General features: G+C 29.2%; 49 protein-coding genes and 1 tRNA gene (2 of these 50 running past the window's edge). 32 read left to right on the plus strand and 18 right to left on the minus strand.

Annotated features, from left to right (window positions below; genetic code table 11):
• A protein-coding gene (locus H6553_02165) for a hypothetical protein (protein ID MCB9032620.1) crosses the window boundary here: on the plus strand, positions 1 to 935 show its 3' portion. 490 nt of this gene lie to the left of the window's left edge; 935 of the gene's 1,425 nt are visible here — the last part of the coding sequence; the start codon falls outside the window, past its left edge; the stop codon is at positions 933 to 935.
• Positions 936 to 964: 29 nt separating this feature from the next.
• Positions 965 to 1,861: an alpha/beta hydrolase gene (locus H6553_02170; protein MCB9032621.1), complete on the plus strand. Its 897-nt coding sequence runs from the start codon at positions 965 to 967 to the stop codon at positions 1,859 to 1,861.
• A gap of 117 nt (positions 1,862 to 1,978) precedes the next feature.
• On the opposite strand, the gene H6553_02175 is transcribed toward H6553_02170, so the two are convergent.
• The 4 genes from H6553_02175 to H6553_02190 are packed head-to-tail and all read right to left on the minus strand — an operon-like array spanning position 1,979 to position 6,656.
• Positions 1,979 to 2,926: a glycosyltransferase gene (locus tag H6553_02175; GenBank protein ID MCB9032622.1), complete on the minus strand. Its 948-nt coding sequence runs from the start codon at positions 2,924 to 2,926 to the stop codon at positions 1,979 to 1,981.
• 34 nt (positions 2,927 to 2,960) lie between these two features.
• Entirely contained in the window at positions 2,961 to 3,389 is a 429-nt protein-coding gene (locus H6553_02180) for a hypothetical protein (GenBank protein MCB9032623.1), read from the minus strand.
• On the minus strand, positions 3,382 to 4,641 hold the full coding sequence (locus H6553_02185; protein MCB9032624.1) for a dihydroorotase: 1,260 nt from the start codon (positions 4,639 to 4,641) through the stop codon (positions 3,382 to 3,384). Before H6553_02185 ends, H6553_02180 begins: the two co-directional genes overlap by 8 nt.
• Complete coding sequence (locus tag H6553_02190) at positions 4,638 to 6,656, minus strand: BatA domain-containing protein (GenBank protein MCB9032625.1); 2,019 nt, start codon at positions 6,654 to 6,656, stop codon at positions 4,638 to 4,640. Before H6553_02190 ends, H6553_02185 begins: the two co-directional genes overlap by 4 nt.
• Positions 6,657 to 7,054: 398 nt before the next feature.
• On the opposite strand from H6553_02190, the gene H6553_02195 reads away from it, so the two are divergent.
• Genes H6553_02195 through H6553_02215 form a run of 5 tightly spaced genes read left to right on the plus strand, consistent with a single transcriptional unit; the run spans position 7,055 to position 13,859 of the window.
• Entirely contained in the window at positions 7,055 to 8,398 is a 1,344-nt protein-coding gene (locus H6553_02195) for a polysaccharide biosynthesis C-terminal domain-containing protein (GenBank protein MCB9032626.1), read from the plus strand.
• Positions 8,399 to 8,402: 4 nt separating this feature from the next.
• Positions 8,403 to 9,380 carry a glycosyltransferase family 4 protein gene (locus H6553_02200; protein ID MCB9032627.1) on the plus strand — a complete coding sequence of 326 codons (978 nt, stop codon included), beginning with the start codon at positions 8,403 to 8,405 and terminating at the stop codon, positions 9,378 to 9,380.
• A 9-nt stretch (positions 9,381 to 9,389) separates the two neighbouring features.
• Positions 9,390 to 10,997 (plus strand): hypothetical protein, encoded by a 1,608-nt coding sequence (locus H6553_02205; protein MCB9032628.1) that lies wholly within the window; start codon positions 9,390 to 9,392, stop codon positions 10,995 to 10,997.
• Positions 10,990 to 12,312, plus strand: a complete 1,323-nt coding sequence (locus H6553_02210) for a hypothetical protein (GenBank protein MCB9032629.1) — start codon at positions 10,990 to 10,992, stop codon at positions 12,310 to 12,312. The genes H6553_02205 and H6553_02210 overlap by 8 nt, the downstream gene beginning before the upstream one ends.
• A gap of 8 nt (positions 12,313 to 12,320) precedes the next feature.
• Entirely contained in the window at positions 12,321 to 13,859 is a 1,539-nt protein-coding gene (locus H6553_02215) for a hypothetical protein (GenBank protein ID MCB9032630.1), read from the plus strand.
• Positions 13,860 to 13,906: 47 nt separating this feature from the next.
• Here H6553_02215 and H6553_02220 read toward each other — a convergent pair whose 3' ends face one another.
• The 4 genes from H6553_02220 to H6553_02235 all read right to left on the minus strand — a co-directional run bounded on the left by H6553_02220 (position 13,907) and on the right by H6553_02235 (position 16,235).
• Complete coding sequence (locus H6553_02220) at positions 13,907 to 14,503, minus strand: Crp/Fnr family transcriptional regulator (GenBank protein ID MCB9032631.1); 597 nt, start codon at positions 14,501 to 14,503, stop codon at positions 13,907 to 13,909.
• 40 nt (positions 14,504 to 14,543) lie between these two features.
• Positions 14,544 to 14,969, minus strand: a complete 426-nt coding sequence (gene bcp, locus H6553_02225) for a thioredoxin-dependent thiol peroxidase (protein MCB9032632.1) — start codon at positions 14,967 to 14,969, stop codon at positions 14,544 to 14,546.
• A gap of 148 nt (positions 14,970 to 15,117) precedes the next feature.
• Positions 15,118 to 15,705: a hypothetical protein gene (locus H6553_02230; protein ID MCB9032633.1), complete on the minus strand. Its 588-nt coding sequence runs from the start codon at positions 15,703 to 15,705 to the stop codon at positions 15,118 to 15,120.
• Positions 15,706 to 16,161: 456 nt separating this feature from the next.
• Positions 16,162 to 16,235: transfer RNA gene (locus tag H6553_02235), tRNA-Asn, on the minus strand.
• 75 nt (positions 16,236 to 16,310) lie between these two features.
• Here H6553_02235 and H6553_02240 point away from each other — a divergent pair.
• The 5 genes from H6553_02240 to H6553_02260 all read left to right on the plus strand — a co-directional run bounded on the left by H6553_02240 (position 16,311) and on the right by H6553_02260 (position 23,054).
• A complete protein-coding gene (locus H6553_02240) occupies positions 16,311 to 17,234 on the plus strand; it encodes a sugar kinase (GenBank protein MCB9032634.1) in 924 nt (307 codons plus the stop codon).
• Between the two features lie 506 nt (positions 17,235 to 17,740).
• Positions 17,741 to 18,715: an IS110 family transposase gene (locus tag H6553_02245; protein ID MCB9032635.1), complete on the plus strand. Its 975-nt coding sequence runs from the start codon at positions 17,741 to 17,743 to the stop codon at positions 18,713 to 18,715.
• Between the two features lie 103 nt (positions 18,716 to 18,818).
• The gene (asnB, locus tag H6553_02250; protein ID MCB9032636.1) at positions 18,819 to 20,714 is read left to right on the plus strand and encodes an asparagine synthase (glutamine-hydrolyzing); all 1,896 of its coding nucleotides are present in this window, start codon (positions 18,819 to 18,821) and stop codon (positions 20,712 to 20,714) included.
• A 53-nt stretch (positions 20,715 to 20,767) separates the two neighbouring features.
• Positions 20,768 to 21,877 carry a glycosyltransferase family 4 protein gene (locus H6553_02255; protein ID MCB9032637.1) on the plus strand — a complete coding sequence of 370 codons (1,110 nt, stop codon included), beginning with the start codon at positions 20,768 to 20,770 and terminating at the stop codon, positions 21,875 to 21,877.
• Positions 21,878 to 21,962: 85 nt separating this feature from the next.
• Positions 21,963 to 23,054, plus strand: coding sequence for an undecaprenyl/decaprenyl-phosphate alpha-N-acetylglucosaminyl 1-phosphate transferase (locus H6553_02260; protein MCB9032638.1), 1,092 nt, complete (start codon positions 21,963 to 21,965; stop codon positions 23,052 to 23,054).
• 12 nt (positions 23,055 to 23,066) lie between these two features.
• On the opposite strand, the gene H6553_02265 is transcribed toward H6553_02260, so the two are convergent.
• On the minus strand, positions 23,067 to 24,482 hold the full coding sequence (locus tag H6553_02265; GenBank protein MCB9032639.1) for a VWA domain-containing protein: 1,416 nt from the start codon (positions 24,480 to 24,482) through the stop codon (positions 23,067 to 23,069).
• 178 nt (positions 24,483 to 24,660) lie between these two features.
• On the opposite strand from H6553_02265, the gene H6553_02270 reads away from it, so the two are divergent.
• The 3 genes from H6553_02270 to H6553_02280 all read left to right on the plus strand — a co-directional run bounded on the left by H6553_02270 (position 24,661) and on the right by H6553_02280 (position 30,954).
• Positions 24,661 to 26,148: a hypothetical protein gene (locus H6553_02270; GenBank protein ID MCB9032640.1), complete on the plus strand. Its 1,488-nt coding sequence runs from the start codon at positions 24,661 to 24,663 to the stop codon at positions 26,146 to 26,148.
• Between the two features lie 137 nt (positions 26,149 to 26,285).
• Positions 26,286 to 27,326, plus strand: coding sequence for a hypothetical protein (locus tag H6553_02275; GenBank protein MCB9032641.1), 1,041 nt, complete (start codon positions 26,286 to 26,288; stop codon positions 27,324 to 27,326).
• 31 nt (positions 27,327 to 27,357) lie between these two features.
• Positions 27,358 to 30,954 (plus strand): T9SS type A sorting domain-containing protein, encoded by a 3,597-nt coding sequence (locus H6553_02280; protein MCB9032642.1) that lies wholly within the window; start codon positions 27,358 to 27,360, stop codon positions 30,952 to 30,954.
• 93 nt (positions 30,955 to 31,047) lie between these two features.
• On the opposite strand, the gene H6553_02285 is transcribed toward H6553_02280, so the two are convergent.
• Entirely contained in the window at positions 31,048 to 33,639 is a 2,592-nt protein-coding gene (locus H6553_02285) for a M1 family metallopeptidase (protein MCB9032643.1), read from the minus strand.
• Between the two features lie 97 nt (positions 33,640 to 33,736).
• On the opposite strand from H6553_02285, the gene H6553_02290 reads away from it, so the two are divergent.
• From H6553_02290 to H6553_02315, 6 genes are all read left to right on the plus strand, one after another.
• On the plus strand, positions 33,737 to 34,240 hold the full coding sequence (locus tag H6553_02290) for a biotin/lipoyl-binding protein (protein MCB9032644.1): 504 nt from the start codon (positions 33,737 to 33,739) through the stop codon (positions 34,238 to 34,240).
• A 2-nt stretch (positions 34,241 to 34,242) separates the two neighbouring features.
• Positions 34,243 to 34,878, plus strand: a complete 636-nt coding sequence (locus H6553_02295) for a class I SAM-dependent methyltransferase (protein MCB9032645.1) — start codon at positions 34,243 to 34,245, stop codon at positions 34,876 to 34,878.
• 1 nt (position 34,879) lies between these two features.
• Positions 34,880 to 36,280, plus strand: coding sequence for a LysM peptidoglycan-binding domain-containing protein (locus H6553_02300; GenBank protein MCB9032646.1), 1,401 nt, complete (start codon positions 34,880 to 34,882; stop codon positions 36,278 to 36,280).
• 1 nt (position 36,281) lies between these two features.
• Positions 36,282 to 36,821: a hypoxanthine phosphoribosyltransferase gene (hpt, locus tag H6553_02305; GenBank protein ID MCB9032647.1), complete on the plus strand. Its 540-nt coding sequence runs from the start codon at positions 36,282 to 36,284 to the stop codon at positions 36,819 to 36,821.
• Between the two features lie 299 nt (positions 36,822 to 37,120).
• A complete protein-coding gene (locus tag H6553_02310) occupies positions 37,121 to 37,807 on the plus strand; it encodes a chitosanase (protein MCB9032648.1) in 687 nt (228 codons plus the stop codon).
• A gap of 55 nt (positions 37,808 to 37,862) precedes the next feature.
• Positions 37,863 to 38,759, plus strand: coding sequence for a WYL domain-containing protein (locus tag H6553_02315; GenBank protein MCB9032649.1), 897 nt, complete (start codon positions 37,863 to 37,865; stop codon positions 38,757 to 38,759).
• A gap of 136 nt (positions 38,760 to 38,895) precedes the next feature.
• On the opposite strand, the gene H6553_02320 is transcribed toward H6553_02315, so the two are convergent.
• The 7 genes from H6553_02320 to H6553_02350 form a co-directional block, all read right to left on the minus strand.
• Complete coding sequence (locus H6553_02320; GenBank protein MCB9032650.1) at positions 38,896 to 39,390, minus strand: histidine phosphatase family protein; 495 nt, start codon at positions 39,388 to 39,390, stop codon at positions 38,896 to 38,898.
• A gap of 3 nt (positions 39,391 to 39,393) precedes the next feature.
• Complete coding sequence (locus tag H6553_02325; protein ID MCB9032651.1) at positions 39,394 to 39,651, minus strand: hypothetical protein; 258 nt, start codon at positions 39,649 to 39,651, stop codon at positions 39,394 to 39,396.
• A 111-nt stretch (positions 39,652 to 39,762) separates the two neighbouring features.
• A complete protein-coding gene (locus tag H6553_02330) occupies positions 39,763 to 41,058 on the minus strand; it encodes a M23 family metallopeptidase (protein MCB9032652.1) in 1,296 nt (431 codons plus the stop codon).
• A 28-nt stretch (positions 41,059 to 41,086) separates the two neighbouring features.
• On the minus strand, positions 41,087 to 42,307 hold the full coding sequence (locus H6553_02335; GenBank protein MCB9032653.1) for a sterol desaturase family protein: 1,221 nt from the start codon (positions 42,305 to 42,307) through the stop codon (positions 41,087 to 41,089).
• A gap of 170 nt (positions 42,308 to 42,477) precedes the next feature.
• Entirely contained in the window at positions 42,478 to 44,169 is a 1,692-nt protein-coding gene (gldG, locus tag H6553_02340; protein MCB9032654.1) for a gliding motility-associated ABC transporter substrate-binding protein GldG, read from the minus strand.
• A gap of 2 nt (positions 44,170 to 44,171) precedes the next feature.
• Positions 44,172 to 44,900 carry a gliding motility-associated ABC transporter permease subunit GldF gene (gene gldF / locus H6553_02345; GenBank protein MCB9032655.1) on the minus strand — a complete coding sequence of 243 codons (729 nt, stop codon included), beginning with the start codon at positions 44,898 to 44,900 and terminating at the stop codon, positions 44,172 to 44,174.
• Between the two features lie 4 nt (positions 44,901 to 44,904).
• Positions 44,905 to 45,816: an ATP-binding cassette domain-containing protein gene (locus tag H6553_02350; GenBank protein ID MCB9032656.1), complete on the minus strand. Its 912-nt coding sequence runs from the start codon at positions 45,814 to 45,816 to the stop codon at positions 44,905 to 44,907.
• A gap of 61 nt (positions 45,817 to 45,877) precedes the next feature.
• Here H6553_02350 and H6553_02355 point away from each other — a divergent pair, with 61 nt between their 5' ends.
• Complete coding sequence (locus H6553_02355; protein ID MCB9032657.1) at positions 45,878 to 46,573, plus strand: DUF2807 domain-containing protein; 696 nt, start codon at positions 45,878 to 45,880, stop codon at positions 46,571 to 46,573.
• 57 nt (positions 46,574 to 46,630) lie between these two features.
• A complete protein-coding gene (locus H6553_02360; protein MCB9032658.1) occupies positions 46,631 to 47,092 on the plus strand; it encodes a hypothetical protein in 462 nt (153 codons plus the stop codon).
• Positions 47,093 to 47,131: 39 nt separating this feature from the next.
• On the opposite strand, the gene H6553_02365 is transcribed toward H6553_02360, so the two are convergent.
• Complete coding sequence (locus tag H6553_02365) at positions 47,132 to 47,797, minus strand: CoA pyrophosphatase (protein ID MCB9032659.1); 666 nt, start codon at positions 47,795 to 47,797, stop codon at positions 47,132 to 47,134.
• 102 nt (positions 47,798 to 47,899) lie between these two features.
• Between H6553_02365 and H6553_02370 the strand changes: the two genes are divergently transcribed.
• From H6553_02370 to H6553_02410, 9 genes are all read left to right on the plus strand, one after another.
• Complete coding sequence (locus tag H6553_02370) at positions 47,900 to 48,964, plus strand: alkaline phosphatase family protein (GenBank protein MCB9032660.1); 1,065 nt, start codon at positions 47,900 to 47,902, stop codon at positions 48,962 to 48,964.
• 64 nt (positions 48,965 to 49,028) lie between these two features.
• A complete protein-coding gene (gene pheS / locus H6553_02375) occupies positions 49,029 to 50,060 on the plus strand; it encodes a phenylalanine--tRNA ligase subunit alpha (protein MCB9032661.1) in 1,032 nt (343 codons plus the stop codon).
• An 89-nt stretch (positions 50,061 to 50,149) separates the two neighbouring features.
• Positions 50,150 to 51,298 carry a glycosyltransferase gene (locus tag H6553_02380; GenBank protein ID MCB9032662.1) on the plus strand — a complete coding sequence of 383 codons (1,149 nt, stop codon included), beginning with the start codon at positions 50,150 to 50,152 and terminating at the stop codon, positions 51,296 to 51,298.
• A 610-nt stretch (positions 51,299 to 51,908) separates the two neighbouring features.
• Positions 51,909 to 53,132, plus strand: a complete 1,224-nt coding sequence (locus H6553_02385) for an ABC transporter permease (protein ID MCB9032663.1) — start codon at positions 51,909 to 51,911, stop codon at positions 53,130 to 53,132.
• Positions 53,107 to 54,378: a hypothetical protein gene (locus H6553_02390; protein ID MCB9032664.1), complete on the plus strand. Its 1,272-nt coding sequence runs from the start codon at positions 53,107 to 53,109 to the stop codon at positions 54,376 to 54,378. Before H6553_02385 ends, H6553_02390 begins: the two co-directional genes overlap by 26 nt.
• Before the next feature lie 120 nt (positions 54,379 to 54,498).
• Positions 54,499 to 54,636: a hypothetical protein gene (locus H6553_02395; protein ID MCB9032665.1), complete on the plus strand. Its 138-nt coding sequence runs from the start codon at positions 54,499 to 54,501 to the stop codon at positions 54,634 to 54,636.
• Positions 54,609 to 54,773: a hypothetical protein gene (locus tag H6553_02400; GenBank protein ID MCB9032666.1), complete on the plus strand. Its 165-nt coding sequence runs from the start codon at positions 54,609 to 54,611 to the stop codon at positions 54,771 to 54,773. The genes H6553_02395 and H6553_02400 overlap by 28 nt, the downstream gene beginning before the upstream one ends.
• A 342-nt stretch (positions 54,774 to 55,115) precedes the next feature.
• Positions 55,116 to 56,717, plus strand: coding sequence for an IS1634 family transposase (locus H6553_02405; protein MCB9032667.1), 1,602 nt, complete (start codon positions 55,116 to 55,118; stop codon positions 56,715 to 56,717).
• A 37-nt stretch (positions 56,718 to 56,754) separates the two neighbouring features.
• Positions 56,755 to 57,671 carry the 5' portion of an IS5 family transposase gene (locus H6553_02410; protein ID MCB9032668.1) on the plus strand. Its footprint extends 136 nt past the window's final position, so 917 of the gene's 1,053 nt are visible here — the first part of the coding sequence; it begins with the start codon at positions 56,755 to 56,757; the stop codon falls past the right edge of the window.

Here is a 57,671-nt window from a genome sequence, read left to right on the forward strand (position 1 = left end):
CTATTAATACTACCACTTCAGACCAACTAGATGCAATTACTACAGATGCTAGAAATACATTTGGTGGCACTGATGACAATGATTATAGTGGTGTTTTAAATTATGTATCTATTAGACATACAGGAGCAATTGATAATTTAGCCGCACTTACACTAGCAGGAGTTGGTCGTAATACAGCTATTGAACATATAGAAGTAATTGCTTCAAAATATAATGGTATAGATTTTATAGGTGGAAATGCAAGAACAAAGTATGTGTTAAGTGCTCTGGCAAACCAAAATAGTATTTATTGCACTGATGGATATAATGGCTTAAATCAGTTTTGGATGACACTGTCTTCTAGCCAAACACAACAAGCAATTCTTGTAGAAAGCACTACTACAGGAGTTACTGTTACACCACAAACAATTCCAGTAATTGCCAATGCCACTATTAAAGGAAACAATACCAATACAATTGCTACAGTACAAAAAAACGGAGCAATAAAACTATATAATAGTGTAGTGTATAATTTTGCAAATCCTATTGCTTTTGAATTTAATGAAAGTTTAGTAAATAGTACTTATAATAGATACAAAGCTGGAGATATTATTTACAAAGACAATATATTTTATAATATTATTAACTCAACAACTGACACTAGTAATTTCGTAGTAACTACTTTTATATCTAATGTAACGAACATAGATTCGTTGAATCAGTTTAAAGTAAATCTATATAACGATTTTACTACAAACAATAATACAGTAGAAGATCCATTGATAACCAACGAAGTACCACAAGCATCGTCGCCAGCCAATACAGCTCCGAATCTAAATAATATTAGTACTTTTTTCGATGCACTAATTACTTACAAAGGAGCATTTAAAACTGGTGAAAATAAATGGACTAAAGATTGGACATTGGCTTCGCAACTAGGAGTACTACCAGATTAACCATGCACATACTTTATAGAATATTATTAGTGCTAACGGCAATTATTTTATTGGTAGATATTGCTTTTGTACGAAACGATATTCCAGTAGAAACGATTAAACAACAATTTACATCAAGTAATAGTCAATATATTAATATAGATGGACTAAATGTTAGATATATTATTGAAGGAAATGGTACACCAATTGTTTTAATTCACGGAACAGGTGCTTCTTTAGAAACTTGGAATGATTGGACAAAAACACTAGTAAAAGATAGTTTTCAAGTGATTCGTTTAGATATTCCTGGATTTGGTGTTACTGGACCAAGAAATGACAGAAATTATTCCATTGAAAATTATATACAAGTACTCAATGATTTTCTAGTACAACTAAATATAGATTCTTTTGCTTTAGCAGGAAATTCTTTAGGTGGAGAAATTGCTTGGCAATATGCAGTAGCTTATCCAAATAAAGTAACCAAGTTAATTTTATTAGATCCAGCAGGTTTTTATAATGATAAAGCTAAAGGTTCATTAGTATTTAAATTAGCAAAGTACAAATGGTTTGCCAATATAATAAGTCGATTTGATACCAAGCCACTCGTAAAGAAAACACTACAAGATGTTTACTATGATGATGCTAAAATTCAAGACTCAACAATTCTACGATATCAAGCAATGAGTATGCGAACAGGCAACCGACAAGCATTTATTGATAGAGTGAGTAATATTGACAGAGCAAAGCATTCTAATATAATGGACTTACAAATACCAACTTTACTAGAATGGGGAACAGAAGATGAGTTGCTACATATTAGTTTAGCAGATTCGTTTACAGTAAATAAAAAGGTGCAATTATTAAAGTACGATAAAGTAGGTCATTCGCCACAAGAAGAAATTCCACTACAATCAGTACAAGATGCTATACAGTTTATAAAGTATTAATTCTACCTGTTGTGCATTTGGGCGTCATTCCAAAAAATTCCATAGTATAACGGAGAAATTTACTATAAGTTTGTCTTGATACTAATTAGCATTCAAAACAGCTTTATACTTGATTGATTACTCTACTCTTATTTTCTCGCTGATGTTGTAGTAGTTTCTATCTGAACCATTTCTTGAGATGAGTTCACCAAGAAATCCTGCTACAAATAATTGTGTACCTATAATTACAGTTAATATACCTAAATAAAATATAGGTCTGTCTGTCATGCCTACTTTACTGTAAAATGTTTTAGTAATCGTTAGATATAATAAAATAGCAAATCCAAGTAAAAAAGAGAGTGTGCCTAATGTTCCAAATAAATGCATTGGTCTTTTGCCAAATCGTCCTACAAAAGTAATACTCAATAAATCTAAAAATCCATTGACGAATCTTTCTATACCAAATTTAGTAGTACCATATTTTCTTTTTTGATGTTGTACTACTTTCTCTGTAATTTTTGGATAACCAGACCATTTTGCAATAACAGGAATATAACGATGCATTTCGCCATATACTTCAATGTTTTTTACTACTACTTTTTGATACGCTTTGAGTCCGCAGTTAAAATCGTGTAAATTATCAATTCCAGAGATTTTTCTCGTAGCAAAATTAAATAGTTTTGAAGGTAGATTTTTAGTCAATTTATTGTCAAATCTTTTTTGTTTCCAACCAGATACAATGTGATAATCACCTTCTTTTATCATTTTATATAAGTCTGGAATTTCATCAGGACTGTCTTGTAAATCTGCGTCCATGGTAATAACAACATCGCCTTTGCTTGCTTTAAAGCCAACTTGTAATGCAGCAGATTTTCCATAATTGCGTTGAAAACGAATACCTTTTATATTGGCATTGCTTTTAGATAATTCTTTAATTACTTTCCAAGAATCGTCAGTACTGCCATCGTCAATAGCTAAAATTTCGTAAGTAAAATTATTGGCTTGCATTACTTTGTGAATCCATGGAAATAATTCTGGCAACGACTCTGCTTCATTTAATAATGGTATGACTACTGAAATATCCAACAACAATTTTTTTACAAATATAGTAGATAATATATTAACTCTTCTTAAAGAAAATTGCTAGAATTGCAGAAATCATTAATCCTAATCCACTGTATAAAAATAACATAGCACCAAACTGACCTTCTGGAATGCCATTTTGTTTTGTAATAGTAAAATAAATCCTATAAAAAGTAAATACAAATATTGCTAGTATTAAATTCGTCATCCAGCCACCTAAAAATGCTTGCATAAAACTTAGCTTATTGCCTTGTATTTGTCTACTTAAAAATTGTGTCATTGCAATAGCTACTATCATGGCTGCTATTTGAAACACTTGTGCATGAAATGGTGTATACTCTAAACCTTTTCGATTTGCCATGATAAATGTTCCTGCAAATAATAAACAAGCTACTAAAGCGGCTAAAAGCGTAATAGATATTCCTGCTAAAAATCCGTTAGCACCTTGTTGTTGTTCATCACTCATTAATAAATATTTGATTTTTATTAAAAACAGCTTTTACTTTTCCTTTTAGCTTTTTTCCTATGTATGGTGAGTTGTTTGATTTACTCTTAAAAATAGTAGGTACTGTCCATTCCTCATCAATACTAAAAATTGATAAATTAGATATGCTATTGTTATTTATACTAAACTCTTTATTAATAATTTTATATGGTTGATAAGACAATGCATCTATAATTCTTTCCAGTGGAATATCTGTATAAGTATTTAATAAACTAAAACAAGTTTCTAAAGCAATCATTCCGTATTGAGCATATTCAAACTCTGTTGCTTTGGCTTCTGTATCTAAAGGCGTGTGTTGTGTAGCAATGGCATCTATGGTACCATCTTTTACTGCTTTAAGTAATGCTTTTTGGTCTTTTTCTGAACGCAGTGGAGGAAATACTTTATAGTTGGCTTGATAATTTGCCACAGCATTTTCATTATCTATTAAGTGATGTACAAATACAGAACACGAAATATTTAGACCATCTTTCTTTGCTTTTGCAATTAAATCAACCGATTCTTTACAAGAGATTCCTGTAAGATGTAATTTACTGTCTGTATATTTTAGTAGTGCAATTGCTTTTTCAACAGCCATATATTCTGCAATATTTGGAATACCTTTTAAACCCATTTTTACTGCTAATGCACTTTCATTTATGCAAGCATCATTCGTTAAATTATGTATATAAGGTAAATCTATAATTAAACCATTAAATGATTTAACATATTGCAATGCTCTTAAAAAAACACCTTCATCATTAATACTATTTGGAATATCTGCAAACGCAATGGCACCAGCTTTATGCATATCTATCATTTCGGTTGGTGTTTTACCATCAAAATTTTGAGTAATAGCACCAATTGGCAAAATAGTAGTTGCTGTATTTTTTGATTGGTTGATGATATATTCTATCTGCGATTTGTTTTGTGTAATAGGTACATTGTTGGCAATAGCACACAGCGTAGTAAAACCACCAAACGAAGCTGCTTTGCTAATACTTTCGGTGTCTTCTCTGTGTTCATTTCCAGGATCGCCGAGTTGTGTATATAAGTCGCAGAAGCCTACACTTGCGTAGCTGTGATTAAAATTAATTGTTTTGGTTTTTTTGTCTGATTGGATTGTAGGAGCAATGTCTGTAATAATACCATTATCAATGAGAATATCTCTTTTTTTAAGATGATGTTTTGATTGTGCGTCAATTATTTGTACTTGTTGTAAGCAATATTTCATTTTAAAAACCGAATTAAGAGTGCTTCTACAATTAATGCTACTAAACACAAAAGTAATGCAATTTTCCAAAGTATGGTACCTTCTTTTATTTGTTTTACTTTGGCAGATAAATTGGCTATGCTATTGTTTAATATTACAGCATTGTCTTTAGTGTATAAATTTTTTAATTCTTTAGTTGTCGTAAAACTTAGATTAGATTCTTGTCGGTTGTAATTAAAACTAATTTCGTTAATGGTTTGGTCGTTTCGTTTTACTTTATAAAAACCATCAATAGGTATGTCTTGATTAATGCCAAGATAAACGGTATTGCCTACCATTCTATTTTCTGGTATAAATTCGTAGTCTTGATTTTGTAGTACAATGCTTTGGTCTTGATTGCTTGCATTGTCTTTTATAGCTATTAAATTATCGCTTCCAATGGTATAGTATAAAGGATTAATTTGTTTTTTATATATTCCACAATTATAAACTATTGGTGGATATATTGCTTTTGTAGCTATATTGCTAAAGTTGACATTGTTTGGAGTTGCTTGCCAGTAGAGCAATCCGTTGGCAACTTCAAATTTTGTAAATAATGGCGACTGAACATTAGTAATTAAAATTGGTTTTTCTGGAACAGTACTGTTTTTTCCTTGACGATACATTTGAGTTATCGTAGGTAAATCAATGTTTTTTGGTATGATGTCGAACACACCTTTAAAAATATCTTCATTTAAATTAAGCTGTGTTACCTTGCCATTTACATTTACCAAATTGCTTATTATTGCAATTCCATTATTAGAGAAAAAATTATTATATGAATTCAAATTTATATTTTCTGAAGGAATAACCAATACATTGCCACCATTTTCTAAATATTCTTTTATAGCATTTGATAAACCAGAACTTATATCATTGAGCTGATTTAAAATAATGAGTCCATATTGATTAAAAGAAGAGTAGTCAATTTTTCCATTATTAGTTGTTGTTAGTTGAAAGTAATTATCGTTGCTAAAAATACTGGTGATGTTGCTTGGCGTTGAACCCGATTCTATATTCAATACTTTTTCGCTTGATTGAATATTAAAGTTGAAATAAAAATTATCATCAAATGAGATTGGATAATCTTTAAAACTAATAACACCACTTTGCATTCCAGATTTTGTAATATTGATATTAAACGAATCTATGGTAAAATTTTGTGGCTCAATTTCAATTTCATCTACAGCTTTTACTTGGTTGTTAATTTTAATACTTACACTCAATTTATCGACTTTGCTATTGCCAGAGTTTTTAAATCGCACTAGTAACTTATTCGTACTATTGGTAGTAAACACAGGATTTTCAAACCAACAAGAATCTACAAATACATTTTTTTCATTTCCTGTTGGTAGTGGTAGCAAGTAAGTGGTAAAGCTAGTATCTTTTAAATTGTTAGTAATATATTTTTGAAAATCTGATATGATAAATGCCAACTTATTTTTATTACCTACGCCTTGAAATAATGCAGCTTGTTTTTGATTGATTTCTGATATGTTTTTATTTTGATTGACCAACTCAACTTTATCTACAGCATCAATAAAATCTTCTTTAGTCATCCATTTTTGCGTTTGAATATCATTGGTATTTGTTAACAAACAAAATTGGTCGGTATTGTTAAAATCATTTACTAATTCTATTGCTTTTTGTTTTGCCATAGTTAAATTGTCAGTAGTACCTTCTTTCAATCCCATAGAATATGAATTATCTATGTACACTGACAATGCATTGCCATTTTCATTTTGTTTATTGTCTTTTTTCCCTAGAAAAGGTTGAGCAAATGCTAAAACCAAAAAAAACAAGGCCAATAATCTACTAGCCAATATGAGTCGCTTTTTAAGTTGCTCTACTGTAGATTTTTCTTCTTGTACTTCTTTAAGAGTCCGAATATCTGAAAAATATACTTTCTTGTATTTTCTGAAATAAAATAAGTGAATAATAATGGGAATAGCCAATACGACCAAAGCAATAAGAAATGCTGGAAATACAAAATGCATAGCACAAATATAAGTAATTAAGCGTTTGGTGAGATGCAAATAAAAGTAAAGAAGGTTTTATTATTTAACTCTTTGTGTTTTACAAATTTATTGAAAGCATTTTGGTTGATATACCTAATTAGTAGGAAATGAAAATGATTAATAGACCTCTTTCATAATTTACACACTTTAAAGCAACGCATTCTAAAAGAGACGATGCGAAAATATTTTATACTAATAATAAAACTGTCTAAACTTATCGCAGCGTCCTCTTACGAGAGACTTCTGCTATGAAGTAAAAGAAAAAAACAAGAAAATTTATACCTAAAATCTTTTATAAAAGAGATCTAATTTAGTAAAAGTAGATGAACGAATAAGATTGAGTTAAATCAAGACAAAATATTTACTTTTGTTATTGAATGAATTTTGAAGCACTTAAATCTAAATTAACGACTGCTCTTAAAGACAAAAATTTTGGTTTTGTGCTAAAAGGTAGTATTTCTACAGTAATAACATTAGGTACGGTCCAAGCACTACGGTTTATTTCTGGTGTAGTTATTGGTCGGTTTTATGGTGCAGAAGCTTCAGGAAAGCTAACATTAGTCATTACTGTAATGGCAATATTAACTATAATTGGCAACTTTGGAATTAAAGATGCACTACAGAAATTAATTCCAGAATCTAATGTAAAACACAACCAAGCAACCACTACAAAATATTATTTATTGGGTTTAAAAAATATTTTTCTTATTTGGTTTGTTGTTGGTAGTATTTTTTGGTTTTTAGCACCAGTATTATGTAAAGCATGGAATGCACCAGAGTTATTGTCTTTTTTTAGAATAAGTATCTTATTTGTGCTGCCAACTATTTTAGGCGATTATAACTATTTTAGTTTAAGAGCTGCTTTAAAAATAAATACTGCTAATATTTCAATATTAATACCAAGTGTTATTAGAATTGTTATATTGATTGTAGTTACAATATATTTCTTTAATATAGATAATCCAATTTACCTGCATTGGGCAACATTAAGTATTTTACCATTCTTATTTTCCATTTATCCAATATATAAAAACTTCTTTAAATCAGATAGAATAGTAGAGCATACTTATATTCCAAAGAGTGCAGAAATTTATCGTTTGGCAATTCCTATGTTACTAACTTATTCTGCTTTTATGATAAATAATTATGCAGATGTATTTATGCTTAAGTTTTATAATGTAAGTACTGCTGCTGTTGGTGTATATAAAACAGCCAATAATATTTCTATGCTAACAGCAACGCTACTTGTTGCTTTAAACACTACAGTGCAACCTAAAATTACACAGTTGTACTATCAATCAGAATTAGATGAAGTTAGAAAAGTAAGTCAGAAATCAACTAAATTAATTTTTTGGTTGTCTTTGCCTATAACACTATTGCTAATTTTTATAGCAAAACCTATTATGAGTATTTATGGAAAAGAGTTTATGATTGGAGCATTTAGTTTAGCTGTTTTAAGTATTGGACAGTTATTTAATACTGCTTGTGGACCAGTTGCACAGTTATTAAATGGTATTGGTTTTCATAAACAATTTACAATAATTTCTATTATTGGAGCGATTATAAATATAGTTATCAACTTAATACTTATTCCTTTGTATGGAATAAATGGTGCTGCAATTGCTAGTACTATTAGTATTTTTTCTTGGAATATAATTGGTTCGTTTTTTATAAAAAAGAAATTAGGTTTTTATATTGCATTTATACCTTTTAAAAAATAAGTAAATGAAAATTGGTATTTGGATTCCTAAATATTACGATACTAGTGTAAAGATTTATACAGAAAATATTATTCCGCATTTAAACGCATTAGGTGTAGAGTTTGTAGAAGTACGCAATAATGAAAATATTCCTGATGTAGATTTAATTTGGGATCCAAATTGTACTGGTGCTAAGTATCCAAATAGAAAAATATTTTCTAGTACTATTCCTTGGATTGTTACACTACATGGTGCTTCTAATTTTAGTTTGCCATTGTCTTATAATTACAGTACTTGGAAAGAAAAAATCATTGGTCTTTATAAAAATTTAAAAAGAAAAATTGCTTGGAGTATCTATAAAAATAAAGTAACTCAAATTATTACCGTATCGAAATATGCCAAAGAAGAAATTGTAGCACACTTAGATATCAATCCAAATAAAATTGTAGTTATTTATCATGGTTATGATGATGAATATTTCTTGCCTCGTAGTGGAGAAAAATTATATTTACTACATATTTCAATGTATCAAAAGAAAAAAAATGTAGATAGAATTATTAGTGCTTATCAAAAAATTAATTCACCAAGATTGCCTTTGAAAATTATTTGTCCAAACTATCCTACAACAATAAATGATATTAATATTGAATTGCAAACTGAAAAAATTGATACCAAAGCAGTTGCCAATTTAATGAAAGCATCGTATGGTTTTGTATTTCCGTCTATACACGAAAGTTTTGGAATGCCTTTAATAGAAGCTATGGCAAGTGGTACAGCAGTTATTACTAGTAACAATACTGCTTGCAGAGAAATTATAGATGACGCAGGAATTTTAATCAATCCGTTTGATGAAAATGAATTGCAATTAGCAATGGAACAACTACTGAATGATGAAGTTCTACGAAATAATTTAGTAGAAAAAGGTTTGGAGCGAGCTAAAGATTTTTCTTGGGAAAAATCGGCGAGATTACACTATGAGATTTTTAAACGAACAATTTCTTAAATTGCACTGATGAAGCAAAAAAACACCTTATTAATTGCTATTTTGCCTACTTTTTTTTTATGCTGTATTGGTTTAGTACTCTATACAAATCTCAATCAATACATGGATATTATATTTTGGGACGAAGCCAATTATTTAGTACGAAGTAACTTTTTTTGGCATCATATTCCAAGAACTTGGGGACCAACATATTCTTTTTGGTATAAATTATTGAGTTATATACAGCATGATAAAATTAGTTTGTATTATTTCAATTATGCTTTGCTTGGAATTATCAATCCAATTTTATGTTATTGGATTTTATTACGATTAAAAGTAAATTCGTTTTTTGCTTTTTTTATTAGCTTGCTTTTTTTATTGCATCCGTTAAATGTAGAAACTTGGCCACGAATTTCGCACTACTGTGTAATGGTTGTTTTTATAAGTATTCTTTTAAGTACTTATGTTAAAGACAATATTATAAAGGCAGTTATTTTTTGTTTGTGCTTTTTATTTTTGGCATTTGCACGACCTGAATTTTATCTTACTTTTTTAATGAGTTTAGTATTGCTGATTGCTGTGCTTATTAAAACAAAAAAAACGACTACTAAGTATAGTTGGAGTGCTTTGGCGTTTTTATTTGTCTGTTTTTTAGTAAGCTATAAAATATTTAAAACACCTTTTAATAATGGCGACAGTGGAAGAAGTATCGGTGTCTTTTATCAGCATTTTGCATGGAATTATACAGAATGGACAAATAGCAATGCTATATTTTGGTTAGACTTTTACACGATTATATATCAAGTGTTTGGTGATAAAATAGACTTGTTGAGTATTATACAAAATGACAATGGATTGTTTTGGAAGCATATTTTTTCAAACTTGATTGCTGGTATAAAACAAATATTTTTAATAGTAGTTGGCTTGTTTTTTCCTATAAAAGCCATTCATTATAAACTTATTTTATTTATAAGTAGCACTTTAATTCTTTTTCTAGCTTGGTTCAAAAAAGAAAATCAATTTAAATTAAATTTCAATTTTATAAAACAACATTTTATACTGTTTTTGTTTATTACAATAAGCATTATACCGCCACTTTTTTTCAGCGTTTATGCTTATCCAAGAAAACATTATTTATATTTACTATTTCCATTTGTTGTAATTGTAATTGCATTTTTATTACATACTATTCAACTAAAAAAGAGTTTAATTTGGATAACTGTCTTATTTATTTTTGCAATGTTTTTTCCACTCAAAGCAAAAAATTATGACTACTTTAATCTATTTAGAAAAGAGAAGTCAATGTGTAATTTAGCTACATTACAATATATACAGCAACATTATGGTACTTCAGACAGTATTCGTGTTTTTGATGTAGAAGGTAATATTTCATCTTTATTATCTAATAATTTTAGCAATGTACAATTTAAACCATATCAAGACACAACAGTATTGATAAGCAATTTTATTCAAGAACAGCAACCAGATATAATTTATGTAACGCCTACATTATTATCATTAAATATTGCTAAAGAAGATACACTTTTGTCAAAAATTTGTTTAAATCCAGCACCATTTGGCTATATTCCTAAAAAAACTGGTAATTTCGAGTCGTATATTCTAATTAAAAATGAGTAGAACTGTTACATTTCCTTTTAATACCATTTTATACACTCGCGACCAAAAGATGTATGAAGCAAAAGTAGTACTACTATTTATCTATTCTTTAGTTTTAAACAGTAATATATTGTTGCAGTTTCAAGAATCTTCTGGAGTAATTGGAGCGTTAATGATGTTAATGTTTCCTTTCGTAATGCTGCTTTCTGGTATTTATTTTTTTGATATTATTCTTATAAAGAAGCGAGTTAACTTTTTTGATATCATTATTTTATATCTATTAGTTGTTCCTGTATATAATTCATTTGCTTTGTATTATGCATTTGACTATCCAATTATGAAGGCACTGTTTAATTCTTTTGGTAAAGCTTTCATTGTATCTAATTGTCTTATGTATTTTTTAGTTAGAACAAATAAAATCACTTTAAAGCAAAGTTTTACAGCAGCATTGTTGTTATGTTGGTTTAGCTTCCTTTTATACATGTATTTACAGTTAACTACAAATCCTGCTAATTATAAAGATTCTGAAGGACTAGTTGGTTATAATCCATCTAAAGGAGGTTATATATATAGGTTTTCTAGTGCTTATTTAGTGCTAGGAATGGTCTATTATTTTGTTAACTTCCTACTAAAAGATAGTATTACTTCTCTATTATTATGGCTAGTACTTATTGCATATCAATTATTCTTTGATAAAGGACGAGCAGAGTTAATTTCAATGTTAATTCCATTAGTGCTTTTTATGTTTATTCGATTGAAATGGCATCAAATAATTAAAAAACTATTTCAAATAATTATTGTGGTTGGTATAATGTTTTTAATTGTTTATTGGATTGATCCTAGTTTGCTTGTGTTTGTAAATGATATGTTTGTTGTATTCTTTAAATTTTTCTTAGGACAAGATACTGGTGAAGCATCTGCTGACTCTAGGTGGTTACAAATGGCAGAAGTTTATGATTATTATTTGAAACATCCAAATATTATCTTTTTTGGTGTAGGTGTGCCAAAAGAAGAAACCATGTTGCTTGAAGTAGGAAAAGTGAGTCTAAATGATATTGGTATTGTAGGTGTTTTGTTTTCTCAGGGCATAATTGGTACTGTTTATAATTTAGTAGTATATTTATTTCCTGCTTATGTTTTTTTTAAAGTCAAACATTATAAGTACGATTTAATGTTTAATGTTGGTCTTTTAGGTTGTGTTGTTACTTTTATTCAGATGATATTTAGTGGAGGTGCTATATATGCTCCATTTGGAATTGTCTATTTTTTAATGTTTATTGAGTATTATAGAGTAAAGGAAAAATTATATTGGAAGAACCTAGCATTGAAAAAATGAAAAGAATTATGAAAAAAATATTAAAAATATTTATAATAATCTGTTTGTTTTTTTATGGATGCTCTAACTTAATTAAAATAGCTTCTAAAAAAAATACTAAAACTATTACTCCAAATACAACAGTTAGCAATGGCAATAGTCAGTTAATAGAACTTAATATAAATGAAAAAATTAAAAACAAAATTAATAGCAATATTTTAGGTGTAAACACTGGTTTTACATTTAAAGAACCTATAGAACAAAATAATGACTTTCTTTACTTTTATAAACAACTCAATCCAAGAGTAGTACGATTTCCTGGTGGTACTATTGGCAATTATTATCATCCAAATAAATACGGTTATGGTTTTACTCAGAAAGTGGTATTAACCAGTAGAAATTTTGGACCACTTTCTAAATTGCAAATAGAAAAGAAACCAGATATACTAAATGCATTTATTACACTTTGTAAAGCAAATAATGCTAGTGCCATTTATGTAGTGAATGTTTATGATGAAGGCACACCTGAAGAAATGATTTATGTTATTAATAAATTGAAAGAAAATAACATTAAAGTACTTGGTGTAGAACTAGGTAACGAACTTAATTTAGTTGGACATAGAAACGAATATCCAGATGCTAAAACATATGCCAATAGCATAAGACCTTTTGCGGAAGCTGCTCATAAATTTTTTCCTGATGTACCTGTTGGTGTTATTACTGAAGGTCCTTTTAATGCCGCAGAGATTAAAACACAAAGAGGTAAGTTTTTTCATCAATGGAATTTAGATTTAGCGAAAGAAGATTTTTTTGATGCTTTTGTTCTGCATTCTTATACTAGATGTGATGACTGTTTAAAGAATAGCAATTTCGATTTACTATTTGAAACAACCAATGAAACTCAAATTAATTTTTTAAATACTTATTTCGAAAATATTACTACATATTATAAAAACATTATTGGTAGTGATAAAAAAATTTGGATGACAGAATGCAATGTAGGAAAATGGCAAGTATTTTTTGAAAACACACAATATCAAGCTAATTACGAAATGAAGTTTCTTATTAGGTTGATAAAAAGCAATATAACAAGTACTGATTTTATTGATATTATGAATTGGCATTTTATTGGTGCTAATGGTTTAATTTTTGGGTCCAAAGGTCAAGTAATGGAAAGAGAAACTAGAGGAAACTTTAGAACAAGTTCAGAATATTTTCCGTTTTATTATATGAGTAAAGCAATAGACAAAGAAGCATATGCCATTGAAAGTAATTTTACAAATAATGATTTAGCTGATTTCTTAGTAGTAGAAAATAGTAAAGGAGAAAAGTATTTACTTTTTGTAAATAGCAATGCTTACGAACTACAACTCAATATTAATAGTAATTGGAAAGCAAAAAACATAGATTATTTATACAGCGACTATATTTATAGCATTGGCGGATTTACTTACTTTACAAAAAATTATCCTAGTAAAATTAACAGTATAAAGTATGATAACAAGGATATAAATTCAAAAAATATTATTATTCCAAAATACAGTACAGGAATAATTGAGTTAGAATGAAACAACTCCAACCAATGACAAATTTCTAATGACCAATGACTATAAAGCTATTTTTTATATATTCTTTTTCTTATTCTACTTAACGATACTGGAGTAACACCAATAAATGAAGCAATATATTGTAGTGGAACACTATTCAATAAATCTGGTTGTGTTTCTACCAAATTTCTATATCTTTCTTCTGGTGTATCTACTAAAAAAGAAGACAGCTGATTGTGCAACATCATAATATAATGCTCACCAATAGCTCTGCCTAAATGTTCAAACTTATGATGCTCTGCAAACAAGTCTTTCATCTTTAAATAATCAATTACAAAGAGTAAACTATCTTCTAGTGCTTGTATGCTTTGTGTGCCAGGTTTGTTTTCTGTAATACTTTCTAGACTTGCTAATACGCCATTCTTAAAAACAAAATAAGCTGTTTTTTCATTGTCTTCTTTAATATAAAAATATCTAAAACTGCCTTCTAATACAAAAGCAATTTTAAAAGTAGTTAAGCCAGCTTTAGTAAAATATTCTCCTTTCTTTAATGGCTTCACTTCCGAAATCTCCATCACTTTCATCCATTCTTCTATGGTTAAATCAGGCAACTTGTAGTGTCCTACAAAACCATCAGCTAAAGTCATTAAATCGGCTAACTCCATTCTTAGTACAAGATAAAAAAAATATGTGTAACAACAGTAACTATGCTAATTCGTCTAGTACTTGTTGTGTAGCATTTTTAGTATCTACCTTTTTTATAACTTTTATAATTTTTCCTGTAGTATCTATAATAAAGGTAGTTCTAAAAATACCTTCGTACTCTTTGCCATACATTTTTTTCAATCCCCAAACGCCGTAAGCATTTGCAATTTTTTTATCGGTATCTGCTACCAAATGAAAAGGCAACTCGTATTTAGTTTTAAATTTATCATGTTTTTCTTCAGCGTCTGGACTAACGCCTATTACTTGATATCCTTTTTTTGTAAGCGACTCGTAGTTATCTCTAAAGCTACAAGCTTCTGCAGTACAACCTGGTGTATCATCTTTTGGATAGAAATATAAAATAGTAGTGGCTTTACTAAAATCTACACCTTTTACTTTGGGTGCTTTTTTCCCTTCTTCTAACATAACTTTTGTTTTGATTACAAGATAACAGATTTCGCTTAAAAAAGAAAGTCGCCTGCTACTATACAGGCGACTTTCAGGTTGAGTTTAAAAAGGATGAGTATGTTATACTTTTACTACTAACTAATAACTATTATTGAATGAATGTTTTTTAATATCCTGTTATAATTGAATTCATTTGATATTTTACATTATATATAGTTAGATCTCCAGCTAGTACAATAGAATTTTCTCTAAATTTTAACCAAAAATATTTATTCCCATTTGTTGTTGATTTTCTAAATACAATGAACTTATCTTGATTAACTATACCATACATGCCGTAAGGATGCAAAAGAATTGTAGCTCCAAACAAATAAATTCCACTCGCAGGAATATTTATCCAATTATAATTAGAAGTATCACTAAATGTCACATTTGCATTATAGTAGATAGCATTTGTGCCTTGTATAAATTCATATGTATGAATATTAGTAAGCGGTAATATATTTATAGATGATTGAGGTGTAGTTAATCCATCTGTTGTTGTTGTCATTGAAATCAAGATAGAATCTCCATCAACATATATTATTTTTTCTTTAGAATAAAATGATTGTAAATTAGTACCCTTAGTTGGTAAGGTTAAGTTAATGGCGATAGTATTTGAAGGTGTTACTGTTCCTCCACCACCAGTTGGAATACAGCTACTTACTAGGATTATTGTAGTAATTACTATTAAAATGTTTAGTATTTTTTTCATATTTTTTTAAAGTTTATAATTATTTAATTTTTCTATTCTGTTACTAAACTTGTTAATGGTGTAAAACCTATCACAAATTTGTACAAAGTTTCTTAATCATTTTATTACAAATAAGTGCTTTTGTCAAAAAAAAACCGTAGCTTAAATCTTAAATTTATAAGTGTATATTCTTTTAGATAAGATAAAATAAGGCAGTTAAAAAAATACAAAAATCTACTATTGTCAATAAAATATAAAAATATTGACATTTCTTAATTTTGCTATATGTAGTTTACCTTATTTTTATTTATAATTATTTGTGTGAAATTTACATATTAAAATGCACTCCATTCTAATATGATTTTGATTAAAAAAGAAAGTTATCTGCTAATCATGATAAATAGAAAAAGGTAGAGATATTTTAAAAAATATCTCAAACAAAAAAAGCTGCCTTTTCAGACAGCTTTTCCATTGTTGCGCTTCCTCTTGGGCTCGAACCAAGGACCTATTGATTAACAGTCAACCGCTCTAACCGACTGAGCTAAGGAAGCTTTTTTAATTAATGGACTGCAAATGTAGGGTTTTAAAAATAAATATGCAATATTTGTGGTAAAAAAATTTTAAAAATGAGTTTATTAACTGTAGGAACTGTTGCTTTTGATGCTATTGAAACGCCTTTTGGCAAAACCGACCGTATTACTGGTGGTTCAGGAAACTATATTTGTCATGCTGCTGGACACTTTACCAGTAATATGCAACTAGTAAGTGTTGTTGGTGATGACTTTTCTCAAAACGAACTAAATTATCTTAAAAGTATTGGTACAGACATTAGTGGTGTACAAATTATGGAAGGTCAAAAATCTTTCTTTTGGAGTGGTAAATATCACCACGATTTGAATAAAAGAGATACACTGGTGACTGATTTAAATGTTTTAGCAGATTTCAATCCTATTTTGCCAAAAAATTTTCAAACTCCAGAATTTTTAATTTTAGGAAACATTGATCCAAGCTTACAAATAAAAGTAATTGAGCAATTAAAAGAAAAACCAAAGTTAATTGCTATGGATACGATGAACTTTTGGATGGATATTGCTCTAGAACCACTACAAAAAGTACTTGGTATGGTCGATTTACTAATTGTAAACGATGAAGAAGCACGGCAATTAAGCAATGAATATTCTTTGGTGAAAGCAGCTGAGAAAATTAGAGCAATGGGACCAAAGTATTTAATCATTAAAAAAGGAGAACATGGTGCATTGTTGTTTCATGAGAATAAAGTGTTTTTTGCTCCAGCACTACCTTTAGAAGAAGTTTTTGATCCAACTGGTGCTGGTGATACTTTTGCTGGTGGATTTATGGGTTATTTATCTGCCACTAAAGATTTATCTTTCCAAAATATGAAAAGAGCAGTTATTTTTGGTTCAGCTATGGCTTCTTTTTGTGTAGAAAAATTTGGACCACAACGATTAAAAGAAGTTACCAAACAAGAAATAGACGAGCGAGTTCAAGTATTTATTGAATTAGTAGACTTTGATATTATTTTAGAATAAATTAAAATGAATGACCTTCAATATTTTTTAATAAACCGTCATCCTATGTTTGTATAAATAATTAAATTAGTAGAAATTATTAACAGGAAAAGTAAAGGGTAAAGAGTAAGATTTTAGTTTGTCATTAGTCAAAAAGACCGTTCGCAATGTTAATCCCTTTACCCATCCTATGTTTGTATAAATAATTAAATTAGTAGAAATTATTAACAGGAAAAGTAAAGGGTAAAGAGTAAGATTTTAGTTTGTCATTAGTCAAAAAGACCGTTCGCAATGTTAATCCCTTTACCCATCCTATGTTTGTATAAATAATTAAATTAGTAGAAATTATTAACAGGAAAAGTAAAGGGTAAAGAGTAAGATTTTAGTTTGTCATTAGTCAAAAAGACCGTTCGCAATGTTAATCCCTTTACCCATTACTACAAAAACTTGAACAGAACATTAAGCATAAAGCTTGTATTAAGGATAGATAAGTTAGTGTAGTATTACTTTTCACAAAAAACAATATTATGAGTAAAGTTATAGGAATTGACATTAGTAAACAAACATTTGATGTAGCATTATTAGACAGCAAAACTAGTAAATGGCAACATCATGTATTAGAAAACAACAAACTTGGATTTAAAAAGTTATGTAAGTTTATTTCAGAACAGAGTCATGTTGTAATGGAAGCAAGTGGCAGTTATTATCTACAATTAGCTTTGTATTTAGAAATGAATAATATAAAAGTAAGTGTAGTAAATCCTTTGGTTATAAGAAGATACAGTCAAATGAAACTTCAAAGAGCAAAGACAGATAAGAAAGACGCACAAACCATAGCAATGTATGGTATAGAACAAAATCCAGAGTTATGGCAATCTCAAGATAAAGAAGTAATGGAGTTAAAACAACTATATTCCACAATAGAGTTATTAAGTAAACAAGTAAGTCAGACACAACATCAGTTAGAAGCACATACGAGCAGTGGTATACTAAGTTCATCATTAAAGCAAGAACTAAATCAACATATAAAAACCCTAAAAAGAAGAAAAGAAAAATTAGAAACAAGATTTAGATTATTATCAGAACAAACATACGGAGACACTCTAGAGCGTTTAGCAACAATACCAGGTATAGGTAAAAAAACAGCCGTCATGTTAACTGTAATTACCAATAATTTTAAAAAATTTGATAATTATAGACAGTTAATTGCATATGTAGGACTAAGTCCGAGAAAGTATGAATCAGGAACAAGTGTGCGAGGCAGAGGACATATTTGTAAAATGGGACAATCGCAAATAAGGAAGTTATTGTATATGTGTAGTTGGTCAGCCAAGAAACTAAATAAAGCATGTATAGCAATGTATGAAAGATTAATTGCCAAAGGCAAAGCAGAAAGAGTAGTAAAAATAGCAATAGCTAATAAGTTATTAAAACAAGCCTTTGCAATAGCAAAAAATAAAGAAGTATATAATGAAAATTTTATGCAAAAAGTTTGTTTTTAAGCACAGAACATTGCGAATTTTTTGAGGAACGAAAAAATGTGGCAATCTCAGTTTGAAGAAGCATAAAACAAGTTTTAAGATTAATTGCCTAATTTAGAATAATATGTGTGGCATTGCTGGATACTTTTCTAATCAATCTAAAAATATTAGTGATACTGTATTAGAAACAGTAGCACAAACTTTGCATAGAAGAGGTCCAGACTTTCAAAAAGTACAACGAAACAATAATGGTGCATTAATTCATGCACGATTATCTATTATCGATACTTCTTCTAATGCCAATCAACCTTTTACAGATGCAAGTGGAAGATATACCATTGTTTTTAATGGAGAAATTTTTAATTTCCATCAACTAAAAGAACAATTAAAAGATAAAAATATTCACTACACTTCAACTTCCGATACTGAAGTATTATTGTACTACTATATTTATTATGGAAAAGAGTGTTTAAATCAACTCAACGGATTTTTTGCTTTTGCTATTTACGATAATATAGAACAGGAATTGTTTGTAGCAGTAGATAGATATAGTATTAAACCATTATACTATACTTTTATAGATAATGTCTTTTACTTTGGTTCTGAGTTAAAAGCGTTAATGGCTTTCCCAATTCCAAGAAATATGAATTGGTCGGCACTAAGTTTATATTTTCAACTGAACTATATTCCAGATCAACAATCTGTATTTGATAATATATATAAATTAACACCAGGCCATTGCTTGACGATTAAAAGCAATACCATTAAGAAAGAACAATGGTATCAAATAGATGTAGCAACTGCTACCAAAAAATATCATCATTTAAGCTATGAACAACAGCAACAATCATTTTACAATTTATTAGAAGATGCTGTTCGATTGCGATTAATGGCTGATGTTCCATTAGGTGCTTTTTTAAGTGGAGGAATTGATTCTTCTGTAATGGTAGCACTAGCAAAAAATCACACACAACATTTAAATACTTTTTCTATTGGATTTAAAGACAGCAGTTTTTTTGATGAAACAGAATATGCCAATTTGGTTGCGAATCACTTCAAAACCAATCATACTGTTTTTAAATTGAGTAACGATGATTTACTAGAAAGCTTATATGATGTTTTAGATTATACTGATGAACCTTTTGCCGATTCTTCTGCTTTATTGGTTAACTTACTATCAAAATATACTAGACAACATGTTACCGTTGCTCTTTCTGGCGATGGTGGCGACGAATTATTTGCTGGATATAATAAACACTATGGCGAATGGCAAATGCGAAATGGTGGTTGGAAAAGTCAGGCAGTATATCGTCTTAAAAACTTGTGGCAGCTACTACCAAAATCAAGAAGCGGTGGCTTTACTAATAAAATTCGTCAACTAGAAAGATTTGCTGATGGTATGGATTTATCAAAGCAAGATAGATATTGGCAATGGTGTTGTTTTAATTCCATAGAAGCAGTAAACGAATTGCTAAAAGGCAAAACTGATACCGTACTAAAATCAGTATTAGATACCAAGCAACAGTTTACCAAATTTATTAGCAACGATGGCACACTCAACGATAATTTACTAGCAGATGTGAACTTGGTTTTACCTTACGATATGTTGGTAAAAGTAGATAGAATGAGTATGCGTAACAGCTTAGAAGTAAGAAGTCCGTTTTTAGATTATAGAGTAGTAGAATTTGCTTTTGGTATTCCAGTAGAAAGCAAAATCAATCAACAAATGAAAAAGAAAATTGTACAAGATTCGTTTCGTAGTATTTTGCCTAAAGAATTATACAACAGACCAAAGAGTGGTTTTGAAGTACCATTATTACAGTGGTTTAGAACAGATTTGAAAGATTATATTTTTAATGAAGTGTTGAATGATGGTTTTATAATAGAACAAAATATATTTGATATTAACATCATTAAACAATATAAACAACAATTACTATCTAATAATCCAGCAGATGTACATGCAAAAATCTGGGCATTAATTGTATTTCAAAATTTCTATAAAAAGTATGTTTTATGATAAAACTTTGTCAAAGCTCTAAACTTTAACAAAGTTCAATTAACTTCGCACCAATGGCGTTAAAAATTGGTGTAGTAGCAAACACAGCTTTTAATATTTACAATTACAGATTGGGTTTAATGCGTTTTTTAAAAGCACAAGGTCATACTGTTTATGCCATTGCTCCAACTGATGATTATACGACATTAATAGAACAACAAGGTTTTGAGTGTATTGCTGTTAAACATTTAAGCAGAAAAGGAACTAATCCAATTAATGACATTCGTTTACTATTCGAGTTAAAATCAATCTATAAAAAATTGCAATTAGATGTAGTTTTACAATATACTATAAAACCAAATATTTATGGTACGCTGGCAAGCAAGTTATCTAATACCAAAGCTATTTGTACTATAACTGGCTTAGGATATACTTTTTTAAATAAAGGATTGGCTGCTTCGGTTGCTAAAAAATTATATCAAGTGGCCTTACAATATGCTCATAAAGTCGTTTTTCAAAATACAACAGACAAAGAATTATTTATTCAACTCAACTTAGTAGATAAAAACAAAACAGCTATTGTAAATGGTTCTGGAATTGATACCGATTTTTTTAATCCAGATTATTGCTCTTCAATAGAAAAAAAGAACAATCAGTTTGCTTTTTTAATGGTTGCCAGATTATTGAAAGACAAAGGCATTTACGAATATATTGCAGCAGCTAAATTCATTCAGCAAAAATACAAGCAAGCTATTTTTTATTTGATTGGTGATATAGACGAAGACAATCCATCGAGTATAACTGAAGTTGAATTAAATGAATGGATTAATAATAAAACGATTTCGTATTTAGGTTATCAAAAAGACATCAGACCATATTATTGTATGGCAGATGTTGTGGTATTGCCATCGTATAGAGAAGGAATGCCAAGAGTAGTTTTAGAAGCATTGGCAATGCAAATTCCAGTCATAACTACCAATGCTCCAGGTTGTAATGATGCCATTGACGACACTTGTGGCATAAAAGTTGATGTAAAAGACATAGAATCGCTACAAAATGCTATGAAAAAAATGTTACAACTAGATGAAACTAAATTAATGCAAATGCGTATAAGCTCAAGGCAAAGAGCGATTAATGTATATTCAGAAAAAATTATATGTGAATTTTATCAGTCGGTGCTTTAAAACTTTACCAATGTTAAGGTTATTTTAATAAAATTTCATAAATTTACATTGAGAAAAAGGGATGATTCATAATACTGCATTTTTAATGTTTTGTGCTACACTTACTGCGTTTGTGTTAACTTATATGTTTATTCCATCTATAATAAAAGTAGCAGAAATAAAACATCTGTTTGATACACCTGACGAAAGAAAATCACATCAAGAAGTAATTCCTACATTAGGTGGTATTGGTATTTTTAGTGGATTTTTAATTTCCTTTTGTTTGTTTGCACATTTTGGTCCAGGAAACAACATACAGTATGTAGTTGCTGCCTTGTGTTTTATGTTTATGCTAGGAGCAAAAGACGATATTGTAGAACTCGTTCCATATAAAAAATTTATAGGTCAGATTTTTGCAGCAGCCATTATTGTTTTTGTAGGCAATATTCGTATTACAAGTATGTATGGTTTGTTTGATATTTCAATGATAGATTATATTCCAAGCGTGATTTTATCAATGCTTACAATTATATTTATTATTAATGCATTTAATCTAATAGATGGTATAAACTTACTAGCTGGTGGTGTTGGCATTATTGTTTCGGTGGCTTTTGGTGTTTGGTTTCATTTTTATGGATTTATAGAATATGCTGTTTTGTGTGCAGCAATGGCTGGTGCTGTTTTAGCTTTCTTAAAGTATAACTATACGCCTGCCAAAATTTTTATGGGCGATTCTGGTAGTTTGTCACTAGGATTATTATCGGCTGTACTAGCAATACAATTTATAGAGCATAATGAAGTAGTACTTAAAAGTGCAAGTAGTGTTGGTATGCCAATGGTGTCGTCTCCAGCAATGGCAATAGCAGTATTAATTATTCCAGTATTCGATACGCTAAGAGTATTTACATTGCGATTAATCAATAAGAAATCGCCATTTAGTGCAGATAGAAATCATGTACATCACAGGTTAATAGATTTAGGATTAACACATATACAAGCATCATATATTTTATTTGCTGTTAATATATTTTTTATAGCAGTAGCTTACTATTTACAACCAATAGGCAACTTGTACTTATTAATAGTGTTATTTGTTTTAGCCATGTTACTAATGACCGTTTTAAACTTACTATATGCTAAAAAAGCAGGCATGTTTAGCAATCCTAATAAAAAATTTAGTTTTAGAAGTTTCTTTTAAATAGCAATTATTCTATTTCTTTTTCTTGATATCGTACGACATACTTTTGTTGCTTTTCTGCATAAATTTTACTTCGTCTATGCTCATATTTTCAGCATCATCTAAGTTAGTACCGTAGTCTTCATTTACTTTTTGTAATTTTTGTAATTCAGATGATTTTTGAAGCAAGAAACCATTTTGCTTTAAGTATAAGTTATTTTCTTCAATATATTTTTTAGCTTGATTATAGTTGCCATTATCTGCTTCTTGTATTGCTAATTCTAGTTTTTCATTAGCTTCAAATAATATAATTTGCTCTTGAATTTTTTCAATATACGCTTGTTCATATATTTTAACATCGTCTGTAAATTGTTGTGTAATACTTAAATTAATATTTTCATTTTTATACGAAGATGCATCATCGTAGTTTAGTGCAGTTTTAAACTCTAGTGATTTGCCAGCTTCGTTTTTAACTCGATATTTTATTAGAACACCTTTTTGTTCTTCAGAAAAAACATCTCTAAAATTAATATCTATAGTATTGTTACTAAAATTATATTTGTAACCATATACTTTAACAAGTTCTACATTTGTAGGCAACTCAATTTTTAAATTAGCATTTTGTGCTACAACAGACATCAAACCTTTTAGCTCTTTCTCAAAAATACTCGGAATTTTATCTGGCGAATCAATGAAGTAATAATTTCCAGCACCAAATTCAGCCATTGCAGTCATTAAGTCTTCATTGTAATCGTTTCCAACACCAAATGTAGAAATAGAAATACCATCTTCTGTATTCTTCTTTTGTACTATTTTTTGAATTTCAGTTGGGTCAGTAATTCCTTGATTGGCTAATCCATCAGACAAAATTAAAACTCTATTTACATAACCTGTTTTATAATTAGCTTTAACTTGGGTATAACCTTGTAACATTCCACCAGTTAAATTCGTAGAACCTCTGTCGGTAATTTGGTTAATCTTATTGATGATTAATTGTTTGTTTTCTACTTTAATTGCTTCTTGTAAAACCTCCACTTGGTCATCATAAATAATAATAGAAAGAATATCATCTTTAGACATATTATTAACAACAAACTTAGCTGCTTCTTTTACATATTTAATTTTATCGCCACTCATAGATCCACTTCTGTCTATTACCAAAGAAATATTTAAAGGCAGTCGCTCTACCTTTTCATTCTTAAACTCATCAGCTTGTACTTCTACATACAAATAACCATTTCTAATATTTGGAGTGAAGAAGTCGTTAGACAAACCTGCTTTAAGTGTGATTGCACCGTTTTTGGTTGTAGCAAAATTCTTTCCTTTATACAATTTGTTATCTATTACTTTCTCTTCTGGAGAAGTAGTATTTTCGGTAGTTTCTGCTTGAGCACTACTACATAACAATGCAACAGTTAAGAAAGAGAAATAATATGCCAATCGTTTCATGCTTTAATTTTTATGAAAAATGATATAAAAAAGTGATAACCGCAATAGCATTAACTTTTATTGAGTATTAATAAGATTGTTTTAAGATTTATTACTTAAAATTGGTTAATTAGAACGATTTTATTATATAAATATAAATTTTGTAGCTTTATTTATATTTTAATGGACTAATTAAAGAATGAAAAAGATAGAAGAAATATATCAAATCATTGATAGTATGACAGCTTCAGAGAAAGCATATATTTCTAAATTTTTACTTAAGAGTAATAAAGATTCTGATTATTTGAAATTATTTAATTTTTTATGTAAAAATAAAAAGGTTAGCGAAGCACAGATTAAAAGTCAATTTCCCGATTCTAAATTAACCAAATATCTTTCTGCCTCATTGGGTTATTTGCACCATCAAATACTAGAAACACTGGCTCCGTTAGAAATAAAGAAAGATAAAAAAAATCAAATATGGCAAGAACTTAATTTTATTTATTTTTTGAATCAAAGAGGATTATATCTACAATCCAAAAAACAATTAAGCACACTTAAAAAGGTACTAGAAAATAACGAACAATATGAAGCATTGTTATTGTTATTGCAGATTGAAATTGATATGATTCCTTATCTCAAGAAATCGTTAGATGAAAAACAAGCACTTATTCAAGAAAGAATAAATGTAAATCAAAAAATATTATATGAAAATAAAGCAATCTTATATGTAAGTACTTCAGAAAATTTGGTATACGAGTTTGGAGTGTCTTCTAGAAGTGAAACGCTAAGCAAAATTAATATACTTAAAAATAAACTAGATGATTTAAAAAATAACAATGAGCTTTCTTTAAAAGCAAAATACTATTTATATCATGCTTATAGTAATGTTGCTATTGTTGAAAAAAAATATCTTCAAGCATTTGATTATCTACAAATACTAGTAGATGATTATGATAAAAAAACACATTTAAAGAAAATAAATTTAGAACAATATATAAAACTAATATGTAATTATGCCAATAGATTAAGTAGTGCAGATGCATTTAATTACATTAGTAAACTAGATAAATTATTTCAACAAACGCAAAAACTAGAACAGAGTAATAAATCAAAGAAAAAACTTTTTGAAGACTTTTACGCTACTTATTTTCATGTTAAATATGGATATTATTTATATGATAATGATTTTTTAAAAGCATATTCAGAACTATTGCAGTCTTTAAAATATAAATCAACAATAAACAAGAATAAGGCACTGTATATTCTTAGATACTATGATTATGCATGTGCCTCTTTTTATATAGGTAAATACGACGATGTATTGCAAATTACCAATGCTATCTTAAATCACGAGAATAGAAATGTATTTCCAGATGTATTAACATTTACCAAAATATTGCAACTATTGGTTTGGTACGAAAAAAAAGAACATGAAATTCTTTTAAATCATTACGAATCAATACGAAATCATTTAAAGTTAGCTAATTTTGATATAACATTTGAAAAAGAATTTATTAGAATAATATATAAATTACATGCAGAATCTAATAAAAAACTAAAACAAAAACTACTACAAGAATTCAAACGAAAGATGTTTACATTAGAAAAAAACTATCCAAGTATTACTATGTTCTTTAAAACCTTTTGGTGGATTGATAAAGAATTAAGTGCTCTGAAAATTTAATTTTTTATAGTGTAATTTAAAGATAATCAGTTAGTTAAATATTAAAATTCTTCTTCAGAAACTTTAAAATAGCAGTTATTTTGTCCTGAAAAAAGCTAGTCTTTATATTAAGTTTGGTGATATTAAAATAGTTTATTATGAGAAAATGTCAACTTAATTTATTAGTAATTTTATTATTACTTAGTTTTTCTACCTTTGCACAAGGTATTTATACAGTAAACAATACTGTAGGTTTAACAGCAGATTTTAACAATTTGCAAGATGCTATTAACAGTGTTCCAGACAACTCTATTTTGTTACTTCATGGCTCTGCTAATTCTTATGGCGATATTGAAGTACGAAAACCATTGTCTATTATTGGTACAGGTTATTTTATTGGAAATAATGCAGCACCATACACACAAGCTAACTTAGCAACTGCTAAAATAGATAAACTTAATCTAGATGCTGGTTCTGCTGGTACTTTGGTTAGTGGTTTAACTTTAACCAATAGATTAACTATAGATTCTACTGCAAATATTATTTTTAGTAGAAACTATATAGCAATATCTTCATCTGCAAACATTAATAGATCTTCTAATATTTCTATCATTCAAAACTATACTAATTCTTATTTTTTGTTAGACTATGCGAGTGTTACATTTAGCAATAATATTTTTGCCAATAGCGTATATAATGATGTAAGTAATAATTCAAATGCTGTATTTACCAATAATATATTTGATAGATCTAACAATTCTTATAATGTATTAAATATTACATCAGGAGGTACTGCCAATTTTAGTAATAACATATTAATAAATAGCTATACAGGTACTACAGCAGCAAGAACAATTTGTGGTAATTGCGGTACTGCTTTAGTGGCAAATAATAATGTATCGTCAGACAGTACTTTTAGAGGTTCTAATAATGCTATCATCAATCAACCAATAGAAACTATTTTTTCATTATACAATAGTTCTAGTGCATCTCAAGACTCTAGATATACTTTAACTACAGGTTCTCCAGCTATTGGTGCTGGTGTTGGCGGAATTGATGCAGGAATTTTTGCTGGTTCAAATCCTTATGTGTTATCTGGTATTCCTTTTATTCCACATATTTACGGTTTAGAAGTTCCAAATATTGGTACTACAGGAAATGGTTTAAAAGTGCGAGTAAAAGCACAAACTAATAACTAATAATTTATTTCATAATTTAAAATATTAAAGTATGAAAAGAATTATTTTATATAAAACACTACTTTTATTTGCAATACTATTTAGTGCAATATCAACTATTAGTGCTAGTAATATTACACAAATAAAATACTATATAGATGGAGATGTAGGTAATACTACAACTCATAACATTACACCAACAACTAATTTAGATTCATTAATTACTATAACTCCTGCTAGCTTAACACAAGGCTTTCATCAACTTTCGGTTTTTGTAGTAGATAACAATGGCAATCGCTCTCTAACACAAAACACACCATTCTATTACTTATTTGCTAATTCAACTTCTAATAAATTATCTAAAGTAGAATTTGTAGTAGACGAAACGCATACACAAACATTCGATATCACACCAACAGACCAGCTTGATGAAGTCTTTATGTTAAATACAGATAGCATTTCTGTTGGCATGCACCTTTTAAAAGTATTTGTTTATAGTGATGCAGGAAATAAATCACTCACCAATTACATTTCGTTTATAATGCATCAAGGCACAGCAATTAGTAATAAAATAAATGCATTCGAAGTTTATTTTGATAATGATACTGCTAGTACACAAACAATATCTGTTGCTGCAACTCAAGTATATAACGGAGACTTACCTATAGATATTGCTACACTACCAATAGGTCAACACACAATTACTATTACAGCGATAGCAGAAAATGGTTTGCCTTCTATACAAAATACAGGCAGTTTTATGAAACTCAACGGAACCAATACCGATTCTATTATTGCACTAGAATACTTTTTTGATACAGAACCAAGCGTAGGCAATGGAACACCAATAGCAATAAATCCAACATCTAGCTTAGATACATTGGTTGAATTTACTGTGCCAAATAATTTATCTGTGGGTATGCATAAATTTTATATAAGAGCTAAAAGTAATGCAGGAGAGTGGAGCTTGTACCAATGGGATAGTATTAGAATTTGTTCTGTACTACCACCAATTGCAGGTTTTCAATCTATTCGTTATGGCAATGCAATGAGCTTTATAGACACATCACATTATGCAACTAATTGGTCGTGGAGTTTTGGCGATGGAAATACAAATAACCTACGATTCCCAATTCACAACTACGCATTTGGCAATTTTAATATACAACAAATTGTAAGCAATGCTTGCGATGCAGATACTGCTTATGGTGAAATACTCATTGATGGCGTAGAAAGCTTTACACCAAACAGTGCTGGTGTAAATGGAGATGTTATTATGACTATTTATGGTGGTGGTTTATCTACTACAACTACAGTTGTAATTACAGACGGAACAACTACCTACACACCCGTTTGGAAAAAATCAAACGAAGGAAGTCAGCTCACAGCATATTTCGATTTACATAATGCTACAACTGGAACTTATGATGTAGTAATAACAGTTAATGGAACAACATACAATTATCCTAATAGTTTTACTATAGAAGAATATGTAAAACCAAGTTTTATTTCAGAAATAATATCACCTAGTGTTATTAGAGCTAATTCGTGGCAAAATGTTACAATGCAAATAACCAATACAGGAAATGTCTTAGCCAATGGTGTAATTTCTAGTTTTATAGTACCACAAGATTTTGAAGTAGAACCTTTGTTTGAAATATATAAATCAACACACTTAGATACTTTTACAAGATATGGACAAACACATGTTTTACCTTATGATTCTATTTTTAAAAACTGGGACACTGCTTATGTGTTAATAGATTCTATGAATGGCGAACCTTATGCTGGAAAAGCATATACTTATTGGATTCCATTTATACAACCTAATTCAGATGTTACTTATAGCTTTAAAGTAAAATCGCAAACAATAGCATCTACAAAAATGTATGTAAATACAGCTAATGCAACTATGTTTGGTTCTGCTATGCCTTGCGAAACAGATGATTTTTATGATGGCTTGTTTGCTGCGGGAATTACTATTTTAGACAATACAACAGATCCTGCTATTGGCGATTATATAGAAGGTGCGAAAGATTTAGTAGGAAGTGCTGCTTATGCAACTGGTTTAGCTGCTTATGATTGGTGGAATGGTACTAACTCGTTCGATGATCCTGGAGTTGCACAAGATTTCTTAAAAGAATCTGATGCTGCAATGATAAGAGAACAAGCAGCAAGAAACAAGTTGTATAATGAAGTGAAGAAAAAAGCGACAGAAGAAGGCGTAAAATATTTATTAAACAAAGTATTAAAAACAGACAAGCTTGCTAAGCTTACAGAAAGTGGTTATAGAAAAGTGTTGCAGAATGAAACAGGCAGAAAAGTCATCATGAAAATTAGAGATGAGTTTTATCCAGATAAACCACTAAGAGAAGTAATGGATATGATGTTTAAAGATAAAATAGTTGATGCTATAAGTGGACAGGCAGCAGATTTAGTGGGTGATGACGATGCCGATGCAGCAACAGCTGATCCATGTCCTCCAGATGGAAATGGGTTTAATTTACCAAACGATCCAGATGAACAACCAGTTCGTGTAAGAACATCTAGAGATCCAAATGCAATTTATGGACCAATTGGGTTTAATGAAAACTATATATCATCAAATCAAACATTTAAATATATTATTACTTTTGAAAATGTAGACACAGCAGATTTGCCAGCTCAAACAGTAATTGTAAAAAATCAGTTAGATACCAACTTACTTGATGTAAATACACTTTCACTAGGTATAGTACATATTGGCAACAAATATGCAAGAATGAAAAGTTATAGAAAAGAATATTTTACGGAAATTGATTTAAGACCAGAAAAAAATATGCTAGTAAGAATTAATGCAGCATTAGATACTACTGGTACAATTACTTGGACATTCTTATCTATTGATCCAACAACTGGCGATTTTATTACTGATGCACTAGACGGTTTCTTACCACCAAATACCAATCCACCAATTGGAGAAGGGATAGTAAGTTATTCTATAGCACCAAAAAATAATATTCAAACTAATGATATTATAAATAATAAAGCACTCATTTATTTTGATACGAATGACCCAATTGAAACTAATACTTGGACAAATATTATTGATGATGAAGCACCAATTGTAAACTTAAGCGTAGAACAAGTAAATACTACCGACTCACTTATGAAAGTAACTTTAGTTGGGAATGATTTAAAAAGTGGATTTAGATATTTTGATATTTATTATAAGAAAAACAATCATTCTTATAAATACTTAATTAGAAGTACAGCAGGAGAATTTACTATGAAAGGTGATGTAGATTCTACTTATTCGTTCTATGCTATTGGTTATGATTCTACAAAGAATAATAAAATTTATTCTACAGAAGAAAGTATTACACTGAATGAACTATCTACAGCAATTAATACTTCATTGGTAGAAAAAGGAATAGCATTATATCCTAATCCAACCAATGGTATATTGCAAGTAGCATTTAGCAAACCATTAGTAGGAAAATTAGAATATATTATTACTACAATAGAAGGAAAAATGATACAGCAAAAAGTACTACAAGAACAAAATAATTTTTTTCTAGACTTAACTCAACAGACCAATGGATTGTATTTTATTCAGTTTAAACAAAACAATGAAATACTAGGAACAGCAAAAATCATTAAGCAATAATATTTTTTCATAAAAACTATGTTTGCAGACCACTCTTTTTTAAGAGTGGTCTTTTTTGTTTTACTAAAGGAGAAACAAAGCTAGCAATAAACATCAATGATAACTAAAAGTTTTAATGTTTACTTTCATTGTCTTTTTAATATCAATGATGTTTTGTAGTATTTGCTTGGCATTGCTTCTTTCTTCTTCGCTTGCTTTCTTGTCTTTTAGTTGCTTAGCAAAATACTGACTCAAATAATCAACACAGTCTACGGCGCCATCTATATTAAAATCAGATTCTTCATATAGATTAATGTCTTTTAAAAACAACAATGCTTCTTGTATTTGTGCTTTATCTTGTTTTTGTAAATATTGTGCAAAGTAAATAAAATTGCTTCTAGCAGTATGATAGTTATTTAACCAAATGGCTTTTTTAAATGTTTCTAAATGATTTACGGTAGTATCTTTATAAATTTTACATAAAGCTGTAAGTACAATTGGTTCATCTCTATCTTTATATTTTTCAGAAAAATTATATGCTTTATTATAATTAAATATAGTTAGATATTCTAAAGCTTCCATTTGGCACATTAACGATTGGTCTTTTTTAAGCATTTGCGTAGTAGCGGCTTCTACTTTTAGTGGAGCAATTACATCTAGTGTTCTCAACGCTTCTACTCTTATTTCAGGCGTTTCATCATCAGATAATGCTAAGAAATTTATAGTACGCACCATTTGAGTATCACTTTTTTCAATATTCATATTGCTAATTAAATTCAAAGCATATTCTTGTAAAAACTCGTTGGTGCTAAATAGTGCATTATAAAAACACTGCATGGCTGCTGTATTATTTTTTGCATCTTTAGCTAAACTGTATAATGCTTCATATTTATCTATAAATAAATATCCATTATTATATTTATATATATTTTGTGTAGTTGTATTATCTTCGTAAATTTCTGCTACCAAAGTTCCAGAAGTGTCAAAATCTACCCATTTGGCTTCAGATTTTGCAGGAAAATAAAATGTCATCTCTTTATCTACCAAAACTATATTTTTGTATTGTACTTTATTATCTGCATAAACAGCAATAGTAGTTGGAATTTTAAATATAGGAGCAAAGCTGTTTTTTTGAACTTGTTTTATTGTTACAGCTATGGTTTGTTGTGTAGCATCAAAACTACTTTTTACTTGTATTATTGGATGACCTTTTTCATTATACCACTGATTAAAAAACCAGTTCATATCTTCACCAGTTACTGCTTCAACGCTTTGTCTAAAATCATTAACTTCTGCACTACTAAATTGATTATCGGTTAAATATTTTTTTAAACTTAAAAAAAATGCTTCATCACCAATATAATTTCTTAGCATATGTAAAATGCGTCCACCTTTTTCATATCTAATAGCATCAAAAACATCATGTGGTGAATCGTAATACGGATTAAACAATGCTTCATTTTTTCTAGTAGAAGACATTAAATACTTTTCAAAGCTTTCCATGTTATAACCATCAGCATACTCTTTACCATAAAAATGTTCTGCCCAAAGATATTCGCTATAATCTGCAAACGACTCATTTAAAGTAAGGTTTGCCCAAGATTCTGCTGTAACCAAATCGCCAAACCACTGATGAAATAATTCGTGAGCAATAATCCAATCAAAACTACGATCTTCTATTTGGTCTGGTGTAATTAGTAGTTTATCATAAAAAATTACAGCACTAGAATTTTCCATAGCACCAGCAGTATAATCGTAAGCTAAAATCTGACTGTATTTATCCCAAGGAAATGGAACACCTAACTTATTAGAGAAAAACTCAATCATAGCTTTAGTGTTGCCAAAAACTGGTTTTGCTGTATTTTCAAATGCTTTAAAAGTGTAGTAGTTAATTGGTTTATTGTGCCAAGGTTCGTCGTTTACTTTTACATAATCACCAATACCTAAGAAAAACAAATATGGTGCATGTGGCAAATCTTGTTTCCAGTAATCAATTTTAGTACCATCGCCGTTATTTGTACTACTTACTAAAATTCCATTTGATAGCGATAAATAAGCAGTATCTAACTTTACTAAAATTTCTTGTGTTGTTTTTTGATTGGTTGCTTCGATTGTAGGAAACCAAATAGAAGACGCTTCTTCTTCGCCTTGCGACCACATATGAAATGGTTTGTATGGATTTTTATTCAAAGGATTAATAAAGTACATGCCTCTGCCATATTCAGAAAGTGTTTTATCATCAATTTTATATGGTTGAGCAGTATAGTCGATTACAATTTTAATAGTGTCATTTTTAGAATATGTTTTATCTAAAATTATTTTTATCTGCATAGTATCATACGAATACGATAATGGAATTAATAAGCCATTTTTTTTGATACCTATATCATGTATTTCCATAAATTTGGCATCTAAAATCAATTCGTTTTGATTATAAAAATGTGGTTTAAGCGTAATGGTTGCTTTTCCTTCTACTGTTTGATTTTTTATAATTGGTTCAACAGCCAATTTCGTATGAATTAAATCAAACAAACTGGTTTTTGAAGGTTTATAGTTGGTTAACGGATTTTTTGATTGTACTACAATTTCTTCTAATTCGATAGGATTTTTCTTTTTATTCTTTTTTTTCTGCTTATTTTTAGGTGGTGCAGCAAAACTAAAAATTACCATTAAAATGATAATCAATAACGATACTATTTTTTTCATGCAAGACTTATTAACAAGTTTTAAAAAGCAAAGGTAGTTTTTTATCGTAAATCTATATAATATTACAAATCAAAAATTGTCTAAATTATTTTTAAGTATGGAATACCAAATACAATTTAAAGAGCAAGCAGCTAAAAAAGTTTTATTAGAAGATGATAAAATTATAATTGATGATACACCTTTGGCTATTGATATGGTTCAGTTACACGAAAAAAAATACCATGCATTACTCAATAATCAGTCGTATAATATTAAAGTAGTAGCGATAGATACACAACAAAAAACCATTAGCTTAAAAGTAAACGAAACGGTTTACGAACTAACTGTAAAAAACGAATTAGATGCCTTGTTAGATAAAATGGGAATGTCGGTTCATGATAGTGATAAATTAGACGATATTAAAGCACCAATGCCTGGTTTGGTGTTGGATATTTTTGTAGAAGTTGGACAGGAAATTCAGAAAGGTGATAAAATTTTGGTGTTGGAAGCAATGAAAATGGAAAACATTTTAAAAGCAGATGGCAGCGGAATTGTAAAATCTATTTTGGTGAAACAGAAACAAGCAGTAGAAAAAAATCAGTTACTAATAGAAATTGAATAAAGATGCATTTAGTTGCCGAAGCAATAGAAAATTATATTGACCAACATACTTCTAACGAAGATGAGGTTTTAGCTACACTTAACAGACAAACACAAATAGATGTATTAATGCCACAAATGTTGTCTGGAAAAGTACAAGGCAAATTATTAACCATGTTGTCGATGATGCTACAACCAAAATGCATTTTAGAAATTGGAACTTTTACTGGTTATGCTACTATTTGTTTAGCTAAAGGTTTGCAAAAAGATGGTAAACTCATTACAATTGATGTTAATGAAGAGTTGGAAGATATGGTAAAATTATATGTAGAAAAAGCAAATCTATCTAGCAAAATAGAAATGAAAATTGGCGATGCTACTACAATTATTCCTACAATTAATGAAACTTTCGACTTGGTATTTATTGATGCCGACAAAAAAAACTATGGGAACTACTACGATTTAGTGTTTGATAAAGTAAGAAAAGGTGGTTTTATTTTGGTAGATAATGTATTGTGGAGTGGAAAAGTGGTTCAAGAAAATAAAGACAAAGATACATTGGCAATAGATTTGTTTAATAAAAAAGTAGCAGCAGACAATAGAGTAGAAGTAGTTATACTTTCTGTTAGAGATGGTATTAGTGTAATTAGAAAACTATAATATGATAAAATATATTAATTTTATATTGTTTTTATTGATGTTTATTTTGAGTGCAAAAGCACAAAATCTCAATCAAGATGTTATTAATTACATCAATCAATATAAAGACATTGCTATAGTAGAAATGAAAGTATATAAAATTCCAGCAAGTATTACATTAGCACAAGGTATTTTAGAATCAGCATTTGGCAAGAGCGAGTTAGCATTAAAATCAAACAATCATTTTGGTATAAAATGTAAAGTAGAATGGACAGGAAAAACTACTAAACATGATGATGATGCACCAAACGAGTGTTTTAGAGTGTATGATTCTGTAGAAGAATCGTACAGAGACCATTCTAAATTTTTAGCAGAACGCTCTCGTTATGCCAAACTTTTTACTTACGATATTAAAGATTACAAATCTTGGGCTTATGGTTTGAAAGAAGCAGGTTATGCTACCAATCCAAAGTATCCACAATTGTTAATTAAATATATAGAAGATTATAATTTATATGTTTTTGATGATGGAAATATTGCTAACGACAATATCTATGCTACTAAAAATGAGCCACAGTTTGAAGAAACAATAAACAAATCGCAACAAGAAATTTCTTTAATTGAAGAAACCAATAAAGTTTTAGAAGTAGAAGATGCTAGTACACATACAATAATTAAAAATAAGATTTATTCTGTTAATAATATCAAAGCAGTTAAACTACAAAAAGGACAGTCAGTACAATCTATTGCTAATAAAGAAAATATATCTTTATCTAAACTATTAGCTTATAATGATGCAAAATCAGTCAACGATTTTAAAGAAGATGATTTGGTATTTCTATCAAAGAAAAAGAAAAAAGGCAAACAACAATATTATAAAGTAAAAGCTGGAGACACACCTTGGAGCATCGCACAAAAAAATGGAATGAAATTAAAAAATCTTTTGAAGTACAATCATATAGCAGCGAATCAGTATCCAGCACCAAATGAAAAATTGTATTTGCAACGAAAATCACCTAAACAACCAAAGCTAACAGATAAAATTACAGTGCCAATTAATGTTCCTGAAAAAGAAATGCCAAAACCAGAAATAAAACAAGAGCAAGAAAAAATAAAAGAAACACCAAAAATCATTACAGAAAAAATACAAAGCAAACCAAGTGTTATGCCAAATGAGTTGTTGTTATTTAATATAGATAAAGATTATAATTCTACTAAAAAATCAACAACAGAAAATCAGTCAACAACAAATACTATTGTAGAAAATTCAAAAGCTATAGCAGAATATCACTTAGTTACAGTTGGCGATACTTTGTATAGCATTTCTAAAAAATACAATATTTCGGTAGAAGATTTAAAAACAATTAATGAATTAAGTAGTAATAGTATTGATTTAGGTCAAATATTAAAAATTAGAAAATAATTTGAAAACAATCACTGTTCACGACAAACAATTTTCTCGTTTTATTGCTAAAAAAGCAATTAAGCAGAAAGTGAAAGATATTGCAAAACAAATTAATAAAAAATATAAAAAAGAAAATCCAATATTTATAATTGTATTGCGTGGAGCATTTCCATTTGGAGCAGCTTTGGTTAATCAATTTAAACATTCTTGTCAAATTGAATTTGTACAACTCACTTCTTATCAAGGCATGCAGTCTACACAAAATATAAGCATGCAACAATCTTACAAAGACGAAATTTTAAAAAATAGAACCATTATCATTATTGAAGATATTGTTGATACAGGTTTTACAATGAATCACTTTATAACACACCTAAAAGATAAGCAATGCAAAAAAGTATATTTAGCAGCACTTTTGCTAAAGCCAGATTGCTTACAATTTGAAATTAATATAGATTATTTAGGGTTTTCCATTCCCAATAAATTTGTAGTAGGTTACGGTTTAGACTATAACGAACAAGGCAGAAACTTAGCACACATTTATCAATTAGCAGAGTAAAATAAATATGTAATATTATATAATATATATAATATTTTTAAGAATATTTTTTTATTTGCATTCATTATCATTACTAGCAAAGCGAAGAATCTCTTACTGAACTTGTTTTCAGCATCTTCCTTATTATTCGTCAATCTGAGCGTAGTTTACGAAGCAAAGATTCTCCAAAATATTTATCTTTAAAATAGTAAAAAAGCGTCTAAGAATCCAATATCTAAAAATCTTGATTCTAAAAAAAAATAATAGGTATGACAAGTTTTGGCGTAGTGTGCTTTTAACTTAGCAATAAAATTAAAGCAATGATTACACTACAACAAAAAAACAAGATTATGCAAATAGTCAATGTTTTTGAAACAGGAACACCTAAAGGTAAATATAATAGCATTAGCATTTATAAAGATGCACTAATTAATCATCAAAAAGTAGAGCAAATTACCTATGGTAGAAGTCAAACTACAGAGTTTGGTAATTTAAAAAAACTAATAGAATTATATATTTTTAACAAAGGAATATATGCTAATGAATTCAAAAGCTATTTATCTAAAATTGGTCAATTACCGTCATTAAAAAATGATAAAAACTTTATACCGCTATTGCAAAAATCAGCAGAAGAAGACAGCATCATGCGTCAATGTCAAGATGACTTTTTTGAGCAATATTATTATTTGCCAGCGTACAATTGGTTCAACAAACAGCAATTTCAACAAGCATTAAGTTTATTAGTAATTTACGATAGTTTTATTCATTCAGGAAGTATTCCATTGTTCTTGCGAAAAAGATTTCCAGAAAAAACACCTCGTTACAACGGAGAAGAACAACAATGGATAACTGCTTATGTAAAAACAAGACATCAATGGTTACAACATCATAGATATAAAATACTACAAAAAACAGTATATAGAACCAATTGCTTTTTAAACCAAATCAAAACAAATAATTGGAATCTAGAACAAGCGGTTATTGCCAATGGAATTACAATTCGCTAAAACAAAACAAATAGTCAATAGCATTATTAATTATTTATAACTATATTCACTCACTATGTCAGCTCAAGATAAAATAAGACGCTTCAATTTAATTATAGAAAAGGTTCAAAAATCAAAAAAACCATCGCTTAAAGAAATTAAAGACTTTTTACTAAAACAAGACTTTCCAGTATCTCTTAGAACACTACAAAGAGATGTTGAGCAAATCAAATATCACCTCAATATTAATTTAGAATATGATAGTGCCGCCAATGGATATTTTATTGATGATAATGGTTTTGCTAAAAATGTGTTGGACTTATTACAACAAAAAGGGTTTTATGCAGACTTGATGGAATTTATACAAGAAAATCCAAAACACAAAGAAAGCATATTACTAGATAACGATATGCAACAAAAAGGATTTGAACACATTAAAGATATCTTACTAGCAATCAAACAACATCGGAAAATTAAATTCTCTTATAAGAAATTTAATCAAGATAAAATAAAAGAATATACTATAAGTCCATATGAAATAAAAGAATTTGAAAATCGTTGGTATATAACAGGAACTTATAAAGATGATACAACACTCTATAAATTTGGATTAGAAAGAATACAATCAATAGAGGTAACTACTAAAACATTTCAACCAAATAAGCAAGTAATACCAAAAGAACACTTTGCAAAAATGATTGGCATTAACGATCTAGAGAAAGAAAGAGAAATAATACAGTTGTCTTTTAGTCCGTTATTAGCAAAATATGTAGAAACATTACCATTACACTGGACGCAAAAAGAAATAGCCAAAGAAAACAATTGGGTAACCTACGAGTATTTTGTTATTCCAAACTTTGAGCTAGAACAAAAAATACTCAGTTTCGGTAAAGAAGTTAAAGTACTAAAACCAACAAGATTAAAAAACAGAATCATAGCTATTTATAAACATTGTTTAAATGAATTCTATTAATAATATTTATATTTAAAAATTTTGCTATTAATTTCTATCTTTTCATCAATCTGAGCGTAGGAAAGATTCTCCAAAAAAGTCTAATATCTAGTATCTAAATATCTTGATTCTAAAAAAAAACATACAACTCACCACATTATTTTAAAATTTTAGGATAAACAAAAAATACTTTTTTTCCAGTAGTATTATTGAGTTGTTTCCAATCATTACAATCAAAAGCAATTCTAAAAACAGCACAAGTCGGAAAATGATTAATCCATTCACCAGTTAAAATTTCAATTAAGTACGAACACTTAGGTTCATGACCAAACACAAAAACATCATTATATAAATTGTCTAATTGTTCAATTAAAATAACAATATCATTTGCACTTCCATAGTATATTTTTTCTTGTATAATAATTTTATCTATTGGATAATTAGTGGTAGCACAAATGCCTTTTGCAGTACTAAAAGCTCTGTTGGCAGGACTACTCAATACAATATCAGGAGCAATGTTATTAGTTAATAAATAATTACCCATTTTTGGAATATCCTTTAAACCTCGCTCAGCCAAAGGTCGGTCAATATCTTTTAAATGTACATTGTCCCAACTAGATTTCGCATGTCTTATAATAGTAATATATTTCATAATTTAATTATTTATTTGTTTTTCAATAGTACCATTTCTTAAATAAAGATATTGATTAACACAAGAAGGAATTTCTTCTACACTATGTGTTACAATAATTAATGTCTTATTGATATTTAACATCATATTATTAATATAAATTTTAAATATAGATATATACTTGTCGTCTAAATTTTGAAACGGTTCATCTAAAATTAATAGTGGAGGAAATTTAATAAATGCACTTAATAAAAGCAATATCCTTTGTTCGCTCAACGACATTTCATAGAGTGGTTTTTTACTAAGTTATACAATTAATCTTATTTTTATTGTTAATTTATTGACTGTACTATTGTTAAATTAAGTTTTAATTGTTTTGTTTGATAAGTATATTTAAATTGCTTTCTCTTCTATCAATAAAGGTATGTGTTCGAAATGTTCTTTTAAATGAAGCACATATTCGTTAAAGTGTTTTTCTTCTTTCTTTGGTATAACGCTTTGTACATTCAGTTTTTCCTTAAATGGATCTACTTGTTCTCCGTTTTTCCAAAATCTATAACAAACATGTGGTCCAGTAGACAAACCTGTACTTCCAACATAACCAATCACTTCTCCTTGTTTTACAAATTTACCTGCTCTAATGCCTTTTGCAAATCTAGACATATGTAAATATTGTGTAGTATAAGTTCTATTATGTTTAATTTTAATATAATTTCCGTTATTTTCTTTAAATCTAGCTTCTAGTATTTTACCACTAGCAGTTGCTAAAATTGGTGTTCCTGTTGGTGCAGCAAAATCAGTACCTAAGTGTGGTCTTATTTCTTGTAGCACTGGATGCATTCTCGTTAAATTATATCGTGATGCTAAACGACCTTTTTCTAATGGCGATTTTAAAAATGCCATTCTATTGTACTTGCCTTTTTCATCTAAATAGTAATTGGTACTGTCTTCTGCTATAAAATATTGTACTGTAAAATATTGTTTTTTCTTGGTCTTAATTTCAGCAGCAATGATATCACCATAGTCGTAAAAATCGCTGTTGACATAGTATTCATTATAAATAAAACTAAGTGTGTCGTTGTTGTTTAATCTATTGATACTGAATTGGTCTTTAAATGCTCTTTCTAATTTTTCGGTAAGTGAGGCATCTAAATTAAGTGTTTTTAATGTTTTACTTAAAGAACGATTGATTGCAAAACGAATATTTTTTTGTAGAGTATCAATTGGTTTGTTATAGAAAGATATTTTTAAAGTATCTCTTACATCTGCAATTAAATACTCCGTTGCGTTTAGTTTGAAAGCAATATAGTTTGCCGTAAAATTACTGTCGGTTTCTTTTTTAAAAACAAAATATTCTTGATTAGGTTTTACGGTGCTAAAATCGTAGTAGTCTTTAGTTTTCTTTACAAAAGATTGATACTGTTTTGTGCTAATGTTATTCTGCTTGAAAATATTTTGTAGTTTATCTTTCTTAGAAAAATCGTAGCCATCAACAATCATACTATCTGCAACAATACCTAAAAATTTATGATGAAAAGTATCGATGCAGACTTCCATTAAATCTTTATTGTAAGAATAGGTTTTGTTTTTATACTGATTAATAGTATTCGATTTGATGTTATAATAGCTAAATCCTAAAACACTTGACAATAGCAAAGCAAACAATATTATAAAATGTCCTTTTTTCATTAGGATATAAAAATACTATTTGTTTAAATTATTCTTTGTTAATATTTGTAATGGATAAATACGCTCGATATAAGTACCAAAGCATCATAATACAAAAGATAGCACTACTTACTAAAACCATGGTCTTGTTTGTAGCAATTAAAAAATAGACCATAGGTATATAGAGTAGTATTCTTATTGCTTCTAATGCGATATAAATTTTTTGCTTAGTGAATAAATTGCCTAATGTAATTGCAGAAAAGAAAACAAATGCACCAATAAAGTATTGCATATTCAAGTTGATGTCGTCTTTTTTAAAGAGTAAGAAAGAAACAATAGCTAAAAGTAAAACAAACTGTATTGCAATGTACAAATGCATTGTTTTGTTGGCGTGAGCATCAAATAATTGTCTGTTGTTTGGAACTGGTTGAGGTTTCATTGGTCCACCTAAATACGCTGGTTGCCAACCTGGTGCTTTTATCAAAACTAAAACAACATCTTTCGGATTTCTGCATTGCTTGAGTATGTTCCATAAATCTTTATAGTAGTCAATGTTTGCCCAAACTGCATTCCAAGAATTAAGTGGTTTGGTAACACCATAATGTACGGTTTCTAATTCTGCTTGAAAAGTACCAAACATCCTATCAAATATAATAAAAGTACCACCATGATTTTTATCTATATAAATTGGATTAATACCATGATGTACTCTATGATGTGATGGTGTGTTGAAAATAAACTCAAACCATTTTGGCATTTTGTCGATGACCTTAGTATGAATCCAAAATTGATAAACCGTTTGAATTGATGCAATGGTTACAAAACTAATTGGATCGAATCCGATGAAAGCTAATGGTAGATAAAACCATAAAGAACCAAATACTTGTATGGCAGATTGTCGTAGTGCTACTGATAAATTGTATTCTTCACTTTGATGATGTACTACATGCGTTCCCCATAAAACTGCAATTTCGTGCGATAATCGATGAAACCAATAGTAGAAATAATCAACACCAATGAGTAGTAAAATCCATGAGTACCAATGCATATTAATATGTTCAAATAATCTATGATATTCATAAATATAAGTATAAATACCTATGGTAAATAATTTTAAGAATAAACCTAATACTTGTTGTGTAATGCCACAATTTAAGTTGGCAATGGTATCATTTAAACGATAGAGTTGTTCTTTTTTTAATGCAGCAACTAAGTACTCTACACCAATGAGAATAAAAAATGCAGGAATGGAATAAACAATAATGCTCATAGTTATAAAATTATGTTATTGGCATTTGAACTTTATTTAGAAAGAATCGTCATTCCTGTGTAAACAGAAATCCAATCTTTATATCAAAAGATTCCGTATATTTTTCGTGTCTCAAAATTACGGAATGACGAATTCGTTTTAAATATACAATGCACCTTAAAGTTATAAAATTATTGGTATTTTTTTATTCTTCGTCTATTGATATAGCCACCAACAATTAAAGTAAATAATAGTGGAAATATAATTGTAATAAATTGCCACAACGCTTTTTTGTCTTCCAATTTAGCTTTGTCGATTAAACGCATTTTAATTTCTCGGTTTCTGGCTTCTATTAAGTTATTATCGTCAATTAAATATTCGATTGAATTTAATAAGAAATCTTTATTGGCAAATTGTTTCTGTGTATATCTATCGTAACCTAAAGCTACAGGAACACCTTTGCTATCTAAATCATTTTTAATAACATCACCATCTGCTACAACTATCATTTTATTAAAATTACTGGATGATTTATATGGTTTGCTAAAGTTGGCTAAGATTGCTCTTAAATCGGTAGTGAGTTGATTTTTGTACAGCGACTTAAAATTTCCTTCTAACAAAACAGCTAAAGGAATATCTTTTTTATTAAACAACTCTGGATTTGGTTGCAACTTAGCTCCTTGTAAATAAATATCGAAAGGTGTGTTTTGTACTCTGGCGTATTGTGATGTAGTTGCTAAGATTGTTTTTTTGACATCTGGAATTGCCAAAGTATCAATAGAACTACAAAATCTAAACCATATTGGATCTAAATTTTTGACGATAGCATGACGATTGTTTGGTACTGCTATTGGATAAAATACCCAAGGAAATAATTTGGGTTGTGGATTGCCTCCAATGGTTTCTATAATAGGAATTTGTGTACAATATAAATCTAATACTAAATTATAGTTGATACGCACACCATATCTAAATAATAAGTCGGTTATACCTAAATCTAAATTAGAAGCAACAAAATTTGGTGCGAGTTCAAATCGACTTAAATCTGCAGTAGTGTTGTCGATTAACCAAAGCACTTTTCCTCCATTCATTATAAATTGATCAATAATAAATTTTTCATTATCAGGAATAGTGAGTTGTGGTTTAGCAATTACTAGTACATCTGTTTTACTATTGAGTAAATCGTCTTTATCTAAAAAAACTCTGTCGATAATAAAATTTTGTCTGCCAAGTGTCCTAATAAAATCTTGTAGATGATTGATGTCTAATTCATCATGACCTTGTAAAAATGCAATGCGTGGAGGATTTTCTTTCAATGCCTTTTGAATGCCATTCGCTACTTTATACTCTAAGAAATTAACCGAATTGTTTAAAGCACCTTGAGCTCCGAATGCAAATTGATTTTCTAATATTTGAACAGGAATTTCTCTTTTATTGGTTTTGATAATGGCACCAGGAAATATCAATTTTTCTACAGTTCCACTACTTGTTTTTACTTCGAGATTAACTGGAAGTATACCTTTTTCAATTAAATCGTTTTGTAGTTTTTCTTTAGCTTCTTGATTTTTAGCTTTGTCTATATCTATAAAGTGATATTGTATATTTCCTTTAGATATATTTCTGAATTCTTGTAGTAATTCTTTGGTTTCGTTTTTCAGTTGTTTAAATCCAGCTGGTAAGTTTTTTCCATCTAAATAAACTTCTATCGTTACTTTCTCTTTATTGTTTTTAAGTAAGTTTTTAGTGGATTGTGTAAGCGTATATCTTTTTTCTTGCGTTAAATCAAATCGGTGATAGATTTTTGAACCAATTAAATTAATAATGATAATTACTAAAAGTGTAATTCCAAAATTTATAATAGATTTTTTAAGATTAAAATTCATAATTACCACTTTCTGCTTTCTAAAGCTGTTTTACTCATCAATAAAAAAATAACAATTACACTTATAAAATACATCACATCTCTAGTGTCGATTACGCCTCTACTCACTGAATCGAAATGTGCACCTAAACCAATTGACTGTATAATATAATCAGCTTTACCAGAAAACATGGGCAAGCTACTTAATCTGTAAAAAGCATCGTACATCAAATAACAAAAAAATACGCCTAGTAAAAATGCTATGATTTGATTTTTTGTAATCGAGGAACTGAATAATCCAATAGCTAAAAAAACTGCTCCTAAAAAAAATAATCCAATATAAGAACCAATTGTTGCACCACTATCTATTGGAGCATCTGCCAGACTTAATTTTTTTAGTGCTACGAAATAGATGAGTGTTGGTATAAAAATTAACAACCATAAAAAAAGTGCTGCTAGATATTTTCCTGCTATAATTTGTGTATCTGTAATTGGTTTTGTTGTTAAAAATTCTATGGTGCCACTTTGTCTCTCATCTGCAAAAGAACGCATGGTTATTGCTGGAATTAAAAAGATTAAAACCCAAGGTGCAAATGAAAAATAAGGTACTAGTGTTGCATAACCGCCTTCTAAAATATTTCCTTGAAAAATGAATAAGTTTAATCCTAATACAATAAAGAAAACAAACATACTCATATAGGCAATTAACGAACTAAAAAACAACTGGACTTCTTTGTTAAATATGGCTATCATTGTTTTAATTTTTAGTAAGCATTTGAAAAGTATGTTCTAAACTTTGTTGTTCTTCTTTCAATTCAATCAATACATTATTTTGTGCTACTGCAAGAGCAAACAATGCTTTTCTAATGTGTAAACTATCATTTCCTTTTAATATATACGAATTGTTAGAAATAGTTTCAACACTACTTACACTTGCAATCTGTTTTAATGTATTTATATTTATTTTATCTACAAATGATGCTTTAATACTCACTTCACCATTTAATTGATTTAAGATATTGCTCTTAGCATCATTAGCTACTATTGTTCCATTATTAATAATGATAATTCTATCGCAAACGGCTTGTACTTCTTGCATGATATGTGTAGAAAAAATAATGGTTTTCTCTTTGCCTAAATCTTTAATTAGATTTCTAATATCGACTAACTGATTTGGATCTAAACCAGATGTTGGTTCATCTAAAATTAAAACTTCTGGATTGTGAATGAGTGCTTGTGCTAAACCAACTCTTTGTTTGTAACCTTTAGATAGTTCGCCAATTTTTTTGTGTTGCTCTTTGCCTAATCCAACAACATCGATTTGCATTTTTATTTTTTGGTCGATATTATCTTTAATGCCATTGAGTTGTGCAGAAAAAGCCAAAAACTCTTTTACATACATATTGTAGTACAAAGGATTTCCTTCTGATAAATAACCTATCTTTTTTCTCGACTCTAAAGCATCACTTACTACATCATGTCCACATATAGTAGCACTACCATTTGTAGGAACAATATAACTCGTTAACATTTTCATTGTAGTAGATTTTCCAGCACCATTTGGACCAAGAAAACCTAATATTTCGCCTTTGTTTACTTCAAAAGAAATAGCATTTACTGCTTTCTGTTCATTAAATATTTTAGTAAGATTGTTTACCTTTACCGACATTGTTTGCAAAATTAACAAATACTATGGTATAAATTTCTTATTTTTATTTAAACAAATTTGTATGAAAACAATTTTAAGTTCAATTTTGATATTATTGCTTACTTGTACTCTTAAGCAAGTTCAAGCACAAACAGTACAAAAAAATATAACTATTAGTAATTTTTCTAAGATACAAGTAAGCGATGCTGTTACTGTTGTTTTAACTAAAGGTACTACACCAAAATGTGTTGTAGAAGCAGATGCAAAAAATATTGAACAAATCAATATACAATCTAATAGTGATAAATTGGTGATTAAAAGAAAAGAAAATTTAAAAATTAATAATGGTAGTATTAAAGTATATATTACTTATGTAAGTATAAATGAAATTATGGCAAGTGGTGCAAGTACTATTAGTTCTGATGCAATTAGCTCCAATGAATTATTAATAAATTTTAGTGGTGCAAGCAAAGGTAAATTAGATATTAACACACAATGGACAAGCTTAGTTTGTTCTGGTGCAAGTAGTGTAGATATTAAAGGAAAAACACAGAAATTCAACTTAAAATGTTCTGGTGCTTCTACAGTAAATACTTTTAGTTTATTAGCCGAAAATGTAATTTCTGATATTAGTGGAGCAAGTACTGTTAAACTAAATGCCATTAAAAAATTAGAGATAGATGCAAGTGGTGCTAGTGCTGTAAACTATAAACAAAATGCAACAGTACAAGTACAGAAAAGTATTAGTGGAGCAAGTTCTGTTAAAGCAATTAAATAAATGAAAAACAAATCTTTATTCCTTATAGTGCTTATAAGTTTTTTGTTGAGTTCTTGTGTGTACGAGAACCAAGACTTTCCTAGTCCAGAAGAAATTGCTGTTATAAATCCATCAAGTATTTATGGAAATATAACTGCTACTATTACTAATTCAGATACATCATATACTACAAATATAAATACCTTAGATACTGTTCTAAATAACCAATATCTTTTTATAAGTGGACAAGATACTACTTTGCATACAGATGGAATTCAAATAGTAACCATTAGTCCAAATGTTGGTATTTATGCTTTAGAAATTGTTCCACCAAATTTAATACCACAATCCTTGTTTGTTTTTTACAAATACAATGGTGTAAATTATCAAGCAATTAATATGACACATGGTAGCATTAGTATTTTAGAAAAAAACGAAGCCACTAAAAAAATAAAAGGAACATTTAATGTAAATAATATAGGTGCTGGAGTTAATGAATATACTATATCAGGAACCTTTGATGTGCATTGGAGAGAATAGCTTAGTATCATTCCGAATTTATTTCGGAATCTGTTCTTGCTAATACTTTAAATATTTTTTATAATCATCAATATTCTTCACAATAAAACTAATCTCACTCAACATCATAGCCGTTGCTCCCCAAATAATTTTATTTTGAATATCGTAATATGGTGCCATTAAATTTAAGCCAAAAGCACTTTTCATTTGTTTTTCTTTTATCAACTTAGGTTGTAGAAAATCGCTAATAGGTATTTCTAAAATTTCATTTACTTCATTAGTATCTTTAATATAATTTACTGGTTGATTGATATATCCAACAAAAGGAAATACTAAAAAATTACTAGCCAATACATACACTTCGGTTAAACTTCCAATTACTGATATCGCTTGTTTATCAATACCAATTTCCTCTTTAGTCTCTCGTAAAGCAGTATCTAAATAAGAAGCATCATTCATTTCTACTTTTCCACCAGGAAATGCAATTTGTTTACTGTGTACACCATCGTACGAGCTTCTTTCTATTAGAACAATATGTGGTTCGTTTTGCCTTTCAATTAGCAATGCCATTACTGCTGCCTTTTTTGCATGAATGCCTTTAGGAGAAGGTAAATTTTTACTAATCTTTAAATAAGGTTTTAACGGCTGCTGTCCTTTTTTTCCAGGAATTTGCTTTTTGAATGATGCTTCAAAGGCACTACAAAAAGATGTAAAATTAGTTTCCAAAATATGCAAAATTATATGTTAAAAATGTAGTAAAACCACCAAATATGTGTATTTTTGATGAAAAATAAGTGAACTTTAATCATCTTTTAATTATTTAATCTTATGAAAAAAATATTTACCTATTTGTTTTTGGCTACAATACTAGTAGTATCCTGTAAAAAAGACAAAAATGATAGCGACAATTACAATGCAATTAGCAAGATAACTTTTGGTTCTTGTTCGCATCAATTTGTTCAGTTTAAAGAAATTTTTACAACAATGTTAGCAGATAGTCCTGATTTACATATTGCTGGTGGCGATAATATTTATGGCGATTTCTTTGCATTAGCACCAGGAACAAAAGACTATATTGAAAGCAGTTATGAAATGATGTGGAACGATGCAAGAGTGAGTAAATTTTATAGTACTATTCCAACTATTGCTACTTGGGACGACCATGATTTTGGTGAAAATGATGGCGTTAAAAATAATCCAGTAAAAGCAGCAGCTAAAAACTTATTTTTCCAGTGGTGGCAAATTCCTATTGAGTCGCCAAGAAGACATAATCCAGATGGTGGAATATATGGCACATATTACTACGGAGATGATGCTCATAAAGTGCAAGTAATTATGTTGGATTTAAGATGGAATCATGATCCATACAAAGCAGCAGGACCAGCAGCAGCATTAGGTGGTTATGATACTATTATGACACCAGGAAAAGGCATGATGGGAGAAACACAATGGACTTGGTTAAAATCTGAATTATTAAAACCAGCTAAAATTAGAATTATAATGTCTAGCTTACAGTTTAGTGCATCTTATAACGGTGGCGAAGCATGGTCTGTATTTCCTCTAGAACAACAAAGAATGTATGACCTTATTCAAGAGACTCGTGCAGAAGGTATTTTCTTTTTAAGTGGTGATGTACATTTTGCCGATTTCAACAAACAAGAAAGACCAGGCGTTTATCCTTTGTGGGATTTCACTTCTAGTGGTTTAACACATTACGAAGAAGAACCTTATCCAAGTGATTTTAGAGTTGGAGAAATTTTTAATCGATACAATTATGGTGTAATTGATATAGATTGGAAAGCTAGTCCAGTTACTATAACTGTAAGCATTAAAGATTATAAAGGAGAAGTTAGAAAACAACAAGTACTTACACTTGATGATTTGAAATTTTAAAAATTAATAATAACATGGTATAAAAAAAGGTGCTTATTTAAGTGCCTTTTTTTATTTTTGATGCATGGATATCTTTGAACAAGTTCAAGCATTGCATCAAGAAGTAGAAAATACTATAATAGAATCGGCTGAAGCATTAGAACAATTTAGAATTAAATTTCTAGGAAGCAAAAATGTACTAAAAGATATTTTTGGTCAAATTAAAGTTGTTCCAAATGAAAGAAAAAAAGAATTTGGTCAGTTGGTAAATGCAGTGAAAGACGCAGCCAGCGAAAAATACAATACATTAAAAGATACGATAGCTAGTAATGAAACAGTTAATACTAAATCACAATTAGATTTATCTTTAAATGGAACACCATTGCCATTAGGTGCAAGACATCCAATACAATTAGTAAAAAATCAAATTGTAGAAATTTTTGCTAGAATTGGTTATTCTGTAGCAGTTGACCGAGAAATTGAAGACGATTGGCATAATTTTACAGCACTCAATATGCCAGAAGATCATCCAGCAAGAGATATGCAAGATACCTTCTACATTTCTTTAGATCCAGCTATTTTGCTAAGAACGCATACTTCTTCGGTACAAATTAGAACCATGGAACAGCAAAAACCACCAATTAGAATTATTGCACCAGGAAGAGTATTTAGAAATGAAACCATTTCTGCTAGAGCTCATTGTTTTTTTCATCAAGTAGAAGGATTATATATTGATAAAAATGTTTCTTTTGCCGACTTACTACAAAGCTTAGATTATTTTGTAAAAGAAATGTTTGGTCAAAATACACAAATTAGATTGCGACCGTCTTATTTTCCATTTACTGAACCATCTGCAGAAGTAGATGTATCTTGTTTTATTTGTAATAGTAAAGGTTGCAATGTTTGTAAATATACAGGTTGGGTAGAAATTTTAGGTTGTGGTATGGTAGATCCTGCCGTTTTAGAAAATTGTAATATCGATGCTAACGAATACAGTGGCTTTGCATTTGGTATGGGTATAGAAAGAATTACCATGTTGAAATATCAAATTAATGATTTAAGATTATTCTCAGAAAATGATATTCGATTTCTAAATCAATTTAAAGCAGCACACTAAATTATATTTCTTTATTTTTAAGCGTGATTTATTGGTTGATATTTTCAATTGTGCTAACAATATTATATGTATTGATACAGGTCAATTATATGAAACATTGGAAGCAAATTCCTTTCTTTCATGCTGAAAATGAAAACTACAATACTACAGTAGCGATAATTATTCCTGCAAGAAACGAAGCAGAAAATATTCTTACACTATTAAAAAATATCATACAACAAAGCTATAATTTAGCTGTAGTAGAAATTTTTGTTATTGATGATGATTCAGAAGATGCAACTTATCAACTAGTCGATCAATTTAAAGCAGCACATCAAACTATCAATTTACATTTATATCGATTGAAAGAACTTTGTACAGATGAAAAAATAGTAGCTCATAAAAAAACAGCTATAGAAAAAGCAATTGCATTAAGCAATGCCGAACTCATTATTACTACAGATGCCGATGTCGCTCCAAGTAAAAATTGGATAAAAACAATAGTGCAGTTTTATAATGAAAAGAAGATGGAAGCTATTGCTGCACCAGTGTTGTTGTGCAACGAAAAAAATATAGGACAGCAGTTTCAAGCATTAGATTTTTGTGGCATGCAAATCATTACAGCAGCTAGTTTACAAGCAAAAATGTACAATATGGCAAACGGTGCTAATTTTGCATTTACTAAAAAAAGTTTCGAGGCAGTGAATGGTTATGAAGGCATCAATTATACAGCTTCTGGCGATGATATGTTGCTTATTTATAAAATTGCAAAACAATTTAACGGAAAAGTTGCCTATTTAAAATCATTAGATGCAATGGTAACTACAGCAGTACAACCAACACTAAGTAGTTTTTTGCAACAACGCTTTCGGTGGACATCAAAATCGGGCGACTATCAAGATAAAAGAATTACGCTAATACTACTAACGGCTTTTTTATTTTCTGTAAGTATAGTGATTAATTATATAATTACTATTTATTTTATTGTTGAAATGATTTTTTATAGCAATAAAAAAAGTTTAAACGGATTAATATTTTTTTATCAAGTATTATTTTTTGTACTACTTATATTATTTCAATGGATATCTAAAACAGTAGTTGATTACTTGCTACTTAAAAAAGCAACATCATTCTTTCAGAAAGAAAAATTAATGCATCGTTTTGTTATAATGGAATGCCTACATATAATATATGTCTTTTTTGTTGGATTTTTTGGAAACATATTACCTTACAACTGGAAAGGAAGAAAATTAAAATAAATTGTCCTTAAATACTTCTTGTACTGAATTTATTTCAGGATCTAGTTCAATACAAAGTGGAAAAATAAAATATATTAATAAAAGATAGTTGTTAAACCATTACTCAAAATAAATTTGTCCAATCTTTCCGAACTTGTTTCGGAATCTACTCTTGTAAAAGATTCTGAAATAAATTCAGAAAAGTATTTACATTGTAATACTAGTTCCTAATTTTAGATTAGACTATTTTATTATAGTAAATGGTATTAAACCCAAATTACGCATTAGGAAAAATAGGTTTTCAATATGTTTATTTTTAAGGTTGCGTAGCTATGTCATGCTTTACAACTTAAAAGTTAGTGCTAATAAAGTTGAAGTACTACGCACTACCTATTTAGAACAAGAAGTATGAAATACTTCAATTTGAGTAACCATGTGTGGAACTCATGGTATAAAAAATACCTAATGTGTAATTTGGGTTTAATCTAATTTGTAATAATTACAAAAATTTCATGTAGCTTACGAGTAAAATAAAAGCATTAATTAAAATTATTAATTTAGTTTTAGTTGATATATAGTTTGTATTCTCTATAATTAAGTTAAAACACTATATTTGTATTGATATACACCTATGAGTACAGCAAATATTGAATCTCCATTAAAAAAAACTTGGAAGCGACTTAAACGCAATAAGCCAGCAATGTTTAGTTTGCTAATAATTATTATAGCTATTTTTCTAGCTATTTTTGCACCATTCATTGCACCAGATAAAACACCAGATGCAGACGACCAAGTCTTAGAGTTAGCAAATCAGTCGCCAGGATTTAAAATACAAATGTTGTTGGTACGAAAAAATGCACCAGCAGCTAAAACCAACTTCTTTAAACAATTAGCCAACGGTAAGCCAAACAATTATAAAATGGTACCTATTACAGCGTACAAAATGACAGATACTGCTTTGGTAGCAAAAGTTTATGCTGGAGAGGAGAGAAGTCCAGAAGAAAAAATATTCGATTTACCAGATATTGTTTATGAACTAAGCAACAATGCAAATATCAAACAAGTAGGCAATAATGAGATGTCATTTAACACTGCTAGTGGAAGTAAAACAGAAAGCATAGCAACACTACAAAATACAATAAAAAACAAACAAATAATTAGTAAAAAATATATTTTAGGAACAGATAATTATGGAAGAGATATTTTAAGTAGATTATTATTTGGAGTAAGAGTATCACTTTCCGTAGGATTAATTGCAGTGCTAATATCTATGACAATAGGAATTTTTATGGGTGCAGTTGCAGGATATTTTAGAGGTTGGGTAGACGAAGTCATCATGTGGTTAATTAATGTAGTATGGTCAATACCAACTATACTTTTAGCAATGGCAATTCGTTTTGCAATAGGCGATAAAATCAATTCGTTCTTAGCTATCTTCATTGCAGTAGGTTTATCTATGTGGGTAAGTGTAGCAAGAGTAGTTCGTGGTCAAGTACTTGGCGTTAGAGAAATGGAATATGTAAGTGCTGCTAAAAGCTTAGGATATAGCACCTTTAGCATTATTTTCAAACATATTTTACCTAATATAATTGGACCAATTTTGGTTATTGCAGCGTCCGATTTTGCAGCAGCAATACTTATAGAAGCAGGTTTAAGTTTTGTAGGCATTGGTATAAAACCACCAACACCATCTTGGGGAACAATGCTCAATGAAAACTATCATTACCTAACTTCTAATAAAGCATTTTTAGCACTAGCACCAGGTTTTTGTATTATGACACTAGTGTTGGCTTTCAATTTATTAGGCAACGGCTTAAGAGATGCTTTCGATGTTAAAGGACAAACCAATTCTTAATCGCTACTTACCATATTTAAAACTATATGGTTTTTTCTGGATAATTGCTTTCTTAGTTTATCTGAAAGGTTGGGATGCAGGTTGGAGTTTCGATGCTATCAATTATGTATACCATGCAAAAAATAGAACACTTTCTCAAATGCTCAATTTACACTTAGATTTAAGTGTGCGTTATGTCTATCATATAGTACAATATGCTTTATATAAGGTATTAGGCAATCATGGAATTGCTTGGTATTTAATAAAAGTATCAGGGCATGCATTTTTAACCTTGAATATTTTTTATTTTATAAATACCTATTTGAAAATATATAGCATGAAAAATGCTAGGACTATTTCAATTTTAACTAGTTTATTATTTTTAGTATCACCATATAATACCGAAGTCGTTTTAAATCAGGTAGCAGTTTACTACATCTACACGATGATTTTTATATTCATGTCGCTTAATATTTTATTAAACAGTTTAGTAAGTGAGTTTAAAAAATATAATATAATCATTTTTATTGTGATTTATTTGCTTTCAGTTTTTTCTTTAGAATATGCATTTATATTTCCAATTTTAGCAACTATCATCATCTTTCTTTATCCAAAGGATAATAAACGAAAATATTATTTTGTTTTTGTAGTAATTCCATTATTGATTATAACATTGTATCTGCTCCTCAATAAAATTAAATTAAATACACCTATTGGTCATTACGGAACAGAAACCCATTTTAGATTTACAATTGCTAGAATCACGCAAATTGTAGTTAAAAATTTATTTGATTTTGGTGCATTTATTGAGTATTGGAATATGGATTACATCTATAAAGTATACAATGTACTTTATAATCAGTATAATATAGTATTTATTTTAATATGTATTCTTGTACTTATTGTAGCATACTTTGCATGTATTAAAAAGAAGAAAGAAGCTCAATTAATATTAACAGTTTTAGTATTTTTCTTAATTGCAACATCAACTACAATTGGTTTACAAATATTATCTATCATTCCAATAGAAGACGATAGATACAACTATTTATCAGCACCTTTTGCTTTGTTATTAATTTTATTGATTGCAAATCAGCTCGACAGAAAAGTCATGTACTTTATATTTGTGGTACTATTTGGGTGTAGCATTTTATTATCCATTAGAAATGCAAGAAGCTGGCAAATTGCACAAAAAGTAATAGACAACACAATAGCAACATTTCCATACCAACCAGATAAAAAGTATATCATTTTAGCAAGTAGTTAGTATATACTAGGTTGTCCAATTTGGGATATTAATGAAGATAAAAATGTACCTTATTTTGATAAATGGCAGATAAAAGAAAAAACATTGTTTATTAAAAGAGATATTAATGTATTCAAAAAAATGTATACTATTCTCAATTATAACATTATTAACATCGATGATTGTCCAATGGTAGAAGCAGTTAACAATACCACTATTCGTATGACATTGCCTTGCTGCGGAAAATGGTGGTGGAAAAGAAGACAAGGGGAGCATTAGATGGAGAAAATGCGTTGTATAAAATAAAACTTACAAACGATTGGCAACAAGAAGTGTTTATTACATTCAAGCACAAACCAACAAATACTATCTATCTTTACCAATGTGGCGATACTTATAAAATACTCGATTTTTAACAGGGATAAATAAAAACGGCTTCTGTATTAAACAGAAGCCGTCCTAACAGAATAAAAAAACTCAGAATTGAGATTTTTTTAATAAGAACTCTTGGGTACAATATTAATTAAAACTAATTATAAGTGTCATTTCAGTTTATAGTAAAAAATTACACCTAATTTAAAATACATTATTGTTCCTTGTAATTAAATACAATGATTCTCGAGTTTGACACCTTTTCATAAAATATGACTGAGAACGCCTTATTTTATTGAGTTTTGTTTTTATTTTTTCAAATTTGTAGTGAGCCGATTTTTTTTTGGTTGCTTTTATAATTAGTTTATTCGCTCTATTTTTGCAGTATGTCATTTTTGCGGATAGAGAAAAAATCATCAGGCACGTATTTGCGTATCTTAGAAAGCTATCGAAATGATGAGGGCAAATCAAAGCACAAAATATTACACACACTTGGCAAAGTAGAAGATTATAAACCAGCCCAATTGCGAGCCATCGGTATCCAATTATTTGAGTTAGGTGGTGGCGAAGTAAAGGCATTGCTAACTGGCGATTTGTTAGAATTAGGCAGATACAATTATGGCTATCAATACCTCTACCAAAAAGTATTACAGCATTATGGTTTGCAAGATGTGTTTCGCAGAATATCCTCAAAAAACAAACTACAATTTAATTTTTCAGATGCTGTTTTGTTGATGCTTTTAGAGCGATTACAAGATCCGTGTAGCAAACATCAAAATTATCTACATCAGTCGGAATATCTTAATTTGCCTACTGTTTCGCTACATCACTTGTATCGAACTTTAGATAAATTAGCCGACAATCAATCGCTCATTCAACAACAAATTTTTCAAACAGGCAGAGATTTATTTAATCAAAAATTGGATGTTGTATTTTATGATGTAACCACTTTGTATTTTGAAAGTGAAGTAGAACAACAAGGCAAACTTAGGCAAAAAGGATTTAGTAAAGATGGCAAAATAGGAAACACACAAATCTTGTTTTGTATGCTCATAGATACTGATAAAAATCCGATTGGTTATCAAATTTTTGAAGGCAATACCTACGAAGGACATACTTTTGAAAAAGCATTAATCGATTTAAAAAAACAATATCAAATAGAAAAAATAATTATGGTAGCAGATAGAGGTATGTTATCGAAACATAACATCGAAATTACCAAAAACAATGGCTACGAATTTATACTTGGCGAACGCATCAAAAGTTTACCTAAAACATTACAAACCGAGCTTACCGATTTAGCTTCTTTTACCAAACAATGGATATACCATGATACAACTGGCGAAGCCATTGTAATTACATATAAAACCGTAGAACACGATGGTAAAACAATCATCGTAACACACAGCCAAAAACGAGCAAAAAAAGACAAACAAGATAGAGAAGACAAAGAAGCTACAGCTAAAATACTATTAAAAAATACAGCTCTAATTACCAAAAAAGCAAGTAGGTTTTATATACAACAAAACCCAAAAGGCAGCTATGAACTGAATGAACAAAAACTAATAAACGATGCAAAGTACGATGGCATTTTGGCTATTAGCACCAACAACAAAACCCTTACAGCAACACAAGTATTAGAACAATACAAACAACTTTATAAAATAGAACACACCTTTAGAACCTTTAAAGCACACTTAGAAATAAGACCCATGTTTCATTGGACAGACAAACGAATTAAAGGACATATTTGTTTATGCTATATCGCTTATACACTATTAAACTACACACTACAAAGAACCAATAAAAGCGGACTAAAACTCACAGAGAATACGCTAAGAACTACGCTAAATAAAATGCAAGTAAGCTTGTTACAACACAATAAAGAGCAAATCTATGTGCGTTCAAGACCAACAGAAAACGAAATTGCACTTCAAAGAGCAATAGAAGACCGTTGCAAGGCAGTGATAAAAAATAATATAGAATAATGCTAGTAGTTATACTATAATTTAGTATATTAGAGTTATGAAAATAAATAAGCCACTCACATTAGCAGACAGTATATGCGATACACGCGTAAAGAAAGTTAAACAAGTTTTCTTTACACAAATTAACCAGTTAATAGATTGGCAACAAATTAGTACAGAAATAGATAAGTATTACACCAAAGGCACAAGTGCAACAGGCAAGCCAAGTTATGATGGATTGTTATTATTCAAAATCTGTTTACTACAAACATGGTACGGACTAAGTGATTACGAAGTAGAAGACAGAATAAATGACAGCCTCTCCTTTAGTTCTTTCTTAGAATTAACCATAGACCAAACCTCACCAGACCATAGTACCATAAGCAGATTTAGAACAGCAATGACAGGAGCAGGAGCATATGATGAATTATTAAAAAGCATAAACAAACAATTAGAACAACATCAAATACTAGTAAAGACAGGAGCTATAGTAGATGCCAGTATAGTAGAAACACCATTAAAACCCAAAGGAAAAAGTAATTATGAGCTTGAAGCACAACAACAACAACAAGAGCAATCACAAGAAGTACCAACAAAGACGGTAGAAAAAAAATACAGTACAAGTGTAGACATAGAAGCAGCATGGATAAAGAGAGGCAAACAACTAAAATATGGCTATAAGAAACACTATGTAACAGACAACGAAGGATTAGTATTAGGCGTATTAACCACCAAAGCAAGTGTAAATGAAATTAGTAATCTAGAAACGGTATTAAAAACAGCAGACTTACCAAAAGACATAGCAGTAAAAGCAGACAAAGGTTATCAATCAGAGAAGAATAATGAATTGTTAAAGACATTAGGATTAAAAAATAACATATTAAAAAAAGCAACTAAAAATAAAGCATTAACACAAGCCCAAACAGATTATAACAAACTAATAAGCAAAACCAGATATAAAATAGAACGCACTTT

Source organism: Chitinophagales bacterium (assembly GCA_020636535.1).
Taxonomy (GTDB): Bacteria; Bacteroidota; Bacteroidia; order Chitinophagales; family JADIYW01; genus JADJSS01.

What these genes read in the sequence shown, in the direction of transcription:
- H6553_02180 (MCB9032623.1), bottom strand. Translation starts at nt 3,389, where the DNA reads ATGAGTGATGAACAACAACAAGGTGCTAACGGATTTTTAGCAGGAATA.
- H6553_02185 (MCB9032624.1), bottom strand. Translation starts at nt 4,641, where the DNA reads ATGAAATATTGCTTACAACAAGTACAAATAATTGACGCACAATCAAAA.
- H6553_02190 (MCB9032625.1), bottom strand. Translation starts at nt 6,656, where the DNA reads ATGCATTTTGTATTTCCAGCATTTCTTATTGCTTTGGTCGTATTGGCT.
- H6553_02195 (MCB9032626.1), top strand. Translation starts at nt 7,055, where the DNA reads ATGAATTTTGAAGCACTTAAATCTAAATTAACGACTGCTCTTAAAGAC.
- H6553_02200 (MCB9032627.1), top strand. Translation starts at nt 8,403, where the DNA reads ATGAAAATTGGTATTTGGATTCCTAAATATTACGATACTAGTGTAAAG.
- H6553_02205 (MCB9032628.1), top strand. Translation starts at nt 9,390, where the DNA reads ATGAAGCAAAAAAACACCTTATTAATTGCTATTTTGCCTACTTTTTTT.
- H6553_02210 (MCB9032629.1), top strand. Translation starts at nt 10,990, where the DNA reads ATGAGTAGAACTGTTACATTTCCTTTTAATACCATTTTATACACTCGC.
- H6553_02215 (MCB9032630.1), top strand. Translation starts at nt 12,321, where the DNA reads ATGAAAAAAATATTAAAAATATTTATAATAATCTGTTTGTTTTTTTAT.
- H6553_02220 (MCB9032631.1), bottom strand. Translation starts at nt 14,503, where the DNA reads ATGGAGTTAGCCGATTTAATGACTTTAGCTGATGGTTTTGTAGGACAC.
- bcp (MCB9032632.1), bottom strand. Translation starts at nt 14,969, where the DNA reads ATGTTAGAAGAAGGGAAAAAAGCACCCAAAGTAAAAGGTGTAGATTTT.
- H6553_02230 (MCB9032633.1), bottom strand. Translation starts at nt 15,705, where the DNA reads ATGAAAAAAATACTAAACATTTTAATAGTAATTACTACAATAATCCTA.
- H6553_02240 (MCB9032634.1), top strand. Translation starts at nt 16,311, where the DNA reads ATGAGTTTATTAACTGTAGGAACTGTTGCTTTTGATGCTATTGAAACG.
- H6553_02245 (MCB9032635.1), top strand. Translation starts at nt 17,741, where the DNA reads ATGAGTAAAGTTATAGGAATTGACATTAGTAAACAAACATTTGATGTA.
- asnB (MCB9032636.1), top strand. Translation starts at nt 18,819, where the DNA reads ATGTGTGGCATTGCTGGATACTTTTCTAATCAATCTAAAAATATTAGT.
- H6553_02255 (MCB9032637.1), top strand. Translation starts at nt 20,768, where the DNA reads ATGGCGTTAAAAATTGGTGTAGTAGCAAACACAGCTTTTAATATTTAC.
- H6553_02260 (MCB9032638.1), top strand. Translation starts at nt 21,963, where the DNA reads ATGTTTTGTGCTACACTTACTGCGTTTGTGTTAACTTATATGTTTATT.
- H6553_02265 (MCB9032639.1), bottom strand. Translation starts at nt 24,482, where the DNA reads ATGAAACGATTGGCATATTATTTCTCTTTCTTAACTGTTGCATTGTTA.
- H6553_02270 (MCB9032640.1), top strand. Translation starts at nt 24,661, where the DNA reads ATGAAAAAGATAGAAGAAATATATCAAATCATTGATAGTATGACAGCT.
- H6553_02275 (MCB9032641.1), top strand. Translation starts at nt 26,286, where the DNA reads ATGAGAAAATGTCAACTTAATTTATTAGTAATTTTATTATTACTTAGT.
- H6553_02280 (MCB9032642.1), top strand. Translation starts at nt 27,358, where the DNA reads ATGAAAAGAATTATTTTATATAAAACACTACTTTTATTTGCAATACTA.
- H6553_02285 (MCB9032643.1), bottom strand. Translation starts at nt 33,639, where the DNA reads ATGAAAAAAATAGTATCGTTATTGATTATCATTTTAATGGTAATTTTT.
- H6553_02290 (MCB9032644.1), top strand. Translation starts at nt 33,737, where the DNA reads ATGGAATACCAAATACAATTTAAAGAGCAAGCAGCTAAAAAAGTTTTA.
- H6553_02295 (MCB9032645.1), top strand. Translation starts at nt 34,243, where the DNA reads ATGCATTTAGTTGCCGAAGCAATAGAAAATTATATTGACCAACATACT.
- H6553_02300 (MCB9032646.1), top strand. Translation starts at nt 34,880, where the DNA reads ATGATAAAATATATTAATTTTATATTGTTTTTATTGATGTTTATTTTG.
- H6553_02310 (MCB9032648.1), top strand. Translation starts at nt 37,121, where the DNA reads ATGATTACACTACAACAAAAAAACAAGATTATGCAAATAGTCAATGTT.
- H6553_02315 (MCB9032649.1), top strand. Translation starts at nt 37,863, where the DNA reads ATGTCAGCTCAAGATAAAATAAGACGCTTCAATTTAATTATAGAAAAG.
- H6553_02320 (MCB9032650.1), bottom strand. Translation starts at nt 39,390, where the DNA reads ATGAAATATATTACTATTATAAGACATGCGAAATCTAGTTGGGACAAT.
- H6553_02325 (MCB9032651.1), bottom strand. Translation starts at nt 39,651, where the DNA reads ATGTCGTTGAGCGAACAAAGGATATTGCTTTTATTAAGTGCATTTATT.
- H6553_02330 (MCB9032652.1), bottom strand. Translation starts at nt 41,058, where the DNA reads ATGAAAAAAGGACATTTTATAATATTGTTTGCTTTGCTATTGTCAAGT.
- H6553_02335 (MCB9032653.1), bottom strand. Translation starts at nt 42,307, where the DNA reads ATGAGCATTATTGTTTATTCCATTCCTGCATTTTTTATTCTCATTGGT.
- gldG (MCB9032654.1), bottom strand. Translation starts at nt 44,169, where the DNA reads ATGAATTTTAATCTTAAAAAATCTATTATAAATTTTGGAATTACACTT.
- gldF (MCB9032655.1), bottom strand. Translation starts at nt 44,900, where the DNA reads ATGATAGCCATATTTAACAAAGAAGTCCAGTTGTTTTTTAGTTCGTTA.
- H6553_02350 (MCB9032656.1), bottom strand. Translation starts at nt 45,816, where the DNA reads ATGTCGGTAAAGGTAAACAATCTTACTAAAATATTTAATGAACAGAAA.
- H6553_02355 (MCB9032657.1), top strand. Translation starts at nt 45,878, where the DNA reads ATGAAAACAATTTTAAGTTCAATTTTGATATTATTGCTTACTTGTACT.
- H6553_02370 (MCB9032660.1), top strand. Translation starts at nt 47,900, where the DNA reads ATGAAAAAAATATTTACCTATTTGTTTTTGGCTACAATACTAGTAGTA.
- pheS (MCB9032661.1), top strand. Translation starts at nt 49,029, where the DNA reads ATGGATATCTTTGAACAAGTTCAAGCATTGCATCAAGAAGTAGAAAAT.
- H6553_02380 (MCB9032662.1), top strand. Translation starts at nt 50,150, where the DNA reads ATGAAACATTGGAAGCAAATTCCTTTCTTTCATGCTGAAAATGAAAAC.
- H6553_02385 (MCB9032663.1), top strand. Translation starts at nt 51,909, where the DNA reads ATGAGTACAGCAAATATTGAATCTCCATTAAAAAAAACTTGGAAGCGA.
- H6553_02390 (MCB9032664.1), top strand. Translation starts at nt 53,107, where the DNA reads ATGTTAAAGGACAAACCAATTCTTAATCGCTACTTACCATATTTAAAA.
- H6553_02395 (MCB9032665.1), top strand. Translation starts at nt 54,499, where the DNA reads ATGTATACTATTCTCAATTATAACATTATTAACATCGATGATTGTCCA.
- H6553_02405 (MCB9032667.1), top strand. Translation starts at nt 55,116, where the DNA reads ATGTCATTTTTGCGGATAGAGAAAAAATCATCAGGCACGTATTTGCGT.